Raw genomic sequence first — 57671 nt, 5'->3', positions numbered from 1 at the left:
CAATCACACTACCCAGAGAATGAGCAATTACAATACAAGGTTTGCGACCATTCAATTGCCGGGCGATCCGCTCATGAACTTCTTTCATGAAACCCGGATTGTCGAGATACAAATAGGTTTCAATAAGAAATTTTTGAAGCAGGCTACGATGCAGACTGGGAAAATAATTGAGCAATAACACAAAGTCCCGCAGCGCAACATTTTTGCTCAGTGTAGTAATAAATTTGAATTTCTGTTTGAAATTCATGGAGTCATTCAGGTTAAGCTGGGGAAGATCGGAAATCACGGGTTTGCGCCAGCCAGGGCGTGGAACTGGTGCAGGAAGCTGAGGTTGAGCAGGCTGACGGAACCGAAAGCTGGGCCATTGCTGTGGCATCAGGGTGCCAGCATTGAGGATGTTGCGGACGTTATAGCGGGAAAGCAAGTCCCCGTAAAATGGAATGTGAATGTGACGTCGTAAATAACTGAATCTGGCATCGTGATGATGTTTGCGAATGCCTTTTTGAAGTATATGTAGCCAGCGCTGACGGATCGATGCAGCGCTATGATGTTGCTGATTCATTCCATGAATAAAAATAACTTTCATCGATACCTCACGGAGGTCGATCTATATATTCACAGTATAGAGAAAATTGCGGCAAGCCAAGCTGTACTTTTTGTGGTGTTCATGTGTAAATTACTTTGATAAAACAATCATTAACAGACAGTTGTATATTTATAAAAAAGTAGAAAAAGCAGTAAATTGATAGATACGGATCAAGGATTTTACTACATAGAAAAAAGATAGGAATAAAACGGTAAAAGTTAAATCCCGCTGTTTAAGTAAATCCTAAAGTAATTCCAGCAGCGCTTTGATGACGTTGGGATGTTGGATATAACCATCAATCTCATGCGGATGATAGATGGAGGTACGAATTTTCTGATTAATAATCGCCGGCTGAAACTGGAAGGGTGGTTCTGATAAGGGAAAGGCAGTCAGAAAGTCATCGCTACAATAAAAATTGATCCAGTCACCACGAATGGCCTCGGGTCGAGTCATCGGTTGCGGCAAATGTTCCTGTATCACACGAAAGGCCATGGGTGATCCGAGCGTAATAAAGCGCTGCACATTTAATTCCGGATGTAAAAGCAGATAATGATAGGCAATTACGCTGCCTAAGGAGTGTGCGATCAAGATACAAGGTTTATCATCATGTAGTCGCTGACCAATACGCTGATGAACTTGCTGCATGAATCTGGTATTGGCCAGATAGGAATATGTTTCAATCAGAAATTTTTTGATGAGCGTATCATGCAGATGGGGAAAATAATTGAGCAAGACCATAAAATCCCGTAAGGCTGTATTTCGGCTTAAGCTAGTAATAAATTTCAGCTTCTGGTTAAAAGTCAGAGCATCCTCAATATTTAATTCGGGAATCTTGCAAGTTTCAGGTAAATACTGATGAATATGTGGCGGCAACGGTTGGGATTTAAGTGGCTGACGCAAGGGAAATGTGGCCAGTCTTGTGGTATTAAGGTACTGGCATTCAATACATTATGTAAATGATGCCGTAACAGTAAATCTCCATAAAAAGGGATACGAACATGACGTTTGATATAGGCAAAACAGGCCTGTCGATGCGACTGTTCCAGACCATGTTTAAGCAGACTTAGCCAACGTTGCTTTAATGAAGCAGAACTAAAATTCTGCTTGTTCATCCCATGGATATAAATAATTTTCATCGACACACCGCTGTGGCTGCCTGAAACATATTCAGTATAGATAAAAAAAGAGCAGCCGGAGCTGCTCTTTTTTTAGCGCTAAGATTTAAGCTTTATTGTGATAAAACTTATAATAGCTGGCATAGCAAAGTCCAATAAACACCAGACAGCCAAAGAAACTGATTCGCATTGTTGGATCAAATACCATACTGATACAGGTAATCAGACAGAACAGGAAACCCAGAATCGGCACAATCGGGAACAACGGTGCAGCGAAAGCAAGATCTTTAGCTGTCTTCCCTTGTTTGTACCATTCACGGCGGAAGTTGAACATACTCAGACAGATACTCATCCAGACCACCACCATGGTAAAGGCTGCAATACCCAACAGGTTAGTGAAAATCGTTTCTGGCGCAAACTGTTCAGACAACAGACCTGGCATACCACCAATCATAGTCACGATTACCGCAATGTAAGGAATACCGCGTGCATTCACTCTTGAGAACATGGCTGGTAATTGTTTGCTATAAGACAATGACCACATCATACGGGAAGCAGCAAATAAACCTGAGTTTGCAGCAGACAACAGTGCGGTGATAATTACAAAGCGAATAACGTCTTCAGCATATGGAATACCAATGTGCTGGAATACGGTCACGAATGGGCTACTACTTACACCTTCCGCCGCAAGACCTGCTTCTTGATGTGGTAATAGACATGTCACCACGACAATCGTACCTACAAAGAAAATCAATAAACGGAAAATTGCGGTATTGATGGCTTTCGGTACGTTTTTGGCAGGATCTTTGGTTTCACCAGCGGCTACACCAATCAGTTCTGTACCTGAGAAGGCAAAGTTGACAATCAGCATTGTTGTGAAGATGGGGAACAGGCCTTCAGGGAACCAACCCTGAGCTGTCAGATTGCTAAACAGCGGCGCAGTTTCCTGACCTGCATAACCCAATACACCAAATATGGCCAATAATCCCAGCAGGATAAAGGCAATAACAGTGACAACTTTAATGAGGGCCAGCCAGAATTCGGATTCTGCAAACCAGCGGGTCGAAATCATATTCAGTGTAAACACAAGCGCACCAAAGACCAGTGTCCACATCCACATGGAGCTGTCCGGGAACCATTCCTGCATCAATAAAGCTGCAGCGGTAAATTCGGTTCCCAGTGTCACTGACCAGGTCAGCCAGTATAACCAGGTAATGGTATAACCTGTGCCCGGTCCAATATAACGTTTGGCATAAGCACCAAATGAACCAGATTCAGGCATATGTACGGCAAGTTCACCCAGACATAGCATAACCATGTAAGCGATGATACCGCCGAGGAGATAAGCAAGAATGGCACCTACAGGCCCCGTTTGTGCAATGACTTCACCCGACCCTAAAAATAGGCCGGTCCCGATTGCGCCACCAAGCGAAATCATGACCAGATGTCGAGTACTCATAGCGCGTTTTAAAGGCGCAGAATTGCCCTGATGCGTAGCATCATTCGGAGATGAGTGCATAGGAAATACGAAATACTTCAAAGGAATGAAGCGAGCTATTGTAGTCAAAAACTACAAATCTGCAATCAAATAATAGTAATTCTGAATAAGTGCTGATCGTATGAGATCAATAAATGGCGTCCCTACGGGGATTCGAACCCCGGTTACCGCCGTGAAAGGGCGATGTCCTAGGCCTCTAGACGATAGGGACGTTGCGAGGTGATAGCTATGTTAAGGACTAAGCTAAGCTTTGTCAAAAGGCTTTTTGCTAAAAATGAATTAACAGATTAAACATTAAACAAGAACAAAGGATTAACGTGATTTCTGATTTTAAACTAGCGTATCCATCAGTTTATAGCATCAGAAATCGACATTAAAACCTCAAATTCCCGTCACTTTACAGGAGTTTAAGCAGTGTGGATTTAATGGTCAGGTGTTTGGGATTCGGCCGGTTGACTGGCTGGAACCGTTTGTTCCGCAGGTGCTTCGGTTTTATCTTCACGGTTGACGATATAGAGGTACAGTGCGGAAGGTGCTAAAATCATTAAAACCAGTAAGATCTTTTTTAACATGGCACAAATGCAAGAAATGAAATTGCAGTAATTATAGCCTAAGCAAATTAAAAAGAGCACCTGAGTGCTCTTGTCCATGAGTTAGAATTTAAAAGTGATATCTGCGATAAATTGGCGGCCAATTTCAGAGTACAGTTTGCTTCCACTCACATATAGATTATTGCGGTTAGTAATATTATTGACCGTTAAGCCAAAAATCGCTGAATAATCTTTTGAAACTTTCCAATCATAGGTAGTGCGCACATCCCATGTAAAACGAGGTTTTACATCTTGTAGCGTATAAGTATCGATTTTAACGCCATCATGCACCACTTTGTCAGCAGAGCTCGCTTCTAACACTTGCTCATAGGTGTCTTTATAGCTAAAGAAGTTGGAAATTTTTAAAGGAAGAGAATCAAAGCCAATATTCCACATGACACGTGCAGTAATCGGTTGGTTATAGTTTGATGCAGGGCGGTCACCATAAGGCATAATTTTGCCATCAAAGGAAATCAGCTTCTGAAGATCTTCTTCGGTAAAGTTTTCCGTATAATCTGGTGCGCTACGGTACACATCCGAGTAATTGACCGCTAAGCCTAAATTATGTTGAGTGCCTTTAAATTTAAGTGGCTCAATCGTATTAAGTTCGAGTGTGACGGTATCATTTTCGCCATAACCGCTGTTATCAAACTCATAAGAATAAGTAAAATAGTCATTTGGAATATCAGTTCTATTACGGGTGATTTCATCATCATACTGACGATTCACCCATTTTAAGCTGAGATTGGTGTTTTTAAATTGGCTATTAAACCCAAGGACAAATTCATCTGCAAATGGGGTTTTAAGATCCTTGCGGCGTGTATCATTGGCTGAAACTTTTACTTCTTCAACCCATTCAGAATTTTGATCAGCACGGCTGATGTCAAAATCTAATGAGGTCAGATGTTGACGCAAGTCCGTCATATACGTTGGGGCATTATAGTAGCGGTTCCAACCTGAAGTCAGGGTTAATAATTTATTGGAAAAAGGCTGATAACTAATGCTGCTACGTGGTGCAAAGTTAAGATTGTTATTTGATTCATCATAATCAGCACGCACACCTAGACGGGCATTGAGGTTGTTCCAATGAATATTATCTTCTAGATACAAGGCTGCTTGATGATATTGACCAGCAAAGCTGCCTGCTTTGTATACATTACCCTTTTTAAAGTATTGGCCATCAAAGACCGTAGGGACTTTATTGTTCAGGAATACAGCCGTGGTATTTTCATCGCAGAGGGGATCATTGATTTGACATTGTTGACCTTTAAGATCAAACAAGTTTTGGGTTTTCCCTGATGTCACGCCATAGAAAGTTGAGAAATCTTTGGTACGTTCCCATTGTACATCATCATAATGATAGGTAAAACCGGCGCTGATTTGATGGTCGGTGTCTGCAAATTTAAAGTTATTAAATACCGCATCTAACCCATAACTCACAGAAGATTGTTTTAAATCAATATCTGCAGAGGTTGCACCTTCCCATACTTTTTCAGTATTCGCCCAGTCTTTGCTCCCTGCTGCATACATCCAGTTTATGCCACGATCAGATGTTGATTCACGGGCATTGTTAATTTTTTGGTAATTGAGCTTGTGTGTTAATTGTCCCCAATCTTGTTTTTGTTGCATCTCCGCGAAAATCAAAGCTGATTGATTATTGGTGCTGCTGTGAGAGTTACGACGTTTGTCTGCGTAAGTATTGTCTTCCAAATCACCTAAAGCGAAACCGAATTTCATACTGGTGTCTGCATTTGGATCGACATACAAGGTTCCGCCGACATTGGTATTACGTTTTTCTTGATCAATTTGTTTTGGTGCAGGTAAGCCACTTTCAACAGGAATTGCTGATTTACGTTGTGAAGCATAGAAATCGAAGCCATAGACCTCTGAAAGCTTAGCAAAAATATTGGCACTAACACCTTGGCGAACATACTCTTTTTGGTTTGACTGGGTTGATGAACCTTCAAAAAGTCCTTTGTCTGCATCAGTTTTTAAGTGGTAGTGGTTCCAGTCACTTTCTGTATAGTCATAAGTGATGCTACCATGGACTTTGCCAATTTCAGATTTAGGCGCACAGGTTTCTGCCTGAACCACACCACCGGTGAAGCCACCGTGTTTTGCACTAATGTTGCTGTCTAATACTTCTAAATTACACAATAAATCCGTGTTGATTGCCACACCTTGTGAACCGCCAGACACTGCACCGTAGTTGGTTGTTCCTGAACCAGCAGGGTCGAGGTTATTGCTGTTGCTGACGCCATTGACCACAAATTTATTATTAAATGATTGTGCACCATGAATCGAAATTTCAGTCGGTTTTAAATCAGCTTGTGAGCTGGCTGCCATATGTTCATTGCTAAACTGCACATTCGGATTTACTTTTAAAAAGTCAGTAATATTTTTAGAGCTATTCGGCGTCTTTTCTAAGTCTTCTTTTGAATAAATGGTTTTTCCAAATTCATTTTCTTGCTGAACTTCAATAATAATCGTGTTGAACTTAACCGTAGCTTCATTAAGGATGGATTCTTGATAATTTGATTCTTCTGCAAAGCTAGAGGTTGATAATGTTGTTAGAACTGCAATAGAAAGTGTTGAATAAGCAAAACGCATGAGAAGGGTTGAATCTGTAAAAGATAATGAAAGTGATCATCATTAACTTTGGTGTAATAATCAATAATAATGAGAATTATTTGCATTAATAGGTTTTTTATGTGTGCGGAATTTAATCGACTTAAATAGCTGAATAATAGAAATAAAAAGACAGAGGAAAATAGATGGCGTCCCTACGGGGATTCGAACCCCGGTTACCGCCGTGAAAGGGCGATGTCCTAGGCCTCTAGACGATAGGGACGTTTAGAAGATGGCGGTATCTTATTGATCCGCCACCAAAGTGTCAAGCAGGTGTGGGGTGAGTTTGTTTAAAATATAGCAAAACAGTTCAGCTGTCTTCTGCGTGTCGTATAACGCAGAATGGGCTTCTTTGCCATCAAACTCGATACCGGCCTGAATACAGGATTTTGCCAGTACGGTTTGACCAAACATCACCGCGCTCAAAGTCACTGTGTCGAAGACAGAAAAACTATGAAATGGGTTCTGGTTTTTGGTTCCTGTACGTGCAATAGCTGCCTGTACAAAGCCTAAATCGAAATGGGCGTTATGACCGACCAGAACGGCATGGGTACAGTTTTGCTGGCGGCGTACTTCATTGACAGATTTAAAAATACGTTTAAGCGCAGTTTTCTCATCTTCGGCCATTGCAATACGCATCGGATTAGAGGGATCGATCCCAATAAAGTCCAGCGAACGGCGGTCAAGGTTTGCCCCTTCAAATGGATTGATATGTGCATGGTGAGCAGGGCCCGGCACAAACTCACCTTTCTCATTAAAAATAATAGGAATGGCAGCGATTTCCAGCAAGGCATCAGTTTGTGCATTAAAGCCCGCTGTCTCTACATCGACAACAACAGGCAGGAATCCACGGAAACGTTGACCAATGACTGGGAGAGTTTCATTTGTCACACTTTTCTCCATTGAATGGTTTTACCCGCATATAACGGAATAATCTGTTCACCATCCAAATAGTCCAGACTCTCAGGAATCACTTGATCTTGTTTTACGAGAGTAATGGTATTGGTATTGCGAGGAAGGCCATAGAAGTCAGCACCAAAGTGGCTCGCAAAACCTTCCAGACGGTCAATTTTGCCGACCTGATCAAATGCCTGAGCATAAAGTTCAATTGCAGTGGGCGCACTATAACATCCTGCGCAACCACATGCATTTTCTTTGGCATTTTTTGAGTGCGGCGCACTATCTGTGCCCAAGAAGAATTTAGGATTACCGCTGGTCGCGACTTCCAGCAGAGTTTGCTGATGTGTCTGGCGCTTTAAAATCGGCAGGCAGTAGAAATGCGGCTTGATGCCACCCACCAGCATGTCATTGCGGTTAAACAGTAAATGCTGTGGCGTAATAGTCGCAGCCACATTACGGTCCTGTTCCAGGACAAAGTTTGCCGCTTCACTGGTGGTGATATGTTCAAGCACCAGCTTTAGTTTCGGGAACTGCTTTAATAATGGAGAAAGTACTTCGTCCAGGAAACGTTTTTCACGATCAAAAATGTCGACATGGTTATGCGTGACTTCGCCATGTAGCAATAAAGGTACCTGATGTTCTTCAAGCTGCTCAATTACTGCATACACTTTAGAAATATCGCTTACACCGCTATCCGAGTTTGTAGTCGCACCAGCAGGATAAAGCTTGATGGCATTCACATACTCAGATTCTTTGATTTTTTTAACTTCGGCAGGTGAAGTATTGTTGGTGAAGTACAACACCATGCGTGGATCAAAGTTGCAGCCTTCCGGCACATGCGCCATGATGCGTTCACGATAGCTGTTTGCCTCTTCCACGGTTTTTACTGGTGGAACCAGATTTGGCATACAGATTGCGCGGGAAAATTGTTGAGCTAGATCAGGAACAGTACGTTTAAGTGCTAGACCATCACGTAAGTGAGCGTGCCAGTCATCTGGCTGGAGAATCGTAATCGTATTCAAGGCGAATTCAATCAGAGAAATAATATGAATGATAATGCATCTATACCGAAAATGGTAATGTGAAATACTGACAAAAGATGCATTAACTATGAATTAATTTAAAAAAGTATGTTATTTTAAAAACACTAAAAAAATTACATACATGCTTGCCATGGAATATAAGTATAATTTAGCAAAACTGCAGGATCAAAAGGAAAAAGTCGAAGAGCTTATTGCTGGGCAGAAATTGAGCCGAGTTTTTCCTCAACCGCTTGAAGATGAATTCTGGACCAAAAATCTGGAACGTGCCCGTAAGCACACCGATCAGTATGTCTGGGCAGGATTATTAATCTATTTTATCGGCATCCTTATCCTTATTCCTACCGATTACTGGATCATCGATAAACAATATTTTGTACATGATTTTGTATTGTCTTTAATAGGTATTATTAATGGCGGAATTAGTTTATTTGTTTTCTATTTATTCTCAAGTTTAGAACGCTTAAAACCTTTTTTTCAGCCTGCTTCACTGGTCTTGATATTCTGGGCACTGGTTTCAACTTCATGTCTGACTATGTCTATTCAGACCGCAGCCTTGCAACATCAATCCATGGCAATTGTCACCATTATTTATGTGCTGGGTTATATCCTTACTGGTGTCAAGCCGATTCAGATGATGATCACTGGTGTATTGGCAGCTGGAACTACGATTATTTGCCTGACCCTGGTTGGGGCTAACTTTAATCTTTTGGTATTTGGCCGAATTCTGTTGGGAAGTTGCCTGCTCGGTTTTGTTATTAGTCATATGATTTTTGCACGTGAACGGATGATTTTTCTTTATTCCATGCGGGCGCGGATCAGTGAGCAGATTCACCGGATTCACAATACCGAGCTGTTACATCTGAGCCAGCATGATGAGCTGACCAAAATCTCGAATCGCCGTACCTTTGATGAAATGCTGGAAATTTACTTTTCTACCGCTCAGCGTCAGGAAAGCTCTTTGGCTATTTTATTTATCGATGTAGATTTCTTTAAGAACTATAACGATTTTTATGGGCACCAGAAGGGTGATAATGTGATTTCGACCATCGCCAAAACTATCAAGAATGCGATCCGGCATATGGACTTTGTTGCGCGTTATGGAGGTGAGGAGTTTGTGGTGCTGCTTCCAGAAACTGATGCACATGGGGCTTATGCAGTATCTACCAATATCTTTAAAGCAATTGAACGTCTGGAAATACCACATGAAAAATCTTTGGTATCCAAGCAGATTACGGTAAGTCTAGGCATTACGGTTTATCGCGGCGAGCAAGCCATGACCAAAGATGAATTACTCGGCATTGCAGATCAGGCACTGTATCGTGCCAAGCAACTGGGGCGCAATCAGATTTATTATCAGAGCATTGCTTCGGCAAATTCAAAACCGCTGCATATCAGTTAAATTTTTCCTGAATTACAGACAATAAAAACCGCGCAGTTTGCGCGGTTTTTTTGACACAACTAAAACTTAGTTTTTGTCTTTTAATTGTGGAACAGCTGAACCGGTACCCACTGCAAGTAAACCCGCACCTGTGTAGATACCCAGTTTCGCACGCGTATCCGTAATGTCCAGGTTACGCATAGTTAACTGACCGATACGATCCATTGGTGAGAACATAGAATCACCTTTCTCCATCGTTAAGCGTTCAGCTTCGTATGTCAGGTTTTCAGATTCAGTGTTCATAATCGTATAGTCATTACCGCGACGTAGTTCTAAAGTTACAGTACCTGTGATGGCTTTAGCAACCCAACGCTGAGCAGTTTCACGAAGCATAAGCGCTTGAGAATCGAACCAGCGACCTTGGTAAAGAAGACGACCTAAACGAAGACCGTTGATACGGTATTGTTCAATGGTATCTTCGTTATGAATACCCGTCACCAGACGTTCATAAGCAATGTGAAGCAGCGCCATACCTGGAGCTTCATAAATACCACGAGATTTCGCTTCAATGATACGGTTTTCGATCTGATCCGACATACCTAGACCATGACGGCCACCGATACGGTTCGCTTCAAGAATGAACTCAACAGGATCTTCGATACGTTGACCGTTGATTGCAACTGGGAAGCCTTCTTCAAAAGTGATCGACACTTCTTCAGGTTTGATTTCAACTTCTTCCTTCCAGAACGCAACACCCATGATTGGGTCAACGATTTTGATGCCTGCATTCAGGTATTCAAGATCTTTGGCTTCGTGAGTTGCACCCAACATGTTTGAGTCAGTTGAATAAGCTTTCTCTTTTGACATTTTGTAGTCAAAGCCGTTGTCGATCAGGAACTGAGACATTTCAGCACGGCCACCAAGCTCGTCAATAAATGTCTGGTCTAACCAAGGCTTATAGATTTTAAGATTCGGGTTAGTCAACAAACCATAACGGTAGAAACGCTCGATGTCGTTACCTTTATAGGTTGAGCCGTCGCCCCAGATGTTGACGTCATCTTCTTTCATTGCGGTAACAAGCATTGTCCCTGTTACTGCACGGCCCAGTGGCGTTGTGTTGAAGTAAGGAACACCACCAGTTGAGATGTGGAACGCACCACATTGAATTGCAGCAATACCTTCTAATGCAAGCTGTAGACGGCAGTCGATTAAACGTGCTTTTACTGCGCCATACGCTTCAGCTTTCTTTGGGATGGCATCGTAATCATCTTCATCAGGCTGACCCAGGTTTGCAGTATATGCATAAGGTTCTGCGCCTTTTTGTTTCATCCACAACAGGGCTGCTGAAGTATCTAGACCACCAGAAAAGGCAATACCAACTTTTTTGCCTACAGGTACATTCTGTAAGATAGTTGCATTATCAGACATTGTTAATCCTAACGATAGAATAATATAGGCACCACTTATATTGGTGGCCAAGGAGAATTTTGAATGCAGATATTGTAACACCTTTCAAATGGCAAGTTTTCGCAAAAAAAATGCAAAATCTAAAAAATAGACAAAAAAATAAACAATCTAATGCAAAGAGAGCCATCACAAATGGCCTTGAATTAGCCAAATCTGGGGTTTTTAAGCTGGCTAAGACTAAAGTTCTATAGGCTTCATTTTATTTCAACCTTTGCTTCTCTCGACCTGTTAAATACCGGATGTTGCTTAGCTATCACTTATATTGAATTCCATCTTTTAATATAAAAATTGGTCATACCAATTATATTTTAATAAATTAGCTATTGCAGTATTTTAAATATTTCATTAACTTTGGCTGGATAAAAGACCGATATTGGTCTGTTTAATGCTAAATTGGTCATACCAATAAGCTTTTGAACATGTCCTGTAATGAAATAACAAACAAGCATTTCAAGGAGTAGAGAATGCTTCAACAGTGGCAACAAATTTACGATCCAATCGGAAATATCTGGATTTCCAGCGCGATCGCCCTTATTCCAATCGTATTCTTTTTTCTTGCTCTTGCTGTTTTCAGAATGAAGGGCAGTGTAGCGGGAACGATTACTGTGGCTTTGGCATTTCTGGTGTCAATGTTCCTCTACAAAATGCCAGTCACTATGGCATTGGCTTCCATGGTCTATGGGTTCTTCTACGGCTTGTGGCCGATTGCCTGGATTATTATTGGCGCCGTATTCCTTTACAAGATTTCAGTGAAGACCGGTCAATTTGACATTATTCGCTCATCGATCCTGTCATTAACCGAAGACCAGCGTTTACAAATGTTATTGGTCGGCTTCGCTTTTGGTACTTTTCTGGAAGGTGCTGCAGGCTTTGGCGCACCGGTTGCAATTACTGCAGCGTTATTAGTAGGTCTTGGATTTAAACCACTGTATGCCGCGGGTTTATGTCTGATTGTGAACACTGCACCTGTGGCTTTTGGTGCGATGGGAATTCCGATTATTGTCGCTGGTCAGGTATCAGGCGTAGACACCATGGAAATCAGCCAGATGGTAGGACGTCAGTTGCCAATCATGGTACCCATCGTACTGGTGTGGATTATGGCAATCATGGATGGCTGGCGTGGTGTGAAAGAAACCTGGCCTGCAATTTTAGTCGGTGGGGGTTCTTTTGCCCTGGCGCAGTTCCTGACTGCTAACTATGTAGGTCCTGAATTACCTGATATCACTGCAGCGATTGCATCTTTGGTGAGCTTAACGGTATTACTCAAGTTCTGGCAGCCAAAACATATTTTCCGTTTTGATAATGAACAACTGGTCGATAGCAACATTGCTTTGGCAAGCCAGCAAAAATATAGCATCGGTCAAATTATTAAAGCGTGGTCGCCATTTGCGGTACTGACTGCCATGGTAACTTTATGGAGCATCAAACCATTTAAAGATCTGTTTGCCAAAGATGGGGCTTTAAGTGATTTAGTAATTTCTATTAAAGTGCCTTTCCTGCATCAAATGATTCAAAAGTTGCCGCCGGTGGTCGCTGAAGCGAAAGACTACGACGCGATCTATAAATTTGACTGGTTGTCGGCGACGGGTACAGCGATCATGATCGCTGCAATCATCACCATCATTTACCTGAAAATGAAACCGAAAGACGCAGTAGCGACCTTTGCTGAAACAGTAAATGAGCTGAAAACACCGATTTACTCAATTGGTATGGTATTGGCGTTTGCTTTCATTGCCAATTATTCGGGCTTATCGGCAACCTTGGCATTAGCCTTGGCACATACAGGACAAGCATTTACGTTCTTCTCACCATTCCTGGGTTGGGTCGGTGTATTCCTGACAGGGTCTGATACTTCAGCAAACGCATTGTTCTCGGCTTTACAGGCAACCACGGCTCAGCAGATCGGTGTACCTGAAGTATTGCTGGTGGCAGCGAATACCAGCGGTGGTGTAACCGGTAAAATGATTTCACCACAATCGATTGCAATTGCCTGTGCCGCAGTAGGTCTTGTCGGTAAAGAATCGGATTTATTCCGCTTTACCGTAAAACACAGTATCACCTTCACGGTGATGATCGGTATCATTATCACCTTACAAGCTTATGTGTTCCCATGGATGATTCCATAACACCATACTTAGGGCGGTGCAATGAAAGTCTCTGATAAAGTCGTACAAAGTCTGCGTAGTCTGATTGAAAAAAATCATATGCAGGTCGGGGACCGTTTGCCCGCAGAACGTAAATTATGTGAGCAGTTAGGCGTGTCGCGCTCTTCGTTGCGAGAAGCGCTGCAGCATCTGGTTAGCCAGGGCATGCTGGTGAGCCGTGTTGGTGCCGGTACTTATTTGCAGGAACTGCCGAATCACTGGTCACAGCATCATATTGTGCAGCCTTTAAGTGACTTAATGGATGTTGATCCTGAATACCGTTTTGATGTTCAGGAGTCTCGTCTGATTCTGGAAGGCGGTACAGCCTGGTATGCCGCACAGCGCGCCACACCCGATGATATAAAAAAAATCAGACAGTGTTATGACCAGATTGCACATTATCAGCTGTTGGGTGATGACGATGAGGCAGCTCGCGCGGATGCCCGTTTTCATCTTGCCATTGCCGAAGCATCGCATAATGTGGTGCTGATCCAGTTGATGCGCAGTCTGTTCGACCTGCTGCAATTTAATGTGGTACTCGGACGACGCAAAGTCTATTCCGAAGCCCACCGTTTTGATCAGTTGCAGGACCAGCACTTTAAGGTGATGGCCGCAATTGAGCGTCAAGATCCAGAAGCTGCACGTCAGGCAGTTTGTGGACACATTGAGTTTGTCATTCAGCAAGTACGCACGATTGATGAGGATGAAGCCCGTCAGCAGCGTATGAGCCGATTAAACAGGATCTAAATTATGATTATCTCTTCTGCAAATGATTACCGTGAAGCCGCACGACGTCGTCTTCCACCATTCCTGTTTCATTATATTGATGGTGGGGCTTATGCAGAATACACGCTGAAACGCAATGTAGAAGATTTATCAAAAGTAGCGCTGCGTCAACGTGTCTTGAATGACATGTCAGCACTAAATCTGGAAACTAAATTATTTGATGAAACCCTTTCGATGCCGGTGGCCTTGTCACCTGTAGGCTTGACCGGTATGTATGCACGCCGTGGGGAAGTACAGGCAGCAGTTGCGGCAGACCAAAAAGGGATTCCATTCACCTTGTCGACGGTATCTGTGTGTCCAATTGAAGAAGTGGCACCAGCGATCCAGCGCCCAATGTGGTTCCAGCTCTATGTACTGCGTGACCGCGGTTTTATGAAAAATGCCTTGGAGCGTGCCAAAGCTGCGGGTTGTTCAACACTGGTCTTTACCGTAGATATGCCAGTGCCGGGTGCACGTTACCGTGATGCACATTCTGGCATGAGTGGACCAAATGCAGCGATGCGCCGTTATATGCAATCTTGCATGCATCCACACTGGGCCTGGAATGTCGGCTTGATGGGTCGTCCACACGACTTGGGTAATATCTCGAAATACCTCGGTAAACCGACAGGCCTTGAAGATTATATCGGCTGGTTGGGTGCCAATTTTGATCCGTCTATTTCCTGGAAAGATCTGGAATGGATCCGTGACTATTGGGATGGTCCGATGGTGATCAAAGGGATTCTGGATCCTGAAGATGCTAAAGATGCTGTGCGTTTCGGTGCGGATGGCATTGTAGTATCCAACCATGGTGGTCGTCAGTTAGATGGTGTGTTATCTACCACACGTGCCTTGCCACCAATTGCTGATGCGGTAAAAGGTGAACTGAAAATCCTGGTCGACTCTGGTATCCGTAATGGTCTGGATGTGGTGCGTATGCTGGCAATGGGTGCGGACACCTGTATGCTCGGTCGGGCCTTCGTTTATGCATTGGGTGCTGCAGGCGGGGCAGGTGTCAGCAACCTTCTTGATCTGATCGACAAGGAAATGCGTGTTGCCATGACCTTAACAGGTGCCAAGACCATTGCTGACATTACACAGGATTGTCTGGTAAGGCTTGATCGCGAAATTTCACAATAAAACCAATCAGGATGACCACTCTAAATCGTGGTCATCCTAGAGCAATTCGGAACAACAGAATTACGGCTATTTCATCTATTCAAGATTAAAAATCCAAAACATGCTTATGGCTGATTTTATAAAAAGATAGCCATAAAAATGAAACGGGGCTCTACTATGCAAAACTCATTTGACGCTACTGCGACCTTAAACAATCTGGTCGCTGTGGTCGGCCAGCGATATGTATTGACGGACGATAACGATACTCGTCTGTATCGGCAGGGCCGGCGTTATGGTTCAGGTGAGGTGTTTGCGGTCGTCACTCCAGGTTCATTACTAGAACAATGGCAAGTATTGCAAATTGCTGTTGCAGCAGACTGTATCGTGATTATGCAGGCAGCCAATACCGGTTTAACTGGTGGTTCAACGCCGTTTGGTGAATATGACCGTCCAGTGATTGTGATGAGTACTCGCCGTCTGACAGGCATTCAGGTGATCCAGGAGGGTAAACAGGTTGTCTGTTTGCCGGGTGCAACACTTGATGCACTGGAAAAACAGCTAGTGCCATTTAACCGTGAACCGCATTCGGTGATTGGTTCATCCTGTATCGGTGCTTCGGTGCTGGGTGGCGTATGCAATAACTCCGGTGGAGCCTTGGTTCGCCGTGGGCCGGCCTATACTGAACTGGCATTGTATGCGCGTGTCAATGAACATGGCGAACTGGAGCTGGTGAATCATCTCGGTATCCATCTGGGTCATAGTCCGGAAGAGATTCTGAAAAATCTGGAGCAGAAACAATATAACGAGCAGGATATCCAGCAGCAGGAACATCGCTGTGCATCTGATCATCGTTATAGTCAGGATGTGCGTCAGGTCGATGCTGATACTCCGGCACGCTTCAATGCTGATCCAAGCCGTCTGTTTGAAGTCTCTGGTTCTGCTGGCAAGGTGTGTGTTTTTGCAGTACGTCTGGATACTTTTGAAAAAATCCCGAGTCAGGTGTTCTATGTTGGCACCAACTCGCAGGATGATCTAACAGAAATCCGTCGCTTTCTGCTCAAAGATCTGCCAGGTCTGCCGATTGCTGGAGAATATATTCACCGTGTGGCTTATGACATCGGTGCGGAATATGGCAAAGACACTTTTATGTTCATTGAAAAATTTGGTACTGCCAAAGTGCCTGCCGCATTTGCCATGAAAGACAAGGTTGATGGGATATTGCAGAAAATGGGGCTACGTGGCTTAAGTGACAAAATTCTGCAAATGATCAGTAAAATGCTGCCATCACATTTGCCAAAACGCATGAACGAGTACCGTGATCTGTATGAGCATCATCTGATTCTCAGAATTGAAAATCAGGATGTGGCACAGGTACAGGCCTTCTTTGAAGGCTACTTTAAGGCCCATCCTGGCGGGAACTATTTTCTCTGCACCGAAGACGAAGGACGTAAGGCATTTCTGCACCGTTTTGCCGTAGCTGGTGCAGCAATTCGTTACCGTGATACCCATTTAAGTGAAGTGGAAGATATTGTGGCGCTGGATATTGCGCTGCGTCGGAATGACCGCCAATGGGTAGAAACCCTGCCACAGGAGATGGAAGAGCAGATCTTACATAAACTTTATTATGGTCACTTCCTGTGCCATGTATTCCATCAGGATTACATTGTAAAAAAAGGGGTTAATCCGCTGAAAATGGAACATGCCATGTGGAAGCTGCTGGATGATCGTGGTGCAGAATATCCGGCTGAACATAATGTAGGGCATCTCTACATTGCCAAACCGGCATTAAAAAACCATTACCAGAAGCTGGACCCGACCAATAGTTTTAATGTCGGTATTGGGCATAGCTCAAAGCTGAAATACTGGAAATAAGCAGAAAAACTGGGAATAACAACAATAACAATATGATCTGGCCTATCTCATGCAGTGCTCGCACTGCATTTTTTTATCTGTAAAATATTGGAAAATACAGGTTGTACGAATGTTGCAATAGATCGAAAAACTGCTGATTTAAATCCATTCTTGGGTTTTAATATGCCAAGTAGAGATCATTACCTGGTCCTGATACGATAAAACTAACAATAACAATTTTTTAGGAATCTCTTATGAATTCAAGTATCACCCCGCCCCAGCTGCCACGACTGCATGAGCGTAATCAGACTTTGTCTGTATTGCATGGCATTTATGCCGGCCTGTTGATCTTTAGTGGCGCAGTATTTCTTTATCTTGAATCTCAGCAAAGAACCGCTTCAACCATCAGCCTGGGATTTATCATTCTATTAATGCTGGTATTGATCTATTTCAATGTTCAGGCAGCTCTGAAAGTTAAGAAAGGTCAGGGCGAGGGGCGTACACTTTCCCGAGTTATGGCGGTGCTGATGCTGTTGAGTTTTCCTGTAGGAACAGTACTGGGGGCAATTGCATTATGGAAAAGCTCGGCGAAACAGTGGGAGGCCTGAGTTGACCTGAGAAAGCAATAATTTTGTGAAAATGCCATAAACAAAAATAAAAAACACGCTAGAGTAATATGCAACAAGTTGCAAAGCCATCATCAAAGGGAATAGCCATGACAACGACTCGTTATGCGAATATTTTAAAACCGCTTCATCTGGGATTTACCACGATTAAAAACCGGGTGGTGATGGGTTCAATGCATACCGGGCTGGAGGATCGTTTCTATAATTACCCCAAACTGGCAGCTTATTTTGGCGAGCGTGCCAAAGGTGGGGTAGGGCTGCTCATCACGGGTGGTATTTCTCCAAACCGTCAGGGCTGGTTACTGCCTGCAGGCGGGACCATGAATACCTTGGGAGATATTGCTCCGCATCGACTGGTAACTCATGCCGTGCATAAGCATGGTGCCAAAATCCTGTTGCAGATCCTGCATGCGGGCCGTTATGGCTACCAACCTTTTGTGGTTTCAGCGAGTCCAATCAAGTCCCCGATTTCTCCTTTTAAACCACGACAGCTTTCAGAAAAACAGATTCTGGCTACTATTCAGGACTATGTAAAAACTGCCAGTCTGGCAAAAAAAGCCGGCTATGATGGTGTGGAAATCATGGGTTCAGAAGGTTACCTGATTAACCAGTTCCTGAGTCGTCATGTTAATCAGCGCAATGATCGGTGGGGTGGTTCGATCGAAAACCGGATGCGTTTTGCGGTGGAAATTGTCAAAGCGATTCGGGCCGAGATTGGTGAAAAATTTATTATCTGCTTCCGTCTGTCTTTACTGGATCTGGTACATGATGGTAATACCATGCAGGAAGTCATTACCGTCGCTAAAGCATTAGAGAAGGCCGGAATTACTTTACTCAATACTGGGATCGGCTGGCATGAAGCACGTATTCCAACCATTGTTACGTCTGTGCCACGGGCTGCTTTCGTCGAGTACACTGCAGAAGTAAAGAAAAATGTTACTGTTCCGGTGATCGCATCGAATCGTATCAATATGCCAGATACTGCTGAAGAAATCCTGGCATCAGGGCAGGCGGACATGGTGCAAATGGCACGTCCTTTACTGGCAGATGCTTTCTGGGTTAATAAAACAGCGACCAACCGTGTTGATGAGATCAATACCTGTATCGCCTGCAACCAGGCTTGTCTCGACCATACGTTTAAAAACCAGCGTGCTACCTGTTTAGTGAATCCGCGTGCTGGATATGAAACTGAACTGGTTTATGTCAAAACCAAAAAACCGAAACGGATCGCCGTTGTGGGTGGTGGCGTTGCAGGTATGTCAGCGGCAACGGTGGCTGCCGGACGTGGTCACGAGGTGACCCTGTTTGAAGCGACGAACGATGTCGGTGGCCAGTTCAACCTGGCCAAAGTAGTGCCTGGTAAAGAAGAATTTCATGAAACCATTCGTTATTTCAAGGTTCAAATAGAAAAGACAGGGGTTGAATTACGTCTGAATACCAAGGTCAATCGTGAACAGCTGGAACGTGAAGGTTTTGATGAGGTGATTGTGGCGACGGGCGTTGTACCACGCGCCTTGAAGATTGCGGGTAGTGATGCGCCACAGGTCTTGTCCTATACCGAAGTGTTGAATGGAGCATCTGTCGGAGATCGAGTTGCCGTGATTGGTGCAGGAGGGATTGGTTTTGATGTATCTGAATTTTTGCTAAAACCGCCATTGCAACCCCAGCCAATGCCTGTAGAGGAATGGAAGCGTGAATGGGGAGTAGACCCAAATCCAAATTATGTAACTGAAGGAGGAATGCAGCCTGCGGAGGTTGAAGCACCAGTCCGGGAAATTTATCTGCTCCAACGTAAAACCACACCACTTGGTGCTGGTCTAGGGAAAACCACAGGCTGGGTACATCGTGCACAATTGAAAAAACATGGTGTACGCATGCTGCGGGGTGTGCAGTATAAGTCGGTTACTGATGAAGGCTTATGGATTGAAGTGGATGGACATGACCAATTGCTACGCGTAGATACGATTGTGGTATGTGCCGGTCAGGAATCAGTGAAAGAAATCATGCCAGTTGAAGGTCAAAAAACTATAGCTAAGTATCATATTATTGGTGGTGCCAAACTGGCGGCAGAGCTGGATGCCAAACGCGCGATTCGTGAAGGTGCTGAACTGGCAGCCAGATTGTAAGGATTTGATGAAACTATATGCAGTTGATTGCATTCACTGTAATTTTCACTTGTCAGGTGAGAAAAAGCTCCGTATGATGGCGCACATGGAAGCGTGGCAGAGCGGTTTAATGCACCGGTCTTGAAAACCGACGAGGGCTTATACCCCTCCGTGAGTTCGAATCTCACCGCTTCCGCCAGATACGAAAAACCCCAGTCAATGACTGGGGTTTTTTATTGTCTGGATATTTTGAATGCGGAACCTGAATCATTAAATTAAAGTAAAAATTAGAATGTAGGGGACATATAAACGACTGAGATAGATTGACAGTGATAAAGTAGATAAAAAGTGCCAAAAGCTAAAACTTAGACCTTTTTTGTGTGGTAAATAGGATTAAACGTGGTTTGAGTTAATTGAGCGCTATAACCACTATAGAGGTTAAAAAAGCAGAACTTTATCTGGACAAAATAATAAAGCTTTCAGCTGGCGAAAATCTTGATCTATGTATTGATACTGATCCTCATGGGAGCAAGTGCTCAAACTTAAATAGCAGAAAATAAAATTTCAGCTTTAGGGGGAAATTAAGAATTATATGTTTGCATGATTATTAGAGTCTTTCATAAATTATGTTTAATCACTATCAAGACAATTCCTTCTCGTTATAGGAGGCTTGCGGAGCATGCTCATCAAAGAGAGATTCCTACCCCATCATCCTCTTATGAGGTAGTACTTCTTATATCCCAAAGAGAGAAGGCACTTTTAATATCCATTTAAAGATAAATAGCACGATCATTTTTTGATTTATGAAAGAGATCTATTAAATTCAAATTAATTTTGAATATATCGTTGAATTTTAATAGTCAGTCCTGCTGGCTGACGCTGCTGAAATCCAATGTGGTATTGATAATTGCCTAGCAAGCTTTTAACCAATGCCAGTCCTAAACCATGGCCATGCTGCTGAGCAGATTTGCGCCAGAAGCGTTGTCCTAAATGTTGGATATTCTCGGCTGTAAGTTGTTGTCCATCATCTTCAATCACCAGGCCACCAGACTGCATGGAAATCCAGATATGGGCAGCCTGAGCATGTAGCAGTGCATTTTCAAGCAGATTTTTCAGTACGGTATACAGCACCAATTCAGGCAGCTGAATTTCACCCAAGCTGTCCCAGTTCACCTGTATTTTTTCATTCATTTCTGGATAGCGTGTACCTAAGTCTGCAAGAACTTTCTCAAGTGTGGGGCGAAGCCAGATGGTCTCAGTCATTTCCTGGAGACTATTTTCTGATTGGGTCAGTAATAAAAGCTGTTCGAGTAACAGCGTATAACGTCGGATACTCTCATTGGCCTGCTGCAAATTGTGCTGAATGGATTCAGGTAAGTTCTGCTGCTGACCGATCAGCTGTACCAATTGGACATAGGTTTTTATTGCGGTCAGGGGACTGCGTAACTCATGTGCAGCATAGGCACTAAAGGCTTTCTCCTGTTGCAGACTGTCATTAATTTTCTGAATCAACTGCGTGAAATTGTTGACAAAAGGCTGTACTTCCTGAGGAATACTTGCAGGCTTGAGCTGCATTAAAAAATCTGCCGCCTCTGAATAGTTAAGGTTTTTCTGGTTCAGGTATTGACTGAGCTGATCCAAAGACCGGAACTGTCTGTGGATAATAAAGATGATCAGGGCAATACAGATCAGCAGTGAGAAGACCAAGGGAACCAGTACGGACTGCAGAATCTTCTGTAGTAAGGTATCCCTCAAGAACATGCGTTCTGCTGCCACCACCTGAATATCGCCACGACGCAGGACATAACTGCGCCATTCCGTATCACCCTGCTGCCAGGTGCTGAATCCTTCTGGTCGCTGGCTTAAATTTCTGGGAGCACCGCGTGTTTTGGCAATTACTTGATTGCCTAACGAGATGTCAGAGCTAAAAAGCGAGACTTCACAGGCAATTAACTGGTTTGCATCATCATTCTTGGCTAATTTGGATAAGGTTGCATCCCTTAGACTATCCAGTGGTAACTGCTGAATCAGCCGGGCAACCATTTGTGCAGATGCCGATAAGCGTTGATCCAGTGTGTCTTGTAAGCGTTGTTTCAGGTCAATATACAGCCATGAAAATACCGCACTCCACAGCACAATAAACACGGCCAAAAGACTCATGACCAGACGCCATTTCAAGCTGTGACTAAACATGACGATGCTCAAACGGTTTGAAAATATATCCCACACCGCGAACGGTTTGAATCAAGTCTGGATGCAGTTTTTGTCTCAGGTGATAAATGTGTACATTCAGGGCATTGCTCTCAATAGCGTCCTGAAAACCATAGAGCTTATCAATAAGCTGTTCATTTTTCAGGATCTGATTGGGGTGGCTCATCAGGGTTTTCAGCAGGCTGAATTCACGGCGAGATAAATTCACGGCCTGGTTTTGATAGGTCACAGTCTGGGTATCCCGGTTTAGAACCAGTTCATCAAATTGCAGTGTATTCGATGCAAAGCCGCGGTGGCGACGGGTGAGGGCATGAATCCGGGCAATCAGTTCCTCCAGCTCAAAAGGTTTGGTCAGGTAGTCATCGGCACCGGCATTCAGGGCCTGAACGCACTGATCGGTCCGTAGCCGCGCCGTCAATACCAGTACTGGGAGATCAATTTGGTCGCGTCGCCAGCTATGCAGCAGCTCCAGGCCATCCTGATCCGGCAGGCCTAAATCCAGTAAACACAAATCGACTGCAGTATGCCGGATAAAATAATCCGCAGCACGTGCGTGACTGACATGCTCTACTGAAATATTCAGATAGTTCAGAGCAGCACAAATGCTCTGTGCGATATAGGGATCATCCTCAACCAATACAATAAACATAGAACATCCTGATCAAACTGCCATTATTTTATAAATGATTTGCGCTGTTAATGTTGCCTTAATTTTAGTTTTTCAATAATGCAGTCCTAACAGGAGGAGAGCAGCTGGATGTTGAAGTGGATATTGGGTGCCGTGATCGGCGGTGGAATCATGACGGGAACTGCATATGCAGATTTTTTACCACCAGATCAGGCATTTCAGTTTCAGGTGGTTTCTACAAGTCAGGATCAGGTAGAGCTTAGCTGGAAAATCGCAGAGGGTTATTATCTGTATCATGACCAGCTTAAAGTGTCTCATCAGCAGACCCCAGTTAAGTTGGCACTGCCCAAACCCGAAGACAAAGACGATCCCAATTTCGGTTTGACCCAGGTGTATTATGGGCAAGTCAAAACCAATATGAATGTGCAGCCCAACCAGCAGTTTGTGGTGCAATGGCAGGGCTGTGCAGAAAGTGGTTTATGTTATCCGGTGCAACGTACCACAATAACAACTGATGCAGATGGTTTATTTCCAGCGCAAAACTTAAGCAAGCCTCAAAAGCTGCTGGTCAGCACTACACAGCCAGAAGCAAACAAACAGATTCTGACTGCTCAGAAAGATGAGCTCCAAGCTATAGAGCAAACTCCAAGTACAAATCAAGCGCTGGCTGAAGAAAAGGTAGAGGAAATGCAAGTCGCTGCAGTTTCTGAACCTGTGGTGCAGCCTGAGGTGGAATTAACAGAGAAAAATGACCCGCCTATTGCAGACCCTAAAAATCAAACTTCGTCAGCAGGCATGAATAGCCAGTGGAACAATGACCAGTATTTTTTAAGTCTGCTGTCAGAACAAGGTCTGTTAATTAATGCTCTGATTTTTCTCGGGCTTGGCATTCTGCTGGCATTTTTACCATGTTCTTTACCTTTAATTCCAATTTTAACGGGAATTCTGGTTCAGCAGCACCGGGGCTACCGGGCGGCACTGATTGCGCTGGTCTTCGTTTTGGGTATGGCACTGGTCTATGCGGTCATGGGACTTGCTGTGGCACAGCTCGGTTACAGTTTTCAGCGCTGGTTTCAAAGTCCGGTATTCATCAGTATTTTCAGCATTCTGTTTGTTTTGTTCGCGCTTAATCTGTTCGGAGCATTTCAACTGTCCCTACCCCAGGGAATGTTACAGCGTCTGGATCAATGGCAGCAAAAGCAGAAGGGTGGCACGCTGATTGGTGCTGGTCTCATGGGTATGATCGCCGCACTGATTGTCGGACCATGTATGAGTGCACCGTTGGCCGGTGCCTTAATCTATGTGTCTCAGCTCAATCAACCGATGCTGGGAGCCAGTTATCTGTTCGTCTTAGGCTTTGGGCTGGGCTTGCCGCTATTTATTGCTGCCGTATTTGGGTCCCATCTTTTACCCAAACCTGGCATATGGAGGGATCGCCTGAAGTTTAGCTTTGGCTTTGTCATGCTGGCGCTGGCCTTGTATTTCGCCCGTCCACTATTGCCCGGCATTTTATACCTGAGCCTTTTGGGTGTGGTACTGATCACCTGTTCAGGCTACTTCTTGTTCAAGATGCTGCCTCATGTGCATCGGTCTGTATCGAAAATAGTCCTGATGCTGCTCAGTGGTGTGCTGGTCTATGCAGGAGGTATGCAACTCTATCATGTCTGGAGCCAGGTACAGGTCGCCCATGTAGAATCACGGCTTGAATGGCAGAGAGTCAGTACAGCCGCACAATTGCAACAGGTTTTAGCTAAACATCCTGCACAGCCGGCGGTGATTGATGTCTATGCAGACTGGTGTGTGGCCTGTCAACCGATTGAAAAGGAAGTGATTCCACGTAGTGATGTCCAGACGGCTTTACAAAATGTGGTTCGTATCAAATTAGACCTGACCCACTATCATCCAAGTCAGGATGAGCTGCTAAAAGCATGGCAAATCCTCGGACCACCCACCTTCATATTTCTAAATGCAGCGCATCAGGAACAGCGAGACTTGCGTTTAACCGGAAGTTTTAGCGCGACACATTTACTAGGCACATTGCAGCAACTGCAAGGGGAGCAACCATGATGATTTCCAGTGATGCGCTGCATCTGGGACCTTTGATGTTGCCCTGGACACTCATAATTGTTGCCACTGGCTTGATGCTGTTATCTGCTGTTTTGTTTGGATTAGCCAGAAAGTATTCATGGTCTAAACAACTGCTTGGACAAAGTCAGGATTTGCTCTGGAGCAGTTTTTTGCTCGGGATGCTGGGTGCACGTCTTATTTTCGTTCTGCTCAATGCCGAGCTGTATTTTGCAGCACCCATCGACATACTGAAAATCCAGGACAAAGGTTTCCATTTATGGGGAGGGGTGCTGATTGGTGCTTTGTGGTATGTCATTCGAAACAGACAGTTGCAGACCCGATTCAAAGCCATCTTGTTGATCATCTTTGTACTCTGGATCGGGCTTGGACTCGTATTCAAATCCAGTCTAAAAACTGAAGCAGCGTTTCCTGATCTAGCCTTTGCTGGACTAGAACAGGAGCGTTTGGGTACAGACAAGATTTCACTCAGCCAATTCATTGGCCAGCCCACGATAATTAATTTGTGGGCGAGCTGGTGTCCGCCCTGTCACCGCGAAATGCCGGTGTTGGCCAGAGCAGTCCAGCAGCATCCTCAAGTGAATTTTATCATGCTCAATCAGGGTGAGGAGGTAGCCACCGTAAATGCCTATTTAAGAAAACATCAGTTTCAATTTAAACATGTCCTGCTGGACCCATATGGTGAACTACCCCAGCAGCTGAATAGTTTTGGCCTGCCAACGACGCTGTTTTTTAATGCTCAAGGCCAGCTGGTCGAGCGGCATATGGGGGAACTCAGTCCGGCCATGTTGCAGCAATATTTAAACAGAATTTCAGATCAACCTTAAAAAAACGGAAGGACTTAGTATGAATAAAATTCACCAGGTGCTTGGTGCAGGTATGTTCCTGATCATGAGCATGCACACACAGGCAAATATTAAACAGAACATTGAAAAACAGGGTTTTGTGTTTGTAAAACAGATTCCGGCACCGCAAGGAATGACCGGCTGGGTGGGGCATGAAGACCAATACTCCAATACACTCTTTATCTCCAATGATGACAAATATTATATCAAGGGCGAACTGTTTGATGCGCAAGGGAAAAGCCTATCCAATGAACAGATTGAAAAGCATATGAAAAAAGCGGTATTGGACGACGTCTGGAAAACCCTGGAAAAATCCACCTGGATCCAGGATGGCAAGCCAGATGCACCACGTGTGGTCTATGTCTTTTCCGATCCAAATTGTCCATATTGCTATAAATTCTGGCAGGCGGCCCGGCCTTGGGTCAAATCAGGCAAGGTACAGCTGCGTCATATTCAGGTCGGTGTGATCCGCGAAGAAAGCCGTGGCCAGGTGGCAACATTGTTGATGTCGAAAAATCCAGCAGCAGTTTTTAACGATATAAATAAAAATAAAGGCAAAAAGCAGCTCAAGAAAATGGAAAAGATTCCTGTCGAAATTGCTGCAAAAATTGATGCCAACCAGGCCCTAATGGGGAAATACGGCTTTTTCTCCACACCGTCGATGGCTTGGAAAAACAATCAGGGTGAATTTAAATCTACTCAAGGCCTGGCGATGGATGTCAAGGAAATTTTTGAACAATAATATTTTAACTGCATGATAGAAAAGTAATTTTTACTTAAAACATCTATACATGATAGGGAGGCAGATTTACATTGGTGGATAGGCTAAGCATGAAGAGCAGATAAGAAATTTCAAATTTGGATGATCCACGGGTACTGCTTGCTTTGGAACGAACCGCTCTGGCGTGGAATCGGAGTGGTTTGGCATTAATTGCTTTTGGTTTTGTGATTGAAAAATCCAACCTGCTAGTGCAACTGGTGGACCCAGACACTTATGCACAGAAAATAGCTTATTCACAATGGCTGGGAATTGCGGTGATTGTATTTGGTATGTTGGTAAATTTCGCCTCAATCCTGCAATATCGACGGGGGTTGACATCACTGCGACCGCCGGAATTTATTGAAGGTTATTACACCCAGTATCCCGTATGGCTAAATCTGTTTACTGCTTTTAGCGGACTGCTTCTGATCATTTCTTTTTGGCTGCACTAAGAAGAGGGCTGGGCGCAATACAGCTCGTACAGCTTTTGCATCAGGCTCAAGACCTTGGGGTCACTCAGACGATAGAAAATCTGTTTGCCCTCACGTCGGGTGCCAACCATGTCGGCCTTACGCAGTACAGTCAGCTGTTGTGAAAGTGTAGGTTGATGAATATTGGTAGATTCTTCAATTTCCTGAACATTCATTTCCCCGTCGACTAAGATACATAAGATTTTCAGACGATCAGGATTGGCTAAAACTTTTAGGCATTGGCTGACGAAATCGACCTGTGAAAAATCAATTTTGGCATTTGCAGCAATCATATCCATAGATGTCCTCGAAACCTTTGATGTAGCCCGTGCAGTTTACACAATTTACCATAAAACTGCTTGATTATTATTTTTTATTATATAATATAAAAAAGTATATTGTATAGGGATTGATTCATCATGCATGACTTCCTCATCGCATTTATTGGCGGTTTAATGCTCGGACTTTCAGTGGTCGGCTATCTTTACGTCAATGGCCGTATTGCAGGAATCAGTGGTTTGGTTGGGCAGGTATTAAACCCAAAAACCGTATTTAAAACGCCTGCGATCTGGTTTTTATCAGGTTTAATCATCACACCGTTTATTTATGGTCTGTTTGTACAACCTGAAATTGAATTGAATGCCAGCCCATTGATGATGATTGTGGCAGGTCTGCTGGTAGGCTTCGGGACACGTTTGGGGTCGGGCTGTACCAGTGGTCACGGAATTTGTGGCATTAGTCGGCTGTCTAAGCGTTCTATTGTCGCGACGATGACTTTTATGTTTGCAGGTTTTGTCACCGTTTATATTATCCGTCATATCACAGGAGCATTCTAAAATGAAAAATGTGTTTGCCTTTTTATTTGGTGCTCTGTTCTCTGTGGGTCTGATGGTGTCAGGCATGTCCAATCCTGAAAAGGTACTCGATTTCTTGGATCTGTTTGGTGATTGGGATGCCAGTCTGGCCTTTGTGATGATGGGCGCGATTGCGGTGGCCTTTATTCCCTTCCAGAAAGCATTACGTAAGGCTCAACCGAAAACAATATTTAATGAGCCTATTGATTTGCCTAAAAATAATCAGATAGATAAGAAACTGATTACGGGTGCGGTTTTATTTGGTGCAGGTTGGGGGATTGCGGGCATCTGTCCGGCACCAAGTTTCACCTTGATCGGTTTGGGTCACTATCAAGTGCTCTATTTTGTTGTAGCAATGCTGGTGGGTGTATGGATTCACCGTAAATGGTCAGGAGCTTAACTATGCAAGATATTTCAATGGAAAAACAGGTACAACAACCGGTTGTGCAAGATTTCTTTGAAGAAAACACCAATACCTTCAGTTATGTGGTGAGTGATCCTGCAACCGGACATTGTGCCATTATTGACAGTGTCCTGGATTATGATGCGGCCTCGGCCAGCACATCGACTACACATGCAGATCGTATTATTGCCTATGTTAAGGCACAAAATTTAACTGTCGAGTGGATTCTGGAAACCCATGTTCATGCCGATCATCTGACAGCAGCGCAATATCTCAAGGCAGAACTGGGTGGAAAAATTGCCATGAGCCAGAAGATTTCTGTGGTACAGGAAACCTTTGGGGCGATTTATCATCTGGACATGAAACAGTTTAATGCCCTGCAGCCATTTGACTACCTGTTTGAGGATCATGAGCATTTCAAGATTGGTGAAATGGATGCCTATAATATTCCTACGCCAGGGCATACACCGGCCTGTCTCAGCTATGTGATCGGGGATGCGGTATTTGTGGGTGATACCCTGTTTATGCCGGATTATGGTACGGCACGTTGCGATTTTCCGCGTGGTAGTGCATCGACCTTATTCGATTCGGTACAGTCACTGTATCAGCTTTCGCCTGAAACTCGGATGTTCTTGTGTCATGACTATTTGCCTGCAACGCGTCATGATTATGTCTGTGAAACTGATGTACACACCCAGAAAACCCAGAATATTCATATCCAAGAAGGCACCAGTAAAGCAGAGTTTGTCGAAATGCGACATCAGCGTGATGCTACTTTAAATATGCCGAAACTGATTTTGCCGGCAATTCAGATTAATATGAAAGCAGGGCAGTTCCCTGAACCTGAAGCCAATGGTATGTCTTATCTGAAATTGCCATTGAATTATTTTAAATAGTTTTGAACTGCTGCTTCTGTAAGCCCTGTAGATACAGGGCTTTGTTGTTTATAAGACTTGATTATAAAAGGGAAATGCCAGCTCATTTTATTTCCTTCCTATGCTTCACCTCATTCTGTGCCACACTACATTTAAGCATCGGAGGAAAAAAGCAGCTTAGTCTTGATAAATTAAAATAAGTATTTAACTATCCTAAATAATTTTAAAAACTTAACATGACCTGAATATGAGTTCCCCGACCTGAAGACAGGATATTCAGTGTACCATTTGCACGTTGAGCACGTATTTTCATACTTTGTAGCCCTATATGCTTGGCTTCTATAATACATTCAGGATCAAAACCGACGCCATTATCCCGAATATTCAGGATTAATGCATGCTCTGTCTGTTCAAGTCCGATACTAATCTCGCTTGCCTGACTGAACCGTACCGGGTTTATCGGAGCGCAGTATAGCCAACTAGATACAAAAGCATTCCGCGAGTCGGCGTTAGAAAGTACAGATCCATTGGCTTTACAGTATGAAAAAACGAGTGTCTATAGTGCGCCGTTATTCATCGGTGCGCAGTTTGACAAAAACTTTGTCTTTAGTGAAGGCGTGATTCAGCCATATGCCCGTTTTGCATTCAGCCATGAGTTGTCTAGCAAACGAGAAATGGATGCAAGTTTTGTTTCTGCACCAGGTTATGTCTTTAGGACACAAGGTGGTGAACCACAACGTAATAGTTTTGATATGAATGTGAGCTTTAAAATGACCTCGATTACCAATCTTTCAATTTTTGGTCAGTACTATGGAAAGTACGCTTCATCAAGTTCGAGTGATCAAGGCGGAAGTATCGGTTTGGAACTGAACTGGTAAAAAATGATTTAATAAAAAACCGGCATAGGCCGGTTTTTTATTAAAGATAAATCTTTAAAATATCAATAAATTACTGGGATATTTTTTTATAGATTTTTCATAAAATTTATAAGTTTTCTGAGTATTTACACATTAAATAAAGAGCTTTTAATGACGACAATATTATTGTTTGACTTCAATTTTCACTAACGCCAAAGCAATCCTGTCCACATGCTGATAAGCCGGTTGTTCTAATTCTTCTCCAAAGATGTCCGGGTCAATCTCTTCATAAGACCAGCTGATATTTTTATACTGCCTCATTAAGTTTTCTAAATGCTCTACAAAACGATTACCATCCTGAGTGACGGTAACGCCTGTATATAAGAATATACATCCCCGCGGATTCAGATGCTGGATACCTTCTTTAATGATGCGAAAAGAGAGAGCATTGCCATCTAGCTCATCACCACCATGCCGGTATTGACGTTGATGCGGGTCGATTAAATAAGGGGGATTGGCAAAAATCAGGTCAAACTGACCTTGCAGATTTGCAAATAAATCACTCTGTACCGGATGGATTTTTTTTAAACCAGCAAAGTCGATATTCATTTGACTATATAACAGGGCTTTCGGATTAAGATCCGCGACAATCAACTCATCATAATCTGGAAAATATTTTGCGATACTGATGGCAGCTGCCGAAGTACCACAACATAATTCAACCGCGCGTTTCAATGGATCAGATCGACTCGCTAAATATTGCTTCAAGTGATAGGCAAAACGATAAGTATCTGGGCCAAAAAATACTGCATCCTGTTCTATGGTCGGAAAGGCAGAGTGAATAAATAACGCATTGTTGAGAGAAGCTACCCGTACCTGACTTAAATATAAGTTTTCTTGAATTTTGAGAAGCTGATGTTCTTCGAGTATGGAAAAAAGCGCAGGATCAAGATCTGTTTTTTTAAATCCAAGATTCCAGCCAAATATATCCTTTAGCGTAATTTCTTTGTTTACATCATTTTGTTTACGATCCAGAATCCGTTGATGAGAAAGTGGGGTAATTGCAGTAAATTGATAGTCTTGCTGTTTTAAGAAATTCAATAAATAAAGTAAAGCCTGCTGTTGGCTGGTTTTTATATCTAAGATCTGGTTCATAAGGATTTTCTCTTCTGATTCTTAGAAAATTTCAAGTAATCAATCTGTTGTGCTCATGATAAAAAATGACTCGAAGGATAGCCATAAGAATAGGTTGAGTTTCTTCGTACGTGATAGATAGACGGTTGCTTAAAATGAATAAGCTTAATAATCGCTGAAAATGATAAATACTTAGGTAAAGAAGTGCTGTGGATTGGTATTATTTATTTTTATCTGTAATCTTGCATAGAGAGAAATAAGTTCACGATATAAAAAATAAAGGCTATTCACCTTGCAGATGAATAGCCTTTTAGAACTAAAATTGATAAAAATCTTAGTCTTTGACTTCCGGCAAATCAAACCAGATTACTTGAGCATCATCCAGAGCTCTCATATCCACTACATCCAGAAAAGCAATTGCATCACCTGCATTTAGGGTGTATTCGGCAATCTGTACTGCACCTGAAATCACATGCACATAGTTAATATGCTGAGTGGCTTTGATTGCTAAAGTCTGATCTTTTTTGATCACTGCGGTTTTCACTTCAGCATTCTGACGAATATGCATCGGTGCGTTATCATTTGGTCCACAAATGAGATGCCACTGGTTAGGTTGTTCACGTGGATCCAGCTTAATTTGCTGATAGTTCGGTTGTGCATCATGTTCGTTTGGAATGATCCAGATTTGTAGCAAATGGACCTGTTCATCACCTTGGTTCATTTCACTATGGCGAACACCTGTACCGGCACTCATCAGTTGCCACTCACCCGCAGAAATCCCGCCGTGATTGCCCATGCTGTCCTGATGGGTAATCGTACCTTTAAGTACACAGGTCAGGATTTCCATATTGTCATGTGGGTGTTGACCAAAGCCTTGGTGACCATCGATCAAGTCGTCATTAATCACACGCAGTGCGCTGATACCCATATATTTAGGGTTATACCAGTTACCAAATGAAAAGCTGTGTTTAGATTCCAGCCAGCCCATTTTGACATGACCACGGTTTTCGCTTTTATGCAGGAAAGCATCCATTTTTCATCTCATCTATTTTTTTAACATGATCCTATCTTAGCGTTGTATTTATTTTATAAAAAGCCTATCCATGCGACAGATCATTGCAGTTTTGCAACGATCTGAATTTTATTGAAGCATAAAAAAGCCCACTCGAAAGCGGGCATTTTTTATATAGAACTGATTATTCCAGGAAGCGGACAGTTACACCTGACTTCACTTTACGGCCAAGATCATTGGCATCCCAGTTGGTCAAACGGATACAACCGTGTGAATAAGACTTGGAAATCATCGATGGATTTGGCGTACCATGAATACCAAATGATTTCTTGCTCAGACCAATCCAGATATTACCGACTGGACCATTCGGGCCAGGGGGTAAGGAAAGCGGTTTGGTGTTATTACCTTGAACAAAGTTAGAAGGTGAATAGCTATAATACGGGTTACGCGCCACACCTGTTACTTTATAAGTACCCGTTGGAGAAGGCGTACTAGTATTACCAATACTTGCCGGGAAAGAGGCAATCATTTTATTTTTGCTGTTAAACAGATACAGCTGTTTGGCACCTTTGTGCGCTACAATCAAATGAATGTCTTCAGGCAGGTTGTTACGGACATTAGCAACCAGAAGTTTTTGGCCTGCTTTACTGAAGTTTGCTCCTGGATTGAGCTGTTTCAGGAATGCTTCATCCATGTGGAATTTTTCAGCAAGCATTTCCGACATGCTGGTGTAGTACAGACCAGGCATTTTAGCCTGTAGCGCATAATCAGATGGAATTGATTTTGCCAAAGGTACTTTCAGATCGTCTGCTGAAATGGTGTATTCGACAAATGCAGGCTTAGACGCTTGCAATTCTATCAACTTATCCCAGGTTTCTTTGGTCAATGTACCGGTCGGCTTGATACCATTCATTTGCTGGAAAGAAGCCAGCGCTTTCAGGGTATTTTTACCACTAGTTCCATCAATTGCACCTGGCGAAGCATGAGCATTGTTCAGCATGACATGTGCACGTGCGTAAACAGGGAACTGACCTTTACCAATATCTTCATACCATTCAGCATTATTCAGACCATCTAGCGTCCAAGATGCTTTATTGGCATGAGCAGATGTACTTTTAGCGGCTGCTGTTGGGGCAGCACCGATATCCGCATTTTGATCTTCAGCTGCCTGCAGGCCATCCAGGGTCTCAGAAGCCTGAGTAAGATCGCTTTGTTCCCGAGCTGAAATAGGAGTATCTGTAGATTTGGCTGCTGATGCTTCTGTAGCAAGCGGATCGATCGGGTCTTGAACCGTAACATCAGTCGCTACTTTTTTGGGATTTAATGGCTGTTCAGTAGCAGAAGCAGCGAAGGCAGTACCTGCAATAATGCAACTTAAACTCATTGCGAGCATTGTGCGAACGAACATGTAATTCAACCTAATTATTCATAAACTATTTAAATAACGTAATAAGTATTACAGAAAAACTATGGAGATGCAGTAGTTGTTTTGTGACACCCTTAATTCTTCACTTATGATGATCGATTTTTAAAGTAATGTGAAGTTATTAAAAATGGAGGCTTTTTGCTATGATGTCCTGAATGTCAAAGATTGATGGTAATGTGAATGACGACCTTAAAAAATGATCGTTTTCTGCGTGCATTGTTGCGTGAACCTGTAGATACCACACCCGTATGGATGATGCGCCAGGCAGGCCGTTATTTACCAGAATACCGTGAAACACGCGCCAAGGCAGGGGATTTCCTGTCTCTTTGCAAGAATACCGAATTTGCCTGTGAAGTGACCTTGCAGCCGCTGCGCCGTTATGAACTTGATGCAGCCATTCTATTTTCGGACATTTTGACTGTGCCGGATGCATTAGGTCTGGGTCTGTATTTTGAAGCCGGTGAAGGTCCTAAGTTTCATAAAACCGTACGTACCGAGCAGGATGTAGCGAATCTGCCAGCATTTAATGCCAAAGCAGATCTAGACTATGTCATGAATGCGGTTACTACGATCCGTTCAGCATTAGGTGGACAAGTTCCCTTAATTGGCTTCTCGGGCAGTCCATGGACACTGGCGACTTATATGGTTGAAGGTGGTTCCAGCAAGGATTTCCGCTTTACCAAACAAATGATGTATGCACAGCCTGAAGTGCTGCATGCATTACTTACACGTCTGGCAGATGCAGTAACGGATTACCTGAATGCCCAGATTGATGCAGGTGCTCAGGCGGTGCAGATTTTTGATAGTTGGGGTGGTGCACTAGCGCATCGTGAATATATCGAATTTTCACTTAATTATATGCAGAAAATTGTCGCAGGTTTGCAGCGTGAAAAAGAAGGCCGCAAGATCCCTGTGATCCTTTTCACCAAAGGTGGTGGCCAGTGGCTTGAACCAATGGTAGCAACAGGTGCAGATGCTTTTGGACTGGACTGGACTACGCCGTTGAATGTTGCCCGTCAGACTGTTGCTGGTCGTGCAGCACTACAAGGCAACCTTGATCCTGCAACCTTATATGGTTCTCCAGACGCAATTGCTAAAGCTACCCGGCTGATGCTGGACGATGCATATGCTAATGGTGAAAAGACCGGTTATGTGGCAAATCTTGGACATGGCATTACACAATGGGTAGATCCAGCCCATCCTAAAGCGTTTATTGATACCGTGCATGAGTACAGCGCTAAATATCTTTAGGATGTAAACCTTGATCAACCTACTCAAATCAGGGTTTGAATTTTCTTATAAGGCAGCATCGGCTGCCTTATTTGGGATCTTACTCCTGCTGGCTTTTGCTTTTAGCGCTTCAATGGGGAGTGAACTCTTTTACGGCTTCTACCGTTATGACTACCTTCTATTTTATGCTCTGGTGATTCAGGTCATTCTGTTATATGCCAAATTAGAATCCTGGCCAGAAGCCAGAGTCATTGCGCTATTTCATATTCTGGCGATGGTGATGGAAATTTTTCTAACCCATCCTGCGATTGCTTCCTGGCATTATCCACAACCCGCCATTTTCAAGATCTTAACCGTCCCGTTGTTTGCAGGATTTATGTATTCAGCGGTTGGCAGTTTTTTTGCGCGTTCATTACGTCTGTTTCAGGTCTCTTTTAATCACTTACCTGGTTTTGCCAATATGATGGCACTGGCCTTGTTGTCCTATATTAACTTCATGAGCAAGTTCTTTATTCCAGACTATCGTATTCTTCTTTTTATCTGGAGCGCGCTGATCTTCTGGAAAACTCAAATCCGCTTTCAGCTGAACCGGCATTCCTTTCAGTTGCCGATGTTACCGGTCCTGGCTTTACTGGCCTTTATTATCTGGATTGCAGAGAATATCAGTACCTTTTACCAGATCTGGCTCTATCCAAGTCAGGTAGAAAATTGGCATATGGTCGGCTGGGCAAAATTAGGTTCCTGGTACTTGTTATTATTGCTCAGTCTGGTGCTGGTTATGAAGATTTTAGGGGTGCGTGATTCTAGAGGAAATTGGCAGTTGAAAGCTTCTTCATAAAATTAATGTTTTCTTTGGTTAACATGGACGTTTTTGACATTGCGTATCGATCAGCTTCCAGCTAATCTGCTTAATGTGTAATATAAATTACATAATTATATCAATAACAAAGATGCAGAGAATAACCGGAGAATAAGTATGTTGAAAAAAATTATGCTCGCAGCAGTATTAGCGACTGGTTCGAGCCTGGCGATGGCTGACAATGATGTTGGTTGTGGTGTCGGTAGTCAGGTGTGGGCAGGTCAGTCAGGCATTATTCCTAAACTGCTTGCTGGTACTACAAACGTTCTGTTTACTAACCAATGGCTCGGGATTACTTTCGGTACCTTGGGTTGTAGTCAGGGAGGAACAGTCACTGCACAAGTTGTGACGTTTACCAATGAAAATGCGGAAGCATTGGCACGCGATATGGCTGTTGGTGAAGGTGAAAGCCTGAATGTGCTTGCAGAATTGCTGAATATTAAATCTGAAGATAAAGCACGCTTCTTTACTTTATCCAAGCAGAATTTCTCTGAAATCTATTCAGAAGAAAATCAAAATACTTTACAGGTTTTGAGCTCATTACAAAACGTGATGGCTAAAGATGAAGTGTTAAAATCTTACATCTAACGGATCCTTAAAAAACCCTGCTACTGGCAGGGTTTTCTTATGACTATAAAAACCAAAGAATACGTTGACTGAATGAAATATGCTTTTTTACTCATAGCTTTGCTATCGAGTCCCGTAAGTTTTGCTACGACCGTTTCCCCAGATATTCAGCCTTATCTTGATCAGGCGGTACAGAAGCAGCTGTTTAAGGCGGAAACCTGGCAGCGTTTAATGTATGCCAATAGCAAAGGTCAGAGTGAGGTCAGCTACTCTGGTTATTTTCTGGCAGAGCAGGGAGGAAGTAACCTGCAACAGGAAATGCAGCAGAATATACAGGCATTATTTTTAGCTGCTGCCCCCAACCAGTCCGTGCGCTGCAAGTTTCCCGCACGTAGTCACTGGCTCATGCAGCAGTTAAATATCTCTGAGCAGCAATTGCCTGAGCTAAGTTGTCCTGATCTTGAACGCTGGATTGGGGAGGTGAAGCCTTATAAAGCTACCCTGATTTATGCGACAGATTTTATGGGGAATCCGAGCTCAATGTTTGGGCATACTTTGCTGCGTCTGGACCCTAAAGACCAGCAGGAACTCAAGCTGATTTCTTATGCAGTCAATTATGCAGCGACTGTAGACAGCAATGATAACTGGTCCTTTGCCTGGAAAGGCCTAACCGGGCAATATCCGGGTGAATATTCACTGATGCCTTATTATCGCAAAGTCAAAGAATATGGCGATTTTGAAAGCCGGGATTTATGGGAATATGAACTTAATCTGACGCCTGAAGAAACCACTTTTCTGGTACAGCATCTGTGGGAAATGCAACAGGTCAATTTCCCTTATTATTTTATTAATGATAATTGTTCATATCGTCTCTTAGGTCTGCTCGACTTAGTCCGACCTGGACTGAATCTGCAAAAACAGTTCGGTACGACCGCTATTCCGGTAGAAACCTTAAAAGTTGTAGAGCAGCAAGGGCTGATTCGGGAAAAAATCTATCGACCAGCCCTCGAAACCCAGTTGCTGGCTCAATCTCGCCAGCATGGTAAAGTTCTGGCAAAAACTGCACATCAGGTCGCTTATGCAGAAACTGCTAAGATGTCTGAGATCTTGCACAACTATCCTACTGAAGATCAGGCCAAGATACTGGAAATGGCCTATGATCATTTATATCTGGATTTTCTGCGTCAGGAAGTAGATGAAGCATTTGCCCAACCACGCTTTCGCAAGTTATTGGGATTAAGAAGCCAGCTGGCCATAGAGAAACAGCGTCAGCAGCCAGAAACTCCAAAAGTAGATCCGACCCAAAGCCATCATGCACGTAATTTCGTATTTAAGGCTGGACAGGTACAGGATCAAACTGCGATTCAGTTAGGTTTCCGTCAGGCTTATCATGATCTGATGGATCCACAAGGCGGATTACGCACAGGCACTCAATTATTATTTCTCGATGGTGCGCTGCAATACCGTGATGATCGTATCAAACTGGAACATCTAGACCTGTTAACAGTTAATTCTTATAACCCGATTCATGCATTTAAGGTTCCGTTGTCTTGGGGCTTTAATCTGGGCTGGAAACAGGAAGCTCTTGACCGGGAAGGAGGGTTCAGTACTGAGCAGCAGCATGGTGTAGCCAATTTTCAGGTACAGGGTGGCTATAGCTGGGCTAATGCCGAACGTGAACATCTATGTTATGTGCAATTACAAACGCATGTGCAGGCTGGTAAAGCCCTTGATGAGGGCTGGCGTGCAGGTCTGGGGCCAACCGCAGGCTGTCAGAATATCTGGACGGACCGAATTAACAGTCTGGTACAGATAGAGCTCCCTTATTGGCATGACAGTCAGCAATGGATGCTCAACCTGAATACAGAATTGCAATATAGCCTAAATATGCAAAATGCCATTCGGATTGGATGGCAATACCAGCAGCAGGGGAGTCTGGACTGGCAGGCATTACATTTACACTATATTCGTTATTTTTAAGTGAATTTTCTAGTAAAATCTCTAAAAGTTACTGATTTAAATAAAAATAGAAGTTACAAAAATATAAGGATTTTGTGGCTGTTTTAGATGTCGTTTTATCAAAATTATGGATGTATGGGGTAACGATAGCTTATAAATTTGATATATTGTTCACCTAATTTATTGGGGTGTTTGAGTATGGACAATGAATGTATGCATATGCTAGCGGGACAGTGGCAGCATATATGCCAAAATTATTCATCAGATGATTTAGTCCATGCCTTCCAGTTTATACAGGATAATGCCCCGATACTGGTGGAAGAGTTTTATAAAAATATGCTGGTGGAAAAAGAGTCGGCAGAGTTCTTTTCTGATGATCTGATTCAGCAGCGCCTGCGCAACACTTTGCATCAATGGCTGTTAGAAAGTTTTAGTGTCGGTATCAATAAGCACTATTTACAGGCTGTACAGAAACAGCATACCGTCGGTCATGTCCATGCCCGGGTAGGTATTCCGTCCTGGCTGATTATGCGTGGTGTACGTGAAATTGAACGCAAGATATTTGAGCTGTTAGAAGAAGATGATCAGTTGCTGACACTGACGACCTGTAGCTATCTGGTACAGGTTATGAGCTTCGCTACTGAAATCATGTGCCGTTCCTATGAGGCAAAAACTGCCAAAAATCAGGAAATCAAGCACAGTTATCGTCTGTTCTCTGCCATGCAGGATGTTGCAGTACAAAAAGATAAGCAGCGTAGTTGCTTACTCGACTGGGAAAATGAGCTGATGTACAAAGTGTTCTCAGGTCAGGAAACCCTACGTCATCCACTACTGTCCAAATCTGAATTTGGCCTATGGTTTATTCATAAAGCCTCGTATGCATTTACCGGCTCAGATCAGGTTCAGCTAATTATTGAACGCATTCATCAGGTCGATACGCTAAATCAGATCATTTTAGAATGTCAGGATGAAGCGAAAAAACTGAACCTGATTCAGCAGATTCGTGAGCTGAATCGTGAGATTCAGCATCTGATTGATCAGCTATTTCAGGTGGCAGAATATATTGAATCGGGTAATGATTCTCTGACTCAATTACTCAATCGTCGCTATCTAAATACCATTATTTCCCGCGAAATTACTTATTCACGTCAGAACCAGACACCGCTTGCCTTATTGGCGCTGGATGCCGATTTCTTTAAAACCATTAACGACAAATTTGGTCATGCGGCGGGTGATCTGGCTCTAAAATTTATTGCGGATGGATTACAGAAATACAGTCAGGGCGGTGACTATGCTTTCCGTGTGGGGGGCGAAGAATTCTTGCTATTGCTGGTCGATACTGATCAACGCCGTGCTATGAATATTGCAGAAAATATCCGTAAATTTATTGAAGAAGGCATAATCACGACTGCACAGGGTATGCAGTTCAAGTTTACCGTGAGTATTGGCTGTGTGATTTATGATGGTCATCCGGACTACCAGAAGTTCCTGGATACTGCCGATACAGCTTTATATGCAGCAAAAAATACTGGTCGTAATCGGGTGTATCTGGCAAAAAATGACCCGGATACGCGAGTATTGAATACACCATCACTGACCTAAATTATTGATGTGATTGCAGCGATTCAATCCAGTCTTTAAATTTCTGTTTTTGCTTAATATACTCGGGATGCAGTTTGGCTTCATCCCATTTTTGTTTAAAGATACGTGCTGCGGCAGCTTTAACGGGATCTTCTCGCTGACGAGGCAATTCGTCTCTGCCGTGGGCGCCGCTCAATCCTTTTTTGTCATCTGGCACCGGACCGTCATATTTTTTACCGCCTTTATGATTAGCATAGCGGCGGGCACGGGTATAGCCCATCTGCAAGAATTTACGTGCCATATCCGCACCAATAAAATCTTCTTTTTCCAGATAATCTATAAACATGGCATAAATCTTAGTGCTGCTTGCTTGAGCCTTCTCTTCATCGGCAAAACGCCAATGTGGCAAAATTTCCGATTTATATGGTTCAACTGAAAGCACGCCCTGTTCACCACGTCCAATCCGGTACAATTCAGGCCGTTTTCTAAAATCAATTTTTTCAAAATCCAGCGAGTAATCAAAACTGGTCGAAACTACCCGCGAGGTTTTACGGGGAACATTTTTTGAAGATTTTTTAATCGTCATATTTTCTCCTTATGTATCTATATTTCCCTATAACCATGAATGCCTGTCTGTATTTTTTAAGTCCATGAGCTTTCTTAAAATGTATGTATTTTTTATTAAGTGCATATAGACAAGCAGATCAATCTGCATAACTGAATAGATGATCAGGAATAATGTAGGATGGAAGTGTGCTAAAGCGGGTAGTGATGCTGTAATGAATTGTAGAAGTCGAATTTATTTATAGTTTTAAAAAAGAAAAACCTGCAAAAGCAGGTTTTAGGCTTCAACTACGACAAAGTATTTTTTGACTGCCTCTACCACTTCAAAAGTACCGACGAAGCCTGGCGGAATAATACCTGCATTACCCGCTTTGATTTCTACATAACTTTTTTTGTTGGCATCATGCAAGCGAACTGTACCTTCAATGACCGTAAAGAATTCCTGTTTATTCTCAGCGAACACAATATTCCATGCACCTATTTCACATTCCCAGATACCGCAATTCATATTGGGATGATCATACAAGCTTTGTGTAGAACGTTTAGGATTGCCAACGACCAGGCGATCAGGACGGGGATAATCAATTATGGTTTCACTCTGGGTTAAACCATGACCTGCTAACCAAATTGATGACATAGTGAATCCTCAAGTTAAAGTTATCTGAAATTGAACAAATTAAAGCACATATAAAAAAGCCTCAACCAGTGTCGAGGCTTTTGAAATCAAAACGATTAGTAAGCTTCAGGTACTGCGCTCAGGAATTCACGACGTTCTTCTTTATTGGTTTTAAAATCACCCACAAAAGAAACAGTACGTGTCGTTGATTCCTGCTTGCCCACACCACGCATCATCATGCACATATGCGCAGAATCAATCACCACAGCCACACCACGTGCGCCAGTCACTTCAGCCACTGCTTCTGCAATTTGCTGGGTCAGATTTTCCTGAATCTGTAAGCGACGTGCAAACATTTCAGTAATACGGGCAAATTTAGACAGGCCTAAAACACGGCCTTCTGGCAAATAAGCAATATGCACACGGCCATAGAATGGCAATAAATGGTGTTCACACAGCGAATAGAATTCGATATTTTTGACCAAAACCATCTCATGGTTATCAGACGGGAATACTGCATTATTGGTCACTTCTTCCAGAGTCTGGCTATAGCCGGAAGTTAAATACGAAAACGCTTTCGCAGCACGCACAGGCGTATCTTTGAGACCAGGGCGATTTAAATCTTCACCAACGGCAGTAAGAATGTTTGCGTAGGATTGCTGCATAGTCATATGACGTATTCACTTACACTGAGATAGAACAAGGACGGCATTGTAGCAGAAAACTATTACATTGCCTTAATTTGGAGTTAATTCCGATTACTGTTTGAACTTTGGATTCTTTTCCGCACGCTTGAGCAGAACCAGCACAGCGCCAGTACCGCCCTGGTTTTCAGGTGCGCTGACAAAGGCCAAAACATCACGGTGCTGACGCAGCCAGCCATTTACGTAGGTCTTTAAAATGGCTTCCGGACCTTTACCATGTACGATCTTAATTACGTTCTGATTTTCATCTTTCGCCATCTGGATAATTTGCAATACTGCAACACGTGCTTCTTCCACGGTACAGCCGTGCAGATCGACTGCTTCATACCAGCGCAGATTGCCGGCTTTCAGATCTTCAAAGACTTTGTGCTGTAGGGTCGCAATGCGATAGCTCAACGCAGCCTGACTTCCGACTGGATTCAGCATGGCTTGGGTATCTGAAAGGGCAGTTTCATCAGTCTGCATCGGACCTTCAGCAGCAGCACGTTTGGCTAGTGTCTGTGCATCCGGTTTTTTCTTGCCGGCTTTTTCGATTTTTGCGATATTGCTATTATCGATTTTTTGTACACCCTGCATCTGTTTACGAAACAATTCCAGCTCATCAGCTTGTTCCTGTTCAGGTGTTTTCACCGCAGGTGCTTCAACTTCAACGCGTGGCTGTGGATTGCTGATCTGTTTTTTAAATTGCTTCAACAAATTAAACTGATCTTTGGAAAGCGAAGAATCGTGTTTGCTCATAATCAAAAAACATGCAAGATGCGAAAATATTGATAAATTATAGTCCTGATTCAAGAAAATGAGAACTGCATTGCGCTCATACTGTTTAGGTATTCTGTTCAAGTGAATATTTAAATGAAATTTAAACGTGAATATACAATAAGAGCTCACGTTTATTATTTGATTTTTTAGGTCTTACTGTTCATATAAGCAGAATGTATTTGATTATATCCAGGCTGATAGGCTGAATTTTAGAGAGAGATTTCAAGCTGGGGCAGAACAGAAAAACAGATAAATTAGAAGGTCTAAAAGTTGATTCAGGGAGTGGGAAGAATCAGGGCAAAACGAATTTTGCCCTGAATTGAAAATTTTTATACAGCTTCTGGTTCACCAAACAGTTCGCGGAATGCATGATCCGGACGCGGCTGTTTCATAAAGCTTTCACCAACCAGAAAGGCATGAATATCATGTTCCTGCATCATCGCAACATCAGCAGGGGTCGCAATACCGCTTTCAGTGACCAGCAGGCGTGAAGGATCCAGTAATTTTTTCAGACGTAGTGATGTATTCAGGTCGACATCAAAAGTTTTTAAATTACGATTGTTCACACCCAGTAGACAACGATCAGAAAGTTTTAAAGCACGCCCTAATTCTTCTTCATCATGCACTTCAACCAGTACATCCAGATTATGCTCAAAAGCAGTCTTCGACATTTCTTCCAGTTGCTGATCAGACAGGCAAGCCACAATCAGCAAGATACAGTCTGCATGTAAAGCACGCGCTTCAATCACCCCATAAGGATCAATCAGGAAATCTTTACGTAGGGCTGGCAAATCACAATGCGAACGTGCAATCTGAATATTCTCATCAGCACCCTGAAAGAAATCTACATCGGTCAATACGGACAAACATGCAGCGCCTGCATCCTGATACTGTGCGGCAATTTCCGCTGGATTAAAATTTTCACGGATAATGCCTTTGGATGGAGACGCTTTCTTGATTTCAGCAATCACCCCCGGGCGCTTAGCCAGTAATGATTCAGCAAAGCCACGTACAGGTGTGGCAGCTTGAGCCAGCTCTTCAACATCCTTATAACTTTTTTGCTTCAGACGTGCAGCAAATTCTTCTTTTTTCCGGTCTACGATCTTACCTAGAATCGTATTTGCGATATCTACCATGATTAAAAATTCCTGCTGTCTTAGATGTCGTATTCTTTGAGCGTATTGCCAAATTCTGCCAAAATCCCCATTTTTTCTAGAGCTTGTCCCCCATAAATAATGTCATGGGCAAGGGCAACACCCTGTTTATAGCTGGTGGTTAAACCAGCTACATAGATACCTGCACCAGCATTAAGCGCCACCATATTTGCGGCTTTCTCACCAATTTCAGATTTCTTTTTGCTTAACGCGTCTTTAATCAGTTTTAAGCTGTCGGCAGCACTGTCAATGGTTAGACCTGTTAAGGTTTGAGAGGCAATATCGACCTGTTCAGGAATGATTTCCCATTCAGTGATTTCACCATTTTTGAGTTCAGCCACATAAGTTTTAGATGCTAAACTGATTTCATCTAAACCATCTTGTGAATGCACCACCATGACGTGTTCAGCACCGAGTTGTTTAAGCACTTCAGCCATTGGGCGGCACAATTCATGTGAGAAAACACCAATGACGAAACGTTTTACTCCAGCCGGATTCGTAAGCGGGCCGAGTAAATTAAAAATACTACGGAAACCCAATTCTTTACGTGGCGCAGCGGCATATTTCATCGCTTTGTGGTGATTTGGGGCGAATAAAAACCCTACACCAATTTCACGAATGCAACGTTCACTTTGCTCAAGACTCAGATCAAGGCGGATACCTGCTTGCTCTAGGACATCAGATGAACCTGATTTACCAGAAACCCCACGACCGCCATGTTTAGCAACAGTTCCGCCTGCAGCCGCAATCACAAAACTTGAAGCAGTAGAGACGTTAAATAAGTTCTGACCATCACCGCCTGTGCCAACAATGTCGACCAAATATGGCAAATCGCTGACATCAATTTTCAGAGCCAATTCACGCATTACACGTGCTGCAGCGGTAATTTCATCGATGCTTTCGCCTTTTAAACGTAGACCCATCATCAGGGCACCAATTTGTGCATCGGTGGCTTCACCCGACATGATGCAACGCATCACGTCTTCCATTTGTGACTGAGTCAGGTGAATGTTTTTTGTAATATGGTTTAAAGCTTGTTGAATGTTCATCATTATTTACGCATAAATTTCTAGGAAGTTTTTAAAGATTTGATGGCCATGCTGGCTCAGGATGGACTCCGGATGGAACTGCACACCTTCAACAGGCAATGTCTTATGTTTTACGCCCATGATTTCTTCCATTGAGCCATCTGCTTCATTGGTCCAGCAGGTCACTTCCAGACATTCCGGCAAGGTCGCCTGATCAATCACCAGTGAGTGATAGCGCGTCGCAGAAAATGGAGAAGGCAGGTTGCTGAAAATCCCTTTGTCACTGTGATACATGTCGGATAGACGGCCGTGCATGACACGTTTAGCGCGTACAATATCACCGCCAAATGCCTGACCAATACTTTGATGGCCGAGACATACGCCTAATAGCGGAATCTTGCCAGCAAAGTGCTGAATCGCAGGAATGGAAATACCGGCTTCACTTGGAGAACATGGACCAGGACCAATGACCAGATACTTAGGTTGCCATCGCTCAATATCTTCCAAAGTCACGGCATCATTACGGACTACTTTTACTTCTTGATTCAGCTCGCCAAAGTACTGGACGATGTTGTAAGTAAAGGAGTCATAGTTGTCGATCATTAAAAGCATGAGCTTAACCTATTGAAATTAATGCACTTAAACTGTGCTTGAGTAATTCAGAGCGTGCTTTATTAGCAGTTTTTTAGCTAGCTAGAAAAGCTGACTAAACTGTTGATTTCATTGTGTGAAAATAAAGCGACAATCATCATAGCAAATAATCTGAAACTACGGCGCAACAATTTGCCCAATTTTTCTGCTTAGCCAAATGAACAAGGTTGATAAGGCTTAACACACACTGTGATATAACCAAAATATAGTAAATAACTAAAAGTAAGTTAAGGTAAAAAATATGTATACATAACTTTGATGTTTTAATTCTTGATGAGTTGCTTTAAAAAACAACAGTTGATTAGCAGGCGAAGAAAACGGAACAGTATTCTTATCGTTTATTTATCTAAAGTGACTCAATTTGGTGAGTATTTTCTTAACCTTAAACTTTAAGAAAAACTGAATATTCGCATTATAATACAAAAATACCTTTTAAATTGATTAAAAACTCACCTAAAGTTTATAAAAGCTACATAAGCTCATCATTATTTACCAGAAATAACATCTATAGTGATTTTACCGCACTGTTAAGGTGCAGTGTGAAATCTAACGAAACAAAAATCACAGAGAATGCTTGAATATAGTGCATTTAATTATACAGACAGTATAATAGGCCGAAAGTATTTCTTTCAATCCGCGTATTCTCATAAGGATTTCAAGATTTTAGCTATACTTTTAAAAGTTGGTACGGTAATTGCTTAATAACTACCAACTACTAACACGCACTTCGTAAGTGCAACAAAAAAACATCGGAGCAAATTGAGCATGGCGAACAAGGTCCTTCAACTCATCCAAGAAAGTGGCGCAAAATGGGTAGACTTCCGTTTTACAGACACTAAAGGTAAAGAGCAACACGTGACTTACCCAGCAGACACTATTGATGAAGATACATTTGAAGACGGTAAAATGTTCGATGGTTCTTCAATCTCTGGCTGGAAAGGTATTGAAGCGTCAGACATGATTTTACGCCCAGATGCTGAAACAGGTTTTATCGACCCGTTCTTCGCTGAGCCTACAGTTGTTGTGACTTGTGATGTCATTGAACCTTCAACTGGTCAAGGTTATGACCGTGACCCACGTTCAATCGCTCGCCGTGCAGAAGAATACCTAAAATCTACTGGTATTGGTGATACTGCATTCTTCGGTCCTGAACCAGAATTCTTCGTATTTGACGAAGTAAAATGGGAAATCGACATGTCTGGCGCTCGCCATACATTGATCGCTGAAGAGGCTGCATGGTCAACTGGTAAAGACTACGAATCAGGTAACTCTGGTCACCGTCCACGCGTTAAAGGGGGTTACTTCCCAGTTCCTCCAGTAGATTCTCACCACGATATGCGTGCAGACATGTGTGCAAAAATCGAAGAGATCATGGGCCCAGGCCGTGTAGAAGTACATCACCATGAAGTTGCATCTTGCCAGCTTGAAATCGGTGTAAGCTTCAATACAATGGTTCGTAAAGCAGACGAAGTACAACAGTTCAAATATGCTGTTTGGAACGTTGCGCACCAATACGCTAAAACTGCGACTTTCATGCCTAAACCAATGGTAGGTGACAACGGTTCTGGTATGCACGTTCACATGTCAATCTCTAAAGATGGCAAGAACCTGTTTGCTGGTGATGAATATGCAGGTCTTTCTGAAACTGCACTTTACTTCATCGGTGGTGTGATCAAACACGCGCGTTCATTGAATGCGATCACTAACCCGTCTACAAACTCATACAAGCGTCTGGTACCGCACTTCGAAGCACCAATTATGTTGGCTTACTCTGCGCGTAACCGTTCTGCTTCTATCCGTATTCCATATGTTTCTAGCCCTAAAGGCAAACGTATCGAAGCACGTTTCCCTGATCCAATGATGAACCCTTACCTAGGTTTCGCTGCATTGTTGATGGCTGGTCTTGACGGTATCCAGAACAAGATCCACCCAGGTGAAGCTGCAGACAAGAACTTGTACGATCTTCCTCCAGAAGAAGAAGCTAAAATCCCTACAGTGGCACACAGCCTTGAAATGGCGCTTGAAGCGCTTCAAGCGGACCAGGATTACCTGCTTAAAGGTGGTGTGTTCACTAAAGAAATGCTTGATGCCTACATCGAGCTTAAAACTGAAGAAGTACGTCGTTTGAACACGACTACTCACCCAGTTGAATTCGACATGTACTACAGCCTGTAATTCTTCCAAGAATTTCACTGTAAAAAAGACCCGCCTTTGTGCGGGTTTTTTTGTATGATGTTGTTATTGATTAAAGATAAATGATTATGGCAGCACGTAAAAAACATACTGGCTTTTTTCCCTGGATTGATCCGCAAGATCACAGTAAAGGTTTTAAACTGAATTTTTCTGAAGTGACCTATATAGAAGTCGGACGTACACCTGAAGGTTATAAGCAGGTGGAATTCGTTGCATTGCGAAATCCTGAATTGGCTTTGGATTATAACTATCCGCAAAGCTTTTATATCACCACAGATGGAATAATTCTGAAAAAACTGCCAAGTGGCAAATATGAAGTTATCGCCAAGACAGATAATGCCTGATCATGAAGTTGGGAAGGTTGTGAGTTTAAAATTTAAGAATCAGCCTAGACAGCAAATACCAGCTGTATTTCGGGAATGGCTATATGCATCAGGATCATTAACCCAGCAATTAACTGATTTGGCAGATGGGCAATTTAGGGTGCAGCCATTAAAAGAACATTTTCAGCGTTTAAGCTTTGAAAATGCCAGCTGGATGAAGATGCCACATCAGCATACCTCTTGGGTGCGGGAAAGCTATTTATATGGTTGTGATGAACAACCTTGGGTAAAGGCTAAAAGTATTTTCCCGATTTTAAGCCTGCAAAAACGGGCACGGATTTTTCAGCATATTGGATCGAAGCCGATAGGCTGGCTGTTATTCCAGCGTACCAATCCGCATTGTGAGCGTCGTGTGATCTATCTTGAAGATGGGTGGACCCGCCAGAGCTGTTATACTTGGCATGGCTGTAAATTTATCGTACAAGAAACATTTTTACCGGCTTTCCAGCAATATATAGAAAATCAACAGGCTTAATTTGATATGGCAACTGCACAAGCAATTAGCTGGCGTGAACGTCTGAGCGCCTATTATTATCTTTGTCGTTTTGATAAGCCCATTGGCACAGAACTGGTTTTTTGGCCCACCATGTGGGCGCTTTGGGTGGCTGCAAAGGGAATACCTGATCTGAGTATTCTGGTGCTAATGATTCTTGGTGTCATCTTTATGCGTGCAGCAGGTTGTGCCATTAATGACTTTGCCGACCGAAAGGTGGATGCACATGTGGAGCGAACAAAAACACGTCCACTGGCAACTGGAATCATTAGTGGTAAAGAAGCAGTAATGGTATTCCTGGTGCTGGTGGCTGCTAGTGCCTGCTTGCTGTTCTTCTTACCGATTGAAACGTTCTATTGGTCATTTGGGGCTTTATTTCTAGCTTTCATTTATCCTTTTATGAAACGCTATACGCATTTACCGCAGGTATTCTTGGGTGCGGCATTTTCATGGTCCATTCCCATGGCTTATACCGCAGTAGGGCAGACTCCGGATGTAACCTGCTGGTTGCTGTATTTTGGTAATCTGGCCTGGACTGTAGCTTATGATACACAGTATGCAATTACTGACCGGGAATATGATTTAAAGATTGGTGTAAAATCTACAGCGATCTTATTTGGCCAGCATGACATTCAAATTATTAGTGCTTTACAGGCCGTTAGTATTGGGTTGATTGCTGCGGCACTTTGGCTGGAAAATTTATTGCTTCCATTTGGTCTGGCTGCACTCATTGTTGTAGCTATTGATTTTATTTACCAATGGTACAAAACACGTGATCGAGATCCTCAATGGTGTTTTTGGGCATTTCGTCACAATCGCTGGATTGGCTTGTTAATTTTTTGCGGTATTTTTATGGCTTTGGTCGTTTAAAGATATTTATCTTAAAAGTTAATTTGGCATAAAGCATCCTATTCGGGTGCTTTTTTTTATGCCTTAATGGAGCTTGCATGTAGTTTCATGCTTAAAAATAATGATTAAAAAGGATATCTTATGAAATTTACAAAAATAGCAGTTGCATTGGCAGTTTCTGTTTCCATGCTGTCGTTAACAGCGTGTAATGATGATAATGACTCATCTATTTTGACTCAGAAACCAACATTTATCTCAGAAGCTAATTATGTTTTGGATAGTGTCGATAGTAGCTCATCGATCAAGGTGATGACCTATAACATGACCAATGTACAGGGGAAAACAGCAGAAGCAACAGCTTTGGTATTGTTTCCTGATGCGCCGCAGCCTAAAGATGGCTATCGAATTGTAGTTTGGGAACATGGGACTGTGGGTGCGGGGGATGATTGTGCGCCGAGTAAGAATGTTATTCACCCTCGTTTTAAAATATTAGCCAATAGTTTATTAGCAGCAGGTTATGTCATTGTTGCACCTGACTACGAGGGGCTAGGTACAAAAGGTGTACATCCTTATCTAAATTTATCTAGTGCAGCACAATCAGCAATTTTTGCTGTTAAGGCAGCGAAAGCTCATTATGGTACAAAGCTGAATGGTGAATGGATGTCGATTGGTCAATCACAAGGCGGACATGCATCATTAGGCACAGCAGAATTTGCCAATGCAGATACCAGTTATAAGGGAGCAGTTGCAGGTGCACCAGCCTCAAGTTTAGGTCAAATTATTCAGATTTATCTTGATCCGAATTTAAATGTTGATACGAATGGTCAGCCTAAAGCGCATGGACTGAATCGATTGGATGAGCAGTTGATGCAAGTGCGTTATGCAGTAAGTATGGGACAGCTAACGGATGCACAAGGGCAAATGCTTATCAGTCAAATTGCAGATGGATATGCAGAGCTTTTAGCTTATGCGGCATTAACCAGTTCAGGTATTAAGGCGTATGAACCCAATTATGATTTGAAAAATATCTTTACTGCAGATGCGGGCGTGATTGCAGAGCAAGCCTATGGTCGTACTGGTGATGAGGGGGTGTGTTTAAGTTATTCAGACCCGAACAGTGCAAATGGTCTACAAGAACAGTTTAAAGCTGGGGTGCTTGAATTCTTAAAAGATTCAAATCATATGATTTCTCAGTATGGAATTAATTTAAATAAAATCCAAACAGATCCAGTGGTTCAGAAATTCTTGCTTGATAATCAGCCTGCAACTAACGCAACTGCGGCTAAAGTGATTAAAACACCAGTTTATATTATTCAGGGTGCAAATGATCAGGCTGTATTGCCACCTGTTACTCAAGCATTGGTTGCTAATATGAAATTACAGGCAACCAAATATTTCCCACAAGCCGACTATTCAAGTAAATATGAGTTGGATGTTGTGCCAAATGCGAGTCATACGCAAGCGATTGTGTGTAGAAATGAAAAAGCTATCGATTTTATTCAAGCCCACATGCCTGCAGGAACTGGCATCGTACTAACTAGTGCGCAGAAAGATGCAAGTACCAGTCCGCATTGTACAGGCGCTGCAGCAACCAATTAATTTATTAGTTGATTCAAAAAAAAGGAGCTTCGGCTCCTTTTTTATTTGTTATCTTGCTAAGTCTTGAGCAATCATCTGAGTTTGTTATAGTGGCTCAAGATTTTAGGTCAAGAGTATAGGTTTGTTATGTCGCAACAGACAAAAACCCGCAGTGTCAAGAAACTGGTTATTTTTGGAACCCTGGCTTTATGTATTCCAATCTTTTTGGTCACGATGGCATTTCTAGCTGTAAATAGTGATGCCAAAAATCAGGAAAAGTATAAACAGCAGCAGGCTGAAATGATCGCCCGAATTGAAGCACGTGAGGCAGCTGAGAGAAAGCAGGCAGTGGAACGGCAAGCGAATGCTGAAACAGACGTGCAGGCAGCCTCAGAGACCAATATTCAGCAATAAGTATTTTATATAAATTTATTATCTTAAATCCCGTTGTAGTTGTCTGATGCTCGGTATTTCCGTGTATCGGACAACGGTATAGCCTGCTGCAATCAGCATGGCATCGCGTTCTGCATCTTCCTTTTCTTTACCAAAATGACTCGGATCATCGAGCTCTACAATTGCAACGACATTATATTCCAGGTCCATTACTACAAAGTCAGTCACCTTGCGATTGAATTTACTCCGCATGTTCATCTGGTCATGAGTAATCAAGGCACTGAAAGCAACTTGTGCCAAAATATGATGATGGGGAAAAGTATCTTTGAGACGAGTAAACATCCTGCTTTCAAAGGCAGTAATGACACGTTTGGGGTAAAATTTTTGCTGGCGGGTAAACAGGTGCGGGAAGAGCAGGCAAAATAAGGCGAAACTTGCCAGACAGCCAATCACAAAAAAAATAATCTGACTCAAATGAAACACAGCAAAACTTAGGGTAAATAAAAAACCCACTTCATAATGAGTGGGTTCTTCGAGAATCTTGGCTCTCCCACCTGGGCTCGAACCAGGGACCTGCGGATTAACAGTCCGTCGCTCTACCGACTGAGCTATGGGAGAATAGATTGGCTCTCCAACCTGGGCTCGAACCAGGGACCTGCGGATTAACAGTCCGTCGCTCTACCGACTGAGCTATTGGAGAATCTGAAAGCGATTATAGAGAGATTTGAAAAGGGGTCAAGGCACTTTTGGAAAAAAGCTGTAGAAATTGAATCAAGTGTTTTAAAAATAGTCGAAAAGGTTTTTAGTTCAAACTGTTATATTTAAGTAAAACAGGCCAGTGGTCAGATTTTAATAAGCCTTAACTTATAAATGATCTGAAACGTCGGAAATGATGTGGCACAGTGCATACAGATCAACACGATTTAAATCTAAAAATATAGATATAAAAAAAAGCCCACTTCGCAATGAGTGGGCTTTCTGGAATCCTGGCTCTCCCACCTGGGCTCGAACCAGGGACCTGCGGATTAACAGTCCGTCGCTCTACCGACTGAGCTATGGGAGAATAGATTGGCTCTCCAACCTGGGCTCGAACCAGGGACCTGCGGATTAACAGTCCGTCGCTCTACCGACTGAGCTATTGGAGAATCTGATGCGCATTTTAGGCAGGAAAAGAAAAGTCGTCAACCAATTAATCGAAAGAAATGAAACGTTTGCTTTATAAATATGCGTTTATAACTTAAAAATAAAAAAATCACCCACGAGGGGTGATTTTTTAGACTGGAAATAAAGAATTATTTCTCAACACCAGCAGCTTGACCTGCATATTTCGCGTTTGCGTAGTCCCAGTTCACCAGGCTTTCTAGGAAAGTAGAGATGTATTTAGGACGAGCATTGCGGTAGTCGATGTAGTAAGCGTGTTCCCAAACGTCAATTGTCAACACAGCAATTTTACCGTGTGCCATTGGAGTATCAGCATTAGACGTTTTAAGAATAGAAAGGTTGCCGTTAACTTCGTCAGCAACTAACCAAGCCCAACCTGAACCGAATTGAGTTGCAGCAGCATTGGCAAATTCTTCAGCGAATTTTTCGTAAGAGCCGAAAGCTTCATCAATTTTCGCAGCCAATGGGCCAGTTGCAGCACCACCGCCATTTTTCGCCATACAGTTCCAGTAGAACGTGTGGTTCCAAACTTGTGCAGCGTTATTGAAGATACCTGCTTTAGATGAATCGCCAGCAGAAGCCAGGATGATTTCTTCTAGAGTTTTGCCTTCAAGCTCAGTACCAGCGATCAGGTTGTTCAGGTTAACCACGTAAGTATTGTGGTGTTTGTCGTGATGGTATTCTAAAGTTTCTTTGCTAATGTGTGGAGCAAGATCTTCGTAGCCGTAAGGTAATACTGGTAAAGTAATGGTTGTCATGTTTTCAATTCCTTGCATTTTGCTGGGTTTTGACAATAAGTGGCTTTATTGTAATAGAAAAACAGGCAGAAATGCGCATTGCAGATAAATAAGAATACAGAATAAAGCCTGAAATTATACGTATAAAGCCACTGTCAAATACCGTCAGGTGAAATTAAATCGGATTGTTTAATTCGAAATAACTATACTCAATATTGAACTGCTGGGAAATAGCTTTTGCAAGGCGTTGAACACCATATTTCTCGGTTGCATGGTGACCACAGGCATAATAATGCACATCCAGTTCCTGAGCTTCATAGAAGGTCCGTTCAGACACTTCACCAGAAATATAGGCATCACAGTTCTGTGCTGCAGCTCTTTGAATATAATCCTGCGCACCTCCAGTACAGAAACCAACTTTACGAATTTCAGTTTTGTCTGCTGGTAAATGGATTGCATCAAAGCCCAATTTTTCAGAAACATAAGCCTTAAATTGCTCTGGTGTCATGGCCTGTTTTAAATAGCCAATATTGCCTATTGGACGACGTTCATTTGGATCTAATTGTTCCAGATTTTCCAGTTCCAGCAGGTCGGCAACTGCAGCATTATTTCCCAAAGTAGGATGACTGTCTAAAGGCAGGTGATAGCCAACCAGTGAAATATCATGTTGAATTAGTGTCTTAATCCGTTTACCGCGCATGCCAGTAATTGGGTAAGGTTCACCCTTCCAGAAATAGCCATGATGTACCAGTAGGAGATCCGCACCCTGAGCAATTGCGGCTTCGATGGCTCCTTGAGAAGCAGTCACAGCACACAGAATTTTATTGACCTCAGACTTACCTTCAATTTGCAAACCATTTGGGGCATAGTCCTTGAATTCATGTGCAATCAGCGTTTGGTCGCACCATTGAATAATGTCCTGCAATCTGGCCATAAATTTCTCTCTAAACCTTTCAATTGTTATCATCAAAACATATTTTGAATTGTAACTAAAGCAGCACAAATCTCTTTTGCTTTTTTTATGTTTAGTTTTGTGTTTAGCTTTACAATAGAGCACAAATTGCTTAGTCATCAATAAATTAAAAATATTGTCAGAGGATAATAACGTGCGTCGGACCTTTACATGGTTACCTTGGGTGTTGCTGATCTTAGTGATCATCGTCTTTCTAGGTTGGCAACAGTTGCAAAAGCCAAAAGCACCTGTTGCGCCAGATGGCGTCAAAATGCCTGCTGAAAAAGTTGAACCATTACTGGATACTTCACGTGCTGGTGGGGTGGTTTCTTACAGCGCTGCGGTGAAAGTGGCTGCACCGGCTGTAGTGAATATCTTTACCACACAAAAAGTGAAGAGACAGGATAATCCTTTACTGAATGATCCTGTGTTCCGTGAGTTTTTCGGTGATCAGTTACCAGAACAGTTCTCTCAGGGGCCAAATGAAAACAGCTTGGGTTCAGGCGTAATTGTGCGTGCAGATGGTTATATTCTGACGAATAATCATGTGATTGCGCAGGCTGACCAGATCATTGTCGCCTTAAATGATGGCCGCCGTGCTGAAGCAGAAGTGATTGGGACTGACCCGGATACTGACCTGGCAGTGATCAAGATTGAGCTGGATAAATTACCGGTATTGCCATTTAAATTGAGTGGTAATGAAGTTGGTGATGTCGTTCTGGCGATTGGTAATCCGTTCGGTGTGGGTCAAACCGTGACGCAGGGGATTATTTCTGCGACGGGTCGTTCTGATCTGGGTATCAATACCTATGAAGACTTTATCCAGACGGATGCAGCAATTAATCCAGGAAACTCAGGTGGTGCCCTAATTGATGTTTCAGGGAATTTGATTGGGGTGAATACGGCAATTTTCTCTCAGTCTGGCGGTTCATTAGGCATTGGTTTTGCAATTCCAGCCAAGGTTTGTCAGCAGATCATGAATGCCATTTTGAAAGATGGCCGTGTAGTGCGTGGCTGGTTAGGTATTAGCTTGTTGCCTCCACAACGAAATGATGTAATGAAACCATCCGAACAGGGCGTGACTGTGGCAGAAGTATTGCCGAATGGTCCTTCCGCCCAAGCAGGTATTCAGCGCGGTGATAAGATCATCATGGTCAATGATGAACAGATTACTTCAGCCTCACATCTGATTAACTACGTAGCTCTGCAAGCTCCAGGTAGTAAAATTAGGATTGAAGTGGAACGTGAAGGTAAAAAACAGGATCTGGAGGTTGTGGTGGGTGAACGTAAACAGCAGCAAAATACATCATCGCAATATATTCCTTTACCAGAATAAAATTTAAATCGCTTAAAAAAATCTCTCCTGGTGAGGGATTTTTTTATGATCAATTTTTATTTTTGGTTTACAAAACACGAATATTTTATGTGATTTAAATCATTTAATTTCATTGAATAAAATCAAAAAAGAGTAAAAACAATGAGTTTTATGACTGCGGACCAGGCCAAAGTTTTATCGAATGTAGCCAACTTGAATATTGAAATGTATAAGCCCCGTTTGGCTCAATTAATTGAGGAGAATGCCCGACAAGGCAATACTGCTGTATTGACAGTATTTCCAAAACATTTGCCTTTAGAAGAGATCCGTGGTCTTTCGGCAGAGCTGACTGAGCTCGGTTATAACGTGCGTTTTGAGGTACAGGAATTTTATTATAGCTTTAATGTCTACTGGCTATAATTTTATCAATTGTTCAAAAATAGTCTTATTCAGGCATATATTTTGCTGTATTCATCTCATAGTTCAAATATGAGAGTTTTATGTCTTTGTTTATTCACTCTGCAGCACAGGCACATGCGCCTTATGTAGTGCTTTCCTCCGGCTTGGGCGGACATGCTAGCTTCTGGAATCCTCAAATTAAAGCCTTACAGCAAGATTTTCATGTGGTGACCTATGATCAGGAAGGCTGTCATGCGGATTCTGAACTGTTGCTAACGCCTTATTCTGTAGACCATATGGCGCGTCAGCTTCTAGACTTATTGATCAGTCATGATATCCACGAATTTCATTTTATTGGTCATGCCCTAGGCGGACATATTGGCATGCAGCTCGCACCCTATCAGGTGGAGAAAAAATTTAGGTTGCTGAGTCTGACCATGTTGAATGCCTGGGGAGAACTGGATGCGCACACCCAGAAATGTTTTCAGGCAAGGACTTCTTTATTGCTGAATAGCGGGGCAGAAGCCTATGTTCGGGCCCAAGCTTTATTTTTATATCCACCATACTGGATCTCAACACATATTGACCCATTAACCGAAGCAGAAAATAAGCAGCTCCTTGACTTTCCACCGATTCAAAATGTCTTGGCACGTATACAGGCAGTACAAGCTTTTCAACTAGAAGAAGTGCATCAGCAGGCACTCAAAAATGTTCCTGTACATCTGATTGCCAATCGGGATGATTTTCTGGTGCCATATCAATGTTCACAACAATTGCAGCAGTTATTGCCACATAGCCGGTTTAATCTGCTCGAAACGGGAGCACATGCTTCTACGGTGACTGAAACTGCCTTGATCAACCAAAACATACTGCATTTTTTAAAATCAGCCTGATATTTTTAGCCAATAAATCTCTTTATTTAAGTCAGACCTTGGGTCTGACTTTTTATTTTTTCTAATGAATCATTTCTATGGTATAAGCAGGAATTTTACTGCGAATTTATACAGGTTTTGCACACGCATGAATTTTTATAAATGCACTTGAATGAAACATAGTGAGCGAAATTGATTCATGAATGAAAATAATTATTTTACTAAAAATTCAAAAAAATAAATATTAAGTTACTGAAATAAAATAAATAAATATATTTGGCACACAGATTGCAGTATTTAACTTGTAAATAAAGATCCCGAAGTGGAATCCAGATTTTGAATAAGTGTTAAAAAAAATGAGGTGTAAAAATGAAAATAGGTGTCTTCTGTCCAATTGGAAATAACGGCTGGTTACTCTCTGAAAATGCACCACAATATATGCCGACTTTTGAGTTAAATAAACAAATCGTGCAGCGCGCTGAACACTATGGTTTCGATTTCGCACTTTCCATGATCAAGTTGCGTGGCTTTGGTGGCAAGACTGAATTCTGGGAACATAACCTGGAAACTTTCACCCTGATGGCTGGCCTTGCTGCTGTTACCAGCAAAATTCAAATTTATGCAACAGCTGCAACTCTAGTCATGCCACCTGCAATTGTAGCGCGCATGGCATCTACCATTGATTCGATTTCTAATGGCCGATTTGGGCTAAATGTAGTAACTGGCTGGCAGCCGCCTGAATACACCCAAATGGGCATGTGGCCAGGCAACGACTATTTTGGTAAACGCTATGAATATCTGTCGGAATACGTACAAATCCTGCGTGAGCTTTGGGCAACCGGAAAATCAGACTTTAAGGGCGAACATTTTCAGATGGAAGATTGCCGGGTCAGCCCGCGCCCACAAGCCGACATGAAAATCATCTGTGCTGGTCAGTCGGATGCCGGTCTGGAATTTTCTGCGCAATATGCCGACTACAACTTTGTCTTTGGTAAAGGGCTGAATACTCCAACGGCTTATGCAGAAATTAATGATCGCTTAAAAGAAAAAACTGACCTTACTGGCCGTGATGTGCAGACGTATGTACTGTTTATGGTGATTGCTGCTGAAACCGATGAAGAAGCGCAAGCCAAATGGCAGCACTATAACGATGGCGCCGACATGGAAGCGATTAACTGGCTAATGAATCAGGGCGGTAAAGATACCACTTCAGGTGCAGATACCAATATCCGTCAAATGGCTTCTAGCGTATCTCCGGTGAATATCAATATGGGAACCTTGGTGGGTTCTTATGAAAAT

General features: G+C 42.8%; 54 protein-coding genes, 7 tRNA genes and 1 pseudogene (2 of these 62 cut by a window edge). 32 read left to right on the top strand and 30 right to left on the bottom strand.

Translation table 11 applies throughout. From position 1 onward, the window contains the following. The 9 genes and pseudogenes from ACS72_RS06170 to pyrC form a co-directional block, all read right to left on the bottom strand. Nucleotides 1-586, bottom strand: the 5' portion of a protein-coding gene (locus tag ACS72_RS06170; protein WP_048881573.1) for a hypothetical protein. 326 nt of this gene lie to the left of the window's left edge; the window shows 586 of its 912 coding nt (coding positions 1-586); the start codon lies at nt 584-586; its stop codon lies off the left edge, out of view. 243 nt (nt 587-829) lie between these two features. Beyond that, a pseudogene (locus tag ACS72_RS06165) lies at nt 830-1722 on the bottom strand (alpha/beta fold hydrolase). 85 nt (nt 1723-1807) lie between these two features. Further along, entirely contained in the window at nt 1808-3220 is a 1413-nt protein-coding gene (locus tag ACS72_RS06160; protein WP_004810673.1) for an amino acid permease, read from the bottom strand. Between the two features lie 114 nt (nt 3221-3334). Continuing rightward, a tRNA-Glu gene (locus ACS72_RS06155) sits at nt 3335-3410 on the bottom strand. Between the two features lie 211 nt (nt 3411-3621). After that, the gene (locus tag ACS72_RS18160) at nt 3622-3771 is read right to left on the bottom strand and encodes a hypothetical protein (RefSeq protein ID WP_167456609.1); all 150 of its coding nucleotides are present in this window, start codon (nt 3769-3771) and stop codon (nt 3622-3624) included. A gap of 81 nt (nt 3772-3852) precedes the next feature. Next, the gene (locus ACS72_RS06150) at nt 3853-6399 is read right to left on the bottom strand and encodes a TonB-dependent receptor plug domain-containing protein (protein ID WP_048881572.1); all 2547 of its coding nucleotides are present in this window, start codon (nt 6397-6399) and stop codon (nt 3853-3855) included. 165 nt (nt 6400-6564) lie between these two features. Next, a tRNA-Glu gene (locus ACS72_RS06145) sits at nt 6565-6640 on the bottom strand. A 20-nt stretch (nt 6641-6660) separates the two neighbouring features. Further along, entirely contained in the window at nt 6661-7320 is a 660-nt protein-coding gene (rnt, locus tag ACS72_RS06140; protein ID WP_008303612.1) for a ribonuclease T, read from the bottom strand. Then, nucleotides 7305-8339, bottom strand: a complete 1035-nt coding sequence (pyrC, locus tag ACS72_RS06135; RefSeq protein ID WP_004893685.1) for a dihydroorotase — start codon at nt 8337-8339, stop codon at nt 7305-7307. The genes rnt and pyrC overlap by 16 nt, the downstream gene beginning before the upstream one ends. A 151-nt stretch (nt 8340-8490) precedes the next feature. On the opposite strand from pyrC, the gene ACS72_RS06130 reads away from it, so the two are divergent. After that, nucleotides 8491-9759, top strand: a complete 1269-nt coding sequence (locus ACS72_RS06130) for a GGDEF domain-containing protein (RefSeq protein WP_048881591.1) — start codon at nt 8491-8493, stop codon at nt 9757-9759. 66 nt (nt 9760-9825) lie between these two features. On the opposite strand, the gene argG is transcribed toward ACS72_RS06130, so the two are convergent. Next, nucleotides 9826-11166: an argininosuccinate synthase gene (gene argG, locus ACS72_RS06125; protein ID WP_004893689.1), complete on the bottom strand. Its 1341-nt coding sequence runs from the start codon at nt 11164-11166 to the stop codon at nt 9826-9828. A 59-nt stretch (nt 11167-11225) separates the two neighbouring features. Here argG and ACS72_RS17940 point away from each other — a divergent pair, with 59 nt between their 5' ends. From ACS72_RS17940 to ACS72_RS06090, 8 genes are all read left to right on the top strand, one after another. Next, on the top strand, nt 11226-11396 hold the full coding sequence (locus ACS72_RS17940; protein ID WP_155858011.1) for a hypothetical protein: 171 nt from the start codon (nt 11226-11228) through the stop codon (nt 11394-11396). A 273-nt stretch (nt 11397-11669) separates the two neighbouring features. Beyond that, a complete protein-coding gene (gene lldP / locus ACS72_RS06120; RefSeq protein ID WP_048881571.1) occupies nt 11670-13331 on the top strand; it encodes an L-lactate permease in 1662 nt (553 codons plus the stop codon). A gap of 21 nt (nt 13332-13352) precedes the next feature. Next, nucleotides 13353-14096 carry a transcriptional regulator LldR gene (gene lldR, locus ACS72_RS06115; protein ID WP_004893693.1) on the top strand — a complete coding sequence of 248 codons (744 nt, stop codon included), beginning with the start codon at nt 13353-13355 and terminating at the stop codon, nt 14094-14096. A gap of 3 nt (nt 14097-14099) precedes the next feature. Beyond that, nucleotides 14100-15254 carry an FMN-dependent L-lactate dehydrogenase LldD gene (gene lldD / locus ACS72_RS06110; protein WP_048881570.1) on the top strand — a complete coding sequence of 385 codons (1155 nt, stop codon included), beginning with the start codon at nt 14100-14102 and terminating at the stop codon, nt 15252-15254. A gap of 156 nt (nt 15255-15410) precedes the next feature. After that, a complete protein-coding gene (gene dld / locus ACS72_RS06105) occupies nt 15411-17105 on the top strand; it encodes a D-lactate dehydrogenase (protein WP_048881569.1) in 1695 nt (564 codons plus the stop codon). 233 nt (nt 17106-17338) lie between these two features. Beyond that, nucleotides 17339-17692, top strand: a complete 354-nt coding sequence (locus ACS72_RS06100; protein ID WP_004810650.1) for a hypothetical protein — start codon at nt 17339-17341, stop codon at nt 17690-17692. 107 nt (nt 17693-17799) lie between these two features. Continuing rightward, nucleotides 17800-19836, top strand: coding sequence for an NADPH-dependent 2,4-dienoyl-CoA reductase (locus ACS72_RS06095; protein WP_004810648.1), 2037 nt, complete (start codon nt 17800-17802; stop codon nt 19834-19836). A gap of 87 nt (nt 19837-19923) precedes the next feature. Continuing rightward, nucleotides 19924-20014 (top strand) — tRNA-Ser (locus ACS72_RS06090). A gap of 629 nt (nt 20015-20643) precedes the next feature. On the opposite strand, the gene ACS72_RS06085 is transcribed toward ACS72_RS06090, so the two are convergent. Both ACS72_RS06085 and ACS72_RS06080 read right to left on the bottom strand, forming a co-directional pair. Beyond that, on the bottom strand, nt 20644-22008 hold the full coding sequence (locus tag ACS72_RS06085) for an ATP-binding protein (protein ID WP_048881568.1): 1365 nt from the start codon (nt 22006-22008) through the stop codon (nt 20644-20646). Continuing rightward, entirely contained in the window at nt 22001-22675 is a 675-nt protein-coding gene (locus ACS72_RS06080) for a response regulator transcription factor (RefSeq protein WP_048881567.1), read from the bottom strand. Before ACS72_RS06080 ends, ACS72_RS06085 begins: the two co-directional genes overlap by 8 nt. A 108-nt stretch (nt 22676-22783) precedes the next feature. Here ACS72_RS06080 and dsbD point away from each other — a divergent pair, with 108 nt between their 5' ends. From dsbD to ACS72_RS06060, 4 genes are all read left to right on the top strand, one after another. Beyond that, a complete protein-coding gene (gene dsbD / locus ACS72_RS06075) occupies nt 22784-24721 on the top strand; it encodes a protein-disulfide reductase DsbD (RefSeq protein ID WP_048881566.1) in 1938 nt (645 codons plus the stop codon). Further along, entirely contained in the window at nt 24718-25566 is an 849-nt protein-coding gene (locus ACS72_RS06070; RefSeq protein ID WP_048881565.1) for a TlpA disulfide reductase family protein, read from the top strand. The genes dsbD and ACS72_RS06070 overlap by 4 nt, the downstream gene beginning before the upstream one ends. A 19-nt stretch (nt 25567-25585) precedes the next feature. Beyond that, the gene (dsbG, locus tag ACS72_RS06065; RefSeq protein WP_048881564.1) at nt 25586-26326 is read left to right on the top strand and encodes a thiol:disulfide interchange protein DsbG; all 741 of its coding nucleotides are present in this window, start codon (nt 25586-25588) and stop codon (nt 26324-26326) included. 107 nt (nt 26327-26433) lie between these two features. Next, on the top strand, nt 26434-26796 hold the full coding sequence (locus ACS72_RS06060) for a YidH family protein (protein WP_004646570.1): 363 nt from the start codon (nt 26434-26436) through the stop codon (nt 26794-26796). Here the strand turns inward: ACS72_RS06060 and ACS72_RS06055 are convergent. Further along, nucleotides 26793-27113 (bottom strand): metalloregulator ArsR/SmtB family transcription factor, encoded by a 321-nt coding sequence (locus ACS72_RS06055; protein ID WP_008303634.1) that lies wholly within the window; start codon nt 27111-27113, stop codon nt 26793-26795. The genes ACS72_RS06060 and ACS72_RS06055 overlap by 4 nt on opposite strands. Nucleotides 27114-27233: 120 nt before the next feature. Between ACS72_RS06055 and ACS72_RS06050 the strand changes: the two genes are divergently transcribed. The 4 genes from ACS72_RS06050 (at nt 27234) to ACS72_RS06035 (ending at nt 29824) form a co-directional block, all read left to right on the top strand. Then, nucleotides 27234-27650 carry a YeeE/YedE family protein gene (locus ACS72_RS06050; protein WP_004810628.1) on the top strand — a complete coding sequence of 139 codons (417 nt, stop codon included), beginning with the start codon at nt 27234-27236 and terminating at the stop codon, nt 27648-27650. Between the two features lies 1 nt (nt 27651). Continuing rightward, a complete protein-coding gene (locus tag ACS72_RS06045; protein WP_008303636.1) occupies nt 27652-28068 on the top strand; it encodes a DUF6691 family protein in 417 nt (138 codons plus the stop codon). A 2-nt stretch (nt 28069-28070) separates the two neighbouring features. Beyond that, nucleotides 28071-28967, top strand: a complete 897-nt coding sequence (locus ACS72_RS06040) for an MBL fold metallo-hydrolase (protein ID WP_008303638.1) — start codon at nt 28071-28073, stop codon at nt 28965-28967. Between the two features lie 419 nt (nt 28968-29386). Continuing rightward, complete coding sequence (locus tag ACS72_RS06035; RefSeq protein ID WP_228256283.1) at nt 29387-29824, top strand: autotransporter domain-containing protein; 438 nt, start codon at nt 29387-29389, stop codon at nt 29822-29824. Nucleotides 29825-29986: 162 nt separating this feature from the next. Here ACS72_RS06035 and ACS72_RS06030 read toward each other — a convergent pair whose 3' ends face one another. The 3 genes from ACS72_RS06030 to ACS72_RS06020 all read right to left on the bottom strand — a co-directional run bounded on the left by ACS72_RS06030 (nt 29987) and on the right by ACS72_RS06020 (nt 33357). Beyond that, nucleotides 29987-30958 carry a class I SAM-dependent methyltransferase gene (locus ACS72_RS06030; RefSeq protein ID WP_048881562.1) on the bottom strand — a complete coding sequence of 324 codons (972 nt, stop codon included), beginning with the start codon at nt 30956-30958 and terminating at the stop codon, nt 29987-29989. 313 nt (nt 30959-31271) lie between these two features. Then, nucleotides 31272-31970, bottom strand: coding sequence for a pirin-like bicupin family protein (locus ACS72_RS06025; RefSeq protein WP_048881561.1), 699 nt, complete (start codon nt 31968-31970; stop codon nt 31272-31274). 163 nt (nt 31971-32133) lie between these two features. After that, entirely contained in the window at nt 32134-33357 is a 1224-nt protein-coding gene (locus ACS72_RS06020) for a L,D-transpeptidase (RefSeq protein WP_008303645.1), read from the bottom strand. A gap of 198 nt (nt 33358-33555) precedes the next feature. Here ACS72_RS06020 and hemE point away from each other — a divergent pair, with 198 nt between their 5' ends. From hemE to ACS72_RS05995, 5 genes are all read left to right on the top strand, one after another. Continuing rightward, entirely contained in the window at nt 33556-34626 is a 1071-nt protein-coding gene (gene hemE / locus ACS72_RS06015; RefSeq protein ID WP_005221411.1) for a uroporphyrinogen decarboxylase, read from the top strand. Nucleotides 34627-34636: 10 nt separating this feature from the next. Further along, nucleotides 34637-35443, top strand: a complete 807-nt coding sequence (locus tag ACS72_RS06010; RefSeq protein WP_008303648.1) for a DUF817 family protein — start codon at nt 34637-34639, stop codon at nt 35441-35443. Nucleotides 35444-35581: 138 nt separating this feature from the next. Then, a complete protein-coding gene (locus tag ACS72_RS06005; protein ID WP_004810609.1) occupies nt 35582-36052 on the top strand; it encodes a DUF3015 family protein in 471 nt (156 codons plus the stop codon). A 72-nt stretch (nt 36053-36124) separates the two neighbouring features. Next, on the top strand, nt 36125-38011 hold the full coding sequence (locus tag ACS72_RS06000; RefSeq protein WP_048881560.1) for a DUF4105 domain-containing protein: 1887 nt from the start codon (nt 36125-36127) through the stop codon (nt 38009-38011). Nucleotides 38012-38188: 177 nt separating this feature from the next. Beyond that, a complete protein-coding gene (locus ACS72_RS05995) occupies nt 38189-39592 on the top strand; it encodes a diguanylate cyclase (protein ID WP_048881559.1) in 1404 nt (467 codons plus the stop codon). Between the two features lies 1 nt (nt 39593). On the opposite strand, the gene ACS72_RS05990 is transcribed toward ACS72_RS05995, so the two are convergent. From ACS72_RS05990 to ACS72_RS05960, 7 genes are all read right to left on the bottom strand, one after another. Next, nucleotides 39594-40157, bottom strand: coding sequence for a DUF4385 domain-containing protein (locus ACS72_RS05990; RefSeq protein ID WP_048881558.1), 564 nt, complete (start codon nt 40155-40157; stop codon nt 39594-39596). A 255-nt stretch (nt 40158-40412) separates the two neighbouring features. After that, on the bottom strand, nt 40413-40772 hold the full coding sequence (locus ACS72_RS05985; protein ID WP_048881557.1) for a cupin domain-containing protein: 360 nt from the start codon (nt 40770-40772) through the stop codon (nt 40413-40415). A 95-nt stretch (nt 40773-40867) separates the two neighbouring features. Continuing rightward, nucleotides 40868-41416 (bottom strand): GTP cyclohydrolase I FolE, encoded by a 549-nt coding sequence (folE, locus tag ACS72_RS05980; RefSeq protein ID WP_171249847.1) that lies wholly within the window; start codon nt 41414-41416, stop codon nt 40868-40870. Nucleotides 41417-41509: 93 nt separating this feature from the next. After that, on the bottom strand, nt 41510-42193 hold the full coding sequence (locus ACS72_RS05975; protein ID WP_005221425.1) for a Smr/MutS family protein: 684 nt from the start codon (nt 42191-42193) through the stop codon (nt 41510-41512). 350 nt (nt 42194-42543) lie between these two features. After that, complete coding sequence (gene trpC, locus ACS72_RS05970; RefSeq protein WP_048881555.1) at nt 42544-43350, bottom strand: indole-3-glycerol phosphate synthase TrpC; 807 nt, start codon at nt 43348-43350, stop codon at nt 42544-42546. A gap of 20 nt (nt 43351-43370) precedes the next feature. Beyond that, nucleotides 43371-44417, bottom strand: a complete 1047-nt coding sequence (gene trpD, locus ACS72_RS05965) for an anthranilate phosphoribosyltransferase (protein WP_048881590.1) — start codon at nt 44415-44417, stop codon at nt 43371-43373. A 6-nt stretch (nt 44418-44423) separates the two neighbouring features. Continuing rightward, a complete protein-coding gene (locus ACS72_RS05960) occupies nt 44424-45008 on the bottom strand; it encodes an aminodeoxychorismate/anthranilate synthase component II (protein WP_048881554.1) in 585 nt (194 codons plus the stop codon). An 804-nt stretch (nt 45009-45812) separates the two neighbouring features. Here ACS72_RS05960 and glnA point away from each other — a divergent pair. From glnA to ACS72_RS05930, 6 genes are all read left to right on the top strand, one after another. Further along, nucleotides 45813-47222 (top strand): type I glutamate--ammonia ligase, encoded by a 1410-nt coding sequence (gene glnA, locus ACS72_RS05955; protein ID WP_004810587.1) that lies wholly within the window; start codon nt 45813-45815, stop codon nt 47220-47222. Between the two features lie 86 nt (nt 47223-47308). Next, complete coding sequence (locus tag ACS72_RS05950; RefSeq protein WP_004810585.1) at nt 47309-47584, top strand: hypothetical protein; 276 nt, start codon at nt 47309-47311, stop codon at nt 47582-47584. Further along, nucleotides 47577-48098 carry a chorismate lyase gene (locus tag ACS72_RS05945; protein ID WP_048881553.1) on the top strand — a complete coding sequence of 174 codons (522 nt, stop codon included), beginning with the start codon at nt 47577-47579 and terminating at the stop codon, nt 48096-48098. Before ACS72_RS05950 ends, ACS72_RS05945 begins: the two co-directional genes overlap by 8 nt. Nucleotides 48099-48104: 6 nt before the next feature. Continuing rightward, entirely contained in the window at nt 48105-48986 is an 882-nt protein-coding gene (gene ubiA, locus ACS72_RS05940; RefSeq protein WP_048881552.1) for a 4-hydroxybenzoate octaprenyltransferase, read from the top strand. 120 nt (nt 48987-49106) lie between these two features. Further along, nucleotides 49107-50564, top strand: coding sequence for a lipase family protein (locus ACS72_RS05935; RefSeq protein WP_048881551.1), 1458 nt, complete (start codon nt 49107-49109; stop codon nt 50562-50564). 126 nt (nt 50565-50690) lie between these two features. Beyond that, nucleotides 50691-50957, top strand: a complete 267-nt coding sequence (locus ACS72_RS05930; protein WP_048881550.1) for a hypothetical protein — start codon at nt 50691-50693, stop codon at nt 50955-50957. An 18-nt stretch (nt 50958-50975) separates the two neighbouring features. On the opposite strand, the gene ACS72_RS05925 is transcribed toward ACS72_RS05930, so the two are convergent. The 7 genes from ACS72_RS05925 to ACS72_RS05895 all read right to left on the bottom strand — a co-directional run bounded on the left by ACS72_RS05925 (nt 50976) and on the right by ACS72_RS05895 (nt 53768). After that, a complete protein-coding gene (locus ACS72_RS05925) occupies nt 50976-51410 on the bottom strand; it encodes a DUF2726 domain-containing protein (protein ID WP_146177891.1) in 435 nt (144 codons plus the stop codon). A gap of 68 nt (nt 51411-51478) precedes the next feature. Continuing rightward, nucleotides 51479-51554: transfer RNA gene (locus ACS72_RS05920), tRNA-Asn, on the bottom strand. 6 nt (nt 51555-51560) lie between these two features. Beyond that, nucleotides 51561-51636: transfer RNA gene (locus ACS72_RS05915), tRNA-Asn, on the bottom strand. 287 nt (nt 51637-51923) lie between these two features. After that, nucleotides 51924-51999, bottom strand: a tRNA-Asn gene (locus ACS72_RS05910). A 6-nt stretch (nt 52000-52005) separates the two neighbouring features. Next, a tRNA-Asn gene (locus tag ACS72_RS05905) sits at nt 52006-52081 on the bottom strand. Between the two features lie 147 nt (nt 52082-52228). After that, nucleotides 52229-52855, bottom strand: coding sequence for a superoxide dismutase (locus ACS72_RS05900; protein WP_048881549.1), 627 nt, complete (start codon nt 52853-52855; stop codon nt 52229-52231). Nucleotides 52856-53009: 154 nt separating this feature from the next. Next, nucleotides 53010-53768, bottom strand: a complete 759-nt coding sequence (locus ACS72_RS05895; RefSeq protein ID WP_048881548.1) for a Nif3-like dinuclear metal center hexameric protein — start codon at nt 53766-53768, stop codon at nt 53010-53012. 172 nt (nt 53769-53940) lie between these two features. On the opposite strand from ACS72_RS05895, the gene ACS72_RS05890 reads away from it, so the two are divergent. The 4 genes from ACS72_RS05890 to rutA all read left to right on the top strand — a co-directional run. After that, a complete protein-coding gene (locus ACS72_RS05890; RefSeq protein WP_004810569.1) occupies nt 53941-55122 on the top strand; it encodes a trypsin-like peptidase domain-containing protein in 1182 nt (393 codons plus the stop codon). Nucleotides 55123-55263: 141 nt separating this feature from the next. After that, the gene (locus ACS72_RS05885) at nt 55264-55521 is read left to right on the top strand and encodes a hypothetical protein (protein ID WP_048881547.1); all 258 of its coding nucleotides are present in this window, start codon (nt 55264-55266) and stop codon (nt 55519-55521) included. 80 nt (nt 55522-55601) lie between these two features. Then, nucleotides 55602-56393, top strand: coding sequence for a pyrimidine utilization protein D (rutD, locus tag ACS72_RS05880; protein WP_048881546.1), 792 nt, complete (start codon nt 55602-55604; stop codon nt 56391-56393). Nucleotides 56394-56741: 348 nt separating this feature from the next. Next, on the top strand, nt 56742-57671 hold the 5' portion of the coding sequence (rutA, locus tag ACS72_RS05875; protein ID WP_048881545.1) for a pyrimidine utilization protein A. The gene runs 177 nt beyond the window's last position; the window shows 930 of its 1107 coding nt (coding positions 1-930); it begins with the start codon at nt 56742-56744; the stop codon falls past the right edge of the window.

It is taken from the genome of Acinetobacter sp. VT 511 (assembly GCF_001077515.1).
GTDB lineage: Bacteria > Pseudomonadota > Gammaproteobacteria > Pseudomonadales > Moraxellaceae > Acinetobacter > Acinetobacter schindleri.
Note: the sequence above shows the minus strand (reverse complement) of the source record. Positions and strands in the feature narration are given on the sequence as shown.

Coding starts and splice junctions, on each gene's coding strand:
- dld (WP_048881569.1), top strand. CDS start 15,411: ATGCAAAACTCATTTGACGCTACTGCGACCTTAAACAATCTGGTCGCT.
- ACS72_RS06045 (WP_008303636.1), top strand. CDS start 27,652: ATGAAAAATGTGTTTGCCTTTTTATTTGGTGCTCTGTTCTCTGTGGGT.
- ACS72_RS06040 (WP_008303638.1), top strand. CDS start 28,071: ATGCAAGATATTTCAATGGAAAAACAGGTACAACAACCGGTTGTGCAA.
- ACS72_RS06100 (WP_004810650.1), top strand. CDS start 17,339: ATGAATTCAAGTATCACCCCGCCCCAGCTGCCACGACTGCATGAGCGT.
- trpD (WP_048881590.1), bottom strand. CDS start 44,417: ATGAACATTCAACAAGCTTTAAACCATATTACAAAAAACATTCACCTG.
- ACS72_RS18160 (WP_167456609.1), bottom strand. CDS start 3,771: ATGTTAAAAAAGATCTTACTGGTTTTAATGATTTTAGCACCTTCCGCA.
- ACS72_RS05975 (WP_005221425.1), bottom strand. CDS start 42,193: ATGAGCAAACACGATTCTTCGCTTTCCAAAGATCAGTTTAATTTGTTG.
- folE (WP_171249847.1), bottom strand. CDS start 41,416: ATGCAGCAATCCTACGCAAACATTCTTACTGCCGTTGGTGAAGATTTA.
- ACS72_RS05960 (WP_048881554.1), bottom strand. CDS start 45,008: ATGCTTTTAATGATCGACAACTATGACTCCTTTACTTACAACATCGTC.
- glnA (WP_004810587.1), top strand. CDS start 45,813: ATGGCGAACAAGGTCCTTCAACTCATCCAAGAAAGTGGCGCAAAATGG.
- ACS72_RS05945 (WP_048881553.1), top strand. CDS start 47,577: ATGCCTGATCATGAAGTTGGGAAGGTTGTGAGTTTAAAATTTAAGAAT.
- lldP (WP_048881571.1), top strand. CDS start 11,670: ATGCTTCAACAGTGGCAACAAATTTACGATCCAATCGGAAATATCTGG.
- ACS72_RS06150 (WP_048881572.1), bottom strand. CDS start 6,399: ATGCGTTTTGCTTATTCAACACTTTCTATTGCAGTTCTAACAACATTA.
- hemE (WP_005221411.1), top strand. CDS start 33,556: ATGACGACCTTAAAAAATGATCGTTTTCTGCGTGCATTGTTGCGTGAA.
- ACS72_RS06050 (WP_004810628.1), top strand. CDS start 27,234: ATGCATGACTTCCTCATCGCATTTATTGGCGGTTTAATGCTCGGACTT.
- argG (WP_004893689.1), bottom strand. CDS start 11,166: ATGTCTGATAATGCAACTATCTTACAGAATGTACCTGTAGGCAAAAAA.
- ACS72_RS05935 (WP_048881551.1), top strand. CDS start 49,107: ATGAAATTTACAAAAATAGCAGTTGCATTGGCAGTTTCTGTTTCCATG.
- lldR (WP_004893693.1), top strand. CDS start 13,353: ATGAAAGTCTCTGATAAAGTCGTACAAAGTCTGCGTAGTCTGATTGAA.
- lldD (WP_048881570.1), top strand. CDS start 14,100: ATGATTATCTCTTCTGCAAATGATTACCGTGAAGCCGCACGACGTCGT.
- ACS72_RS05995 (WP_048881559.1), top strand. CDS start 38,189: ATGGACAATGAATGTATGCATATGCTAGCGGGACAGTGGCAGCATATA.
- ACS72_RS06005 (WP_004810609.1), top strand. CDS start 35,582: ATGTTGAAAAAAATTATGCTCGCAGCAGTATTAGCGACTGGTTCGAGC.
- ACS72_RS06025 (WP_048881561.1), bottom strand. CDS start 31,970: ATGGATGCTTTCCTGCATAAAAGCGAAAACCGTGGTCATGTCAAAATG.
- ACS72_RS06085 (WP_048881568.1), bottom strand. CDS start 22,008: ATGTTTAGTCACAGCTTGAAATGGCGTCTGGTCATGAGTCTTTTGGCC.
- ACS72_RS06055 (WP_008303634.1), bottom strand. CDS start 27,113: ATGGATATGATTGCTGCAAATGCCAAAATTGATTTTTCACAGGTCGAT.
- ACS72_RS06080 (WP_048881567.1), bottom strand. CDS start 22,675: ATGTTTATTGTATTGGTTGAGGATGATCCCTATATCGCACAGAGCATT.
- ACS72_RS06095 (WP_004810648.1), top strand. CDS start 17,800: ATGACAACGACTCGTTATGCGAATATTTTAAAACCGCTTCATCTGGGA.
- ACS72_RS06020 (WP_008303645.1), bottom strand. CDS start 33,357: ATGTTCGTTCGCACAATGCTCGCAATGAGTTTAAGTTGCATTATTGCA.
- ubiA (WP_048881552.1), top strand. CDS start 48,105: ATGGCAACTGCACAAGCAATTAGCTGGCGTGAACGTCTGAGCGCCTAT.
- rnt (WP_008303612.1), bottom strand. CDS start 7,320: ATGGAGAAAAGTGTGACAAATGAAACTCTCCCAGTCATTGGTCAACGT.
- ACS72_RS05900 (WP_048881549.1), bottom strand. CDS start 52,855: ATGACAACCATTACTTTACCAGTATTACCTTACGGCTACGAAGATCTT.
- ACS72_RS06000 (WP_048881560.1), top strand. CDS start 36,125: ATGAAATATGCTTTTTTACTCATAGCTTTGCTATCGAGTCCCGTAAGT.
- ACS72_RS06160 (WP_004810673.1), bottom strand. CDS start 3,220: ATGCACTCATCTCCGAATGATGCTACGCATCAGGGCAATTCTGCGCCT.
- ACS72_RS05885 (WP_048881547.1), top strand. CDS start 55,264: ATGAGTTTTATGACTGCGGACCAGGCCAAAGTTTTATCGAATGTAGCC.
- ACS72_RS06130 (WP_048881591.1), top strand. CDS start 8,491: ATGGAATATAAGTATAATTTAGCAAAACTGCAGGATCAAAAGGAAAAA.
- ACS72_RS05985 (WP_048881557.1), bottom strand. CDS start 40,772: ATGTCATCAATTTGGTTAGCAGGTCATGGTTTAACCCAGAGTGAAACC.
- rutD (WP_048881546.1), top strand. CDS start 55,602: ATGTCTTTGTTTATTCACTCTGCAGCACAGGCACATGCGCCTTATGTA.
- ACS72_RS05990 (WP_048881558.1), bottom strand. CDS start 40,157: ATGACGATTAAAAAATCTTCAAAAAATGTTCCCCGTAAAACCTCGCGG.
- ACS72_RS06070 (WP_048881565.1), top strand. CDS start 24,718: ATGATGATTTCCAGTGATGCGCTGCATCTGGGACCTTTGATGTTGCCC.
- ACS72_RS05930 (WP_048881550.1), top strand. CDS start 50,691: ATGTCGCAACAGACAAAAACCCGCAGTGTCAAGAAACTGGTTATTTTT.
- ACS72_RS05895 (WP_048881548.1), bottom strand. CDS start 53,768: ATGGCCAGATTGCAGGACATTATTCAATGGTGCGACCAAACGCTGATT.
- dsbG (WP_048881564.1), top strand. CDS start 25,586: ATGAATAAAATTCACCAGGTGCTTGGTGCAGGTATGTTCCTGATCATG.
- ACS72_RS06030 (WP_048881562.1), bottom strand. CDS start 30,958: ATGAACCAGATCTTAGATATAAAAACCAGCCAACAGCAGGCTTTACTT.
- ACS72_RS05950 (WP_004810585.1), top strand. CDS start 47,309: ATGGCAGCACGTAAAAAACATACTGGCTTTTTTCCCTGGATTGATCCG.
- trpC (WP_048881555.1), bottom strand. CDS start 43,350: ATGGTAGATATCGCAAATACGATTCTAGGTAAGATCGTAGACCGGAAA.
- dsbD (WP_048881566.1), top strand. CDS start 22,784: ATGTTGAAGTGGATATTGGGTGCCGTGATCGGCGGTGGAATCATGACG.